At 66.6% G+C, this 54,901-nt stretch carries 65 protein-coding genes (2 of these 65 only partly in view); 58 read left to right on the forward strand and 7 right to left on the reverse strand.

Features of this window, described 5'->3' with window-relative positions; all coding sequences use genetic code 11:
- The 5 genes from QRN04_RS06505 to QRN04_RS06525 form a co-directional block, all read left to right on the forward strand.
- A protein-coding gene (locus QRN04_RS06505) for a hypothetical protein (protein WP_133830777.1) crosses the window boundary here: on the forward strand, positions 1 to 201 show its 3' portion. 39 nt of this gene lie to the left of the window's left edge; the window shows 201 of its 240 coding nt (coding positions 40–240); the start codon falls outside the window, past its left edge; the stop codon is at positions 199 to 201.
- Positions 202 to 268: 67 nt separating this feature from the next.
- On the forward strand, positions 269 to 598 hold the full coding sequence (locus QRN04_RS06510) for a hypothetical protein (RefSeq protein ID WP_284975268.1): 330 nt from the start codon (positions 269 to 271) through the stop codon (positions 596 to 598).
- 5 nt (positions 599 to 603) lie between these two features.
- Positions 604 to 984, forward strand: coding sequence for a hypothetical protein (locus tag QRN04_RS06515; protein WP_133830775.1), 381 nt, complete (start codon positions 604 to 606; stop codon positions 982 to 984).
- A 36-nt stretch (positions 985 to 1,020) separates the two neighbouring features.
- Positions 1,021 to 1,284, forward strand: a complete 264-nt coding sequence (locus tag QRN04_RS06520) for a hypothetical protein (protein ID WP_056387596.1) — start codon at positions 1,021 to 1,023, stop codon at positions 1,282 to 1,284.
- A 155-nt stretch (positions 1,285 to 1,439) separates the two neighbouring features.
- Entirely contained in the window at positions 1,440 to 2,162 is a 723-nt protein-coding gene (locus tag QRN04_RS06525; protein WP_133830774.1) for an HD domain-containing protein, read from the forward strand.
- A gap of 104 nt (positions 2,163 to 2,266) precedes the next feature.
- Here QRN04_RS06525 and QRN04_RS06530 read toward each other — a convergent pair whose 3' ends face one another.
- The 3 genes from QRN04_RS06530 to QRN04_RS06540 all read right to left on the reverse strand — a co-directional run bounded on the left by QRN04_RS06530 (position 2,267) and on the right by QRN04_RS06540 (position 4,520).
- Entirely contained in the window at positions 2,267 to 2,497 is a 231-nt protein-coding gene (locus tag QRN04_RS06530; RefSeq protein WP_133830773.1) for a hypothetical protein, read from the reverse strand.
- A 189-nt stretch (positions 2,498 to 2,686) separates the two neighbouring features.
- Positions 2,687 to 4,000 carry an acetate and sugar kinases/Hsc70/actin family protein gene (locus QRN04_RS06535; RefSeq protein WP_133830772.1) on the reverse strand — a complete coding sequence of 438 codons (1,314 nt, stop codon included), beginning with the start codon at positions 3,998 to 4,000 and terminating at the stop codon, positions 2,687 to 2,689.
- 52 nt (positions 4,001 to 4,052) lie between these two features.
- On the reverse strand, positions 4,053 to 4,520 hold the full coding sequence (locus tag QRN04_RS06540; RefSeq protein ID WP_133830771.1) for a hypothetical protein: 468 nt from the start codon (positions 4,518 to 4,520) through the stop codon (positions 4,053 to 4,055).
- A gap of 2,134 nt (positions 4,521 to 6,654) precedes the next feature.
- Here QRN04_RS06540 and QRN04_RS06545 point away from each other — a divergent pair.
- Both QRN04_RS06545 and QRN04_RS06550 read left to right on the forward strand, forming a co-directional pair.
- Positions 6,655 to 6,987 (forward strand): hypothetical protein, encoded by a 333-nt coding sequence (locus QRN04_RS06545; protein WP_133830770.1) that lies wholly within the window; start codon positions 6,655 to 6,657, stop codon positions 6,985 to 6,987.
- Positions 6,988 to 7,155: 168 nt separating this feature from the next.
- Positions 7,156 to 7,644, forward strand: coding sequence for an SLOG family protein (locus QRN04_RS06550; protein ID WP_133830769.1), 489 nt, complete (start codon positions 7,156 to 7,158; stop codon positions 7,642 to 7,644).
- A gap of 123 nt (positions 7,645 to 7,767) precedes the next feature.
- Here QRN04_RS06550 and QRN04_RS06555 read toward each other — a convergent pair whose 3' ends face one another.
- Positions 7,768 to 8,103 carry a histone-like nucleoid-structuring protein Lsr2 gene (locus QRN04_RS06555; RefSeq protein WP_056387574.1) on the reverse strand — a complete coding sequence of 112 codons (336 nt, stop codon included), beginning with the start codon at positions 8,101 to 8,103 and terminating at the stop codon, positions 7,768 to 7,770.
- A gap of 207 nt (positions 8,104 to 8,310) precedes the next feature.
- On the opposite strand from QRN04_RS06555, the gene QRN04_RS06560 reads away from it, so the two are divergent.
- The 29 genes from QRN04_RS06560 to QRN04_RS06700 all read left to right on the forward strand — a co-directional run bounded on the left by QRN04_RS06560 (position 8,311) and on the right by QRN04_RS06700 (position 32,195).
- On the forward strand, positions 8,311 to 10,236 hold the full coding sequence (locus QRN04_RS06560; protein ID WP_284975269.1) for a DHH family phosphoesterase: 1,926 nt from the start codon (positions 8,311 to 8,313) through the stop codon (positions 10,234 to 10,236).
- 19 nt (positions 10,237 to 10,255) lie between these two features.
- On the forward strand, positions 10,256 to 11,080 hold the full coding sequence (locus tag QRN04_RS06565; RefSeq protein WP_284975270.1) for a CPBP family intramembrane glutamic endopeptidase: 825 nt from the start codon (positions 10,256 to 10,258) through the stop codon (positions 11,078 to 11,080).
- A 170-nt stretch (positions 11,081 to 11,250) separates the two neighbouring features.
- Positions 11,251 to 11,661 carry a hypothetical protein gene (locus QRN04_RS06570; protein WP_133830766.1) on the forward strand — a complete coding sequence of 137 codons (411 nt, stop codon included), beginning with the start codon at positions 11,251 to 11,253 and terminating at the stop codon, positions 11,659 to 11,661.
- 1,109 nt (positions 11,662 to 12,770) lie between these two features.
- Positions 12,771 to 14,699 carry a DNA primase family protein gene (locus QRN04_RS06575; RefSeq protein WP_208294363.1) on the forward strand — a complete coding sequence of 643 codons (1,929 nt, stop codon included), beginning with the start codon at positions 12,771 to 12,773 and terminating at the stop codon, positions 14,697 to 14,699.
- 7 nt (positions 14,700 to 14,706) lie between these two features.
- Positions 14,707 to 14,943 carry a hypothetical protein gene (locus QRN04_RS06580; RefSeq protein WP_133830765.1) on the forward strand — a complete coding sequence of 79 codons (237 nt, stop codon included), beginning with the start codon at positions 14,707 to 14,709 and terminating at the stop codon, positions 14,941 to 14,943.
- A gap of 242 nt (positions 14,944 to 15,185) precedes the next feature.
- Positions 15,186 to 18,410 (forward strand): hypothetical protein, encoded by a 3,225-nt coding sequence (locus QRN04_RS06585; protein ID WP_284975271.1) that lies wholly within the window; start codon positions 15,186 to 15,188, stop codon positions 18,408 to 18,410.
- Between the two features lie 163 nt (positions 18,411 to 18,573).
- A complete protein-coding gene (locus tag QRN04_RS06590) occupies positions 18,574 to 19,023 on the forward strand; it encodes a hypothetical protein (protein WP_133830763.1) in 450 nt (149 codons plus the stop codon).
- A 6-nt stretch (positions 19,024 to 19,029) separates the two neighbouring features.
- Positions 19,030 to 19,359: a VRR-NUC domain-containing protein gene (locus QRN04_RS06595; protein WP_133830762.1), complete on the forward strand. Its 330-nt coding sequence runs from the start codon at positions 19,030 to 19,032 to the stop codon at positions 19,357 to 19,359.
- Positions 19,356 to 19,775, forward strand: a complete 420-nt coding sequence (locus tag QRN04_RS06600) for a dATP/dGTP diphosphohydrolase domain-containing protein (RefSeq protein WP_133830761.1) — start codon at positions 19,356 to 19,358, stop codon at positions 19,773 to 19,775. Before QRN04_RS06595 ends, QRN04_RS06600 begins: the two co-directional genes overlap by 4 nt.
- A complete protein-coding gene (locus QRN04_RS06605; protein ID WP_284975272.1) occupies positions 19,772 to 20,602 on the forward strand; it encodes a hypothetical protein in 831 nt (276 codons plus the stop codon). Before QRN04_RS06600 ends, QRN04_RS06605 begins: the two co-directional genes overlap by 4 nt.
- A gap of 39 nt (positions 20,603 to 20,641) precedes the next feature.
- Entirely contained in the window at positions 20,642 to 22,510 is a 1,869-nt protein-coding gene (locus QRN04_RS06610) for an SNF2-related protein (protein WP_133830759.1), read from the forward strand.
- Positions 22,511 to 22,608: 98 nt separating this feature from the next.
- Positions 22,609 to 23,685 (forward strand): HD domain-containing protein, encoded by a 1,077-nt coding sequence (locus QRN04_RS06615; RefSeq protein ID WP_284975273.1) that lies wholly within the window; start codon positions 22,609 to 22,611, stop codon positions 23,683 to 23,685.
- Positions 23,686 to 23,887: 202 nt separating this feature from the next.
- Positions 23,888 to 24,061 carry a hypothetical protein gene (locus QRN04_RS06620; RefSeq protein WP_156400143.1) on the forward strand — a complete coding sequence of 58 codons (174 nt, stop codon included), beginning with the start codon at positions 23,888 to 23,890 and terminating at the stop codon, positions 24,059 to 24,061.
- On the forward strand, positions 24,058 to 24,357 hold the full coding sequence (locus tag QRN04_RS06625) for a hypothetical protein (protein ID WP_071416427.1): 300 nt from the start codon (positions 24,058 to 24,060) through the stop codon (positions 24,355 to 24,357). Before QRN04_RS06620 ends, QRN04_RS06625 begins: the two co-directional genes overlap by 4 nt.
- Positions 24,358 to 24,446: 89 nt before the next feature.
- Positions 24,447 to 24,965, forward strand: a complete 519-nt coding sequence (locus QRN04_RS06630) for a hypothetical protein (protein ID WP_056387540.1) — start codon at positions 24,447 to 24,449, stop codon at positions 24,963 to 24,965.
- A 104-nt stretch (positions 24,966 to 25,069) separates the two neighbouring features.
- A complete protein-coding gene (locus tag QRN04_RS06635; protein WP_056387538.1) occupies positions 25,070 to 25,387 on the forward strand; it encodes a hypothetical protein in 318 nt (105 codons plus the stop codon).
- Complete coding sequence (locus tag QRN04_RS06640) at positions 25,384 to 25,584, forward strand: hypothetical protein (RefSeq protein WP_056387535.1); 201 nt, start codon at positions 25,384 to 25,386, stop codon at positions 25,582 to 25,584. The genes QRN04_RS06635 and QRN04_RS06640 overlap by 4 nt, the downstream gene beginning before the upstream one ends.
- A complete protein-coding gene (locus QRN04_RS06645; RefSeq protein WP_056387532.1) occupies positions 25,581 to 25,850 on the forward strand; it encodes a hypothetical protein in 270 nt (89 codons plus the stop codon). Before QRN04_RS06640 ends, QRN04_RS06645 begins: the two co-directional genes overlap by 4 nt.
- Positions 25,847 to 26,527, forward strand: a complete 681-nt coding sequence (locus QRN04_RS06650) for a hypothetical protein (RefSeq protein WP_284975274.1) — start codon at positions 25,847 to 25,849, stop codon at positions 26,525 to 26,527. Before QRN04_RS06645 ends, QRN04_RS06650 begins: the two co-directional genes overlap by 4 nt.
- Before the next feature lie 59 nt (positions 26,528 to 26,586).
- The gene (locus QRN04_RS06655) at positions 26,587 to 26,928 is read left to right on the forward strand and encodes a glutaredoxin family protein (RefSeq protein ID WP_056387525.1); all 342 of its coding nucleotides are present in this window, start codon (positions 26,587 to 26,589) and stop codon (positions 26,926 to 26,928) included.
- Positions 26,883 to 27,413, forward strand: coding sequence for a hypothetical protein (locus tag QRN04_RS06660; RefSeq protein ID WP_156783997.1), 531 nt, complete (start codon positions 26,883 to 26,885; stop codon positions 27,411 to 27,413). Before QRN04_RS06655 ends, QRN04_RS06660 begins: the two co-directional genes overlap by 46 nt.
- Entirely contained in the window at positions 27,410 to 27,754 is a 345-nt protein-coding gene (locus tag QRN04_RS06665) for a hypothetical protein (RefSeq protein ID WP_071416432.1), read from the forward strand. The genes QRN04_RS06660 and QRN04_RS06665 overlap by 4 nt, the downstream gene beginning before the upstream one ends.
- 202 nt (positions 27,755 to 27,956) lie before the next feature.
- A complete protein-coding gene (locus QRN04_RS18145) occupies positions 27,957 to 28,367 on the forward strand; it encodes a WhiB family transcriptional regulator (RefSeq protein WP_133830756.1) in 411 nt (136 codons plus the stop codon).
- Positions 28,368 to 28,396: 29 nt separating this feature from the next.
- Entirely contained in the window at positions 28,397 to 28,711 is a 315-nt protein-coding gene (locus QRN04_RS06675) for a hypothetical protein (RefSeq protein ID WP_133830755.1), read from the forward strand.
- Between the two features lie 29 nt (positions 28,712 to 28,740).
- Positions 28,741 to 29,193, forward strand: coding sequence for a hypothetical protein (locus QRN04_RS06680; RefSeq protein WP_133830754.1), 453 nt, complete (start codon positions 28,741 to 28,743; stop codon positions 29,191 to 29,193).
- 3 nt (positions 29,194 to 29,196) lie between these two features.
- On the forward strand, positions 29,197 to 30,498 hold the full coding sequence (locus QRN04_RS06685) for a replication-associated recombination protein A (RefSeq protein WP_133830753.1): 1,302 nt from the start codon (positions 29,197 to 29,199) through the stop codon (positions 30,496 to 30,498).
- Positions 30,499 to 30,606: 108 nt separating this feature from the next.
- The gene (locus QRN04_RS06690; protein WP_056387508.1) at positions 30,607 to 30,969 is read left to right on the forward strand and encodes a hypothetical protein; all 363 of its coding nucleotides are present in this window, start codon (positions 30,607 to 30,609) and stop codon (positions 30,967 to 30,969) included.
- Positions 30,970 to 30,997: 28 nt separating this feature from the next.
- Positions 30,998 to 31,345: a hypothetical protein gene (locus tag QRN04_RS06695; protein ID WP_133830752.1), complete on the forward strand. Its 348-nt coding sequence runs from the start codon at positions 30,998 to 31,000 to the stop codon at positions 31,343 to 31,345.
- 160 nt (positions 31,346 to 31,505) lie between these two features.
- Positions 31,506 to 32,195: a class I SAM-dependent methyltransferase gene (locus QRN04_RS06700; RefSeq protein WP_133830751.1), complete on the forward strand. Its 690-nt coding sequence runs from the start codon at positions 31,506 to 31,508 to the stop codon at positions 32,193 to 32,195.
- Here the strand turns inward: QRN04_RS06700 and QRN04_RS06705 are convergent.
- Positions 32,192 to 33,277 carry a hypothetical protein gene (locus QRN04_RS06705; RefSeq protein ID WP_071416438.1) on the reverse strand — a complete coding sequence of 362 codons (1,086 nt, stop codon included), beginning with the start codon at positions 33,275 to 33,277 and terminating at the stop codon, positions 32,192 to 32,194. The two genes, QRN04_RS06700 and QRN04_RS06705, sit on opposite strands and share 4 nt — an antisense overlap.
- Before the next feature lie 2 nt (positions 33,278 to 33,279).
- Positions 33,280 to 33,969, reverse strand: a complete 690-nt coding sequence (locus QRN04_RS06710) for an SDR family NAD(P)-dependent oxidoreductase (protein WP_284975275.1) — start codon at positions 33,967 to 33,969, stop codon at positions 33,280 to 33,282.
- A 125-nt stretch (positions 33,970 to 34,094) separates the two neighbouring features.
- Here QRN04_RS06710 and QRN04_RS06715 point away from each other — a divergent pair, with 125 nt between their 5' ends.
- From QRN04_RS06715 to QRN04_RS06745, 7 genes are all read left to right on the forward strand, one after another.
- A complete protein-coding gene (locus QRN04_RS06715; RefSeq protein ID WP_133830749.1) occupies positions 34,095 to 34,652 on the forward strand; it encodes a hypothetical protein in 558 nt (185 codons plus the stop codon).
- Positions 34,652 to 35,773, forward strand: a complete 1,122-nt coding sequence (locus tag QRN04_RS06720; RefSeq protein WP_133830748.1) for a hypothetical protein — start codon at positions 34,652 to 34,654, stop codon at positions 35,771 to 35,773. The genes QRN04_RS06715 and QRN04_RS06720 overlap by 1 nt, the downstream gene beginning before the upstream one ends.
- Complete coding sequence (locus tag QRN04_RS06725; RefSeq protein WP_284975276.1) at positions 35,770 to 36,408, forward strand: hypothetical protein; 639 nt, start codon at positions 35,770 to 35,772, stop codon at positions 36,406 to 36,408. The genes QRN04_RS06720 and QRN04_RS06725 overlap by 4 nt, the downstream gene beginning before the upstream one ends.
- Positions 36,409 to 36,548: 140 nt before the next feature.
- A complete protein-coding gene (locus QRN04_RS06730; RefSeq protein ID WP_284975277.1) occupies positions 36,549 to 36,956 on the forward strand; it encodes a hypothetical protein in 408 nt (135 codons plus the stop codon).
- A gap of 61 nt (positions 36,957 to 37,017) precedes the next feature.
- Positions 37,018 to 37,653: a hypothetical protein gene (locus QRN04_RS06735; protein ID WP_284975278.1), complete on the forward strand. Its 636-nt coding sequence runs from the start codon at positions 37,018 to 37,020 to the stop codon at positions 37,651 to 37,653.
- A gap of 216 nt (positions 37,654 to 37,869) precedes the next feature.
- On the forward strand, positions 37,870 to 38,172 hold the full coding sequence (locus QRN04_RS06740) for a hypothetical protein (protein WP_133830744.1): 303 nt from the start codon (positions 37,870 to 37,872) through the stop codon (positions 38,170 to 38,172).
- A complete protein-coding gene (locus QRN04_RS06745) occupies positions 38,165 to 38,506 on the forward strand; it encodes a hypothetical protein (RefSeq protein WP_284975279.1) in 342 nt (113 codons plus the stop codon). Before QRN04_RS06740 ends, QRN04_RS06745 begins: the two co-directional genes overlap by 8 nt.
- Before the next feature lie 70 nt (positions 38,507 to 38,576).
- Here the strand turns inward: QRN04_RS06745 and QRN04_RS06750 are convergent, their stop codons facing one another.
- Positions 38,577 to 39,134 carry a LysM peptidoglycan-binding domain-containing protein gene (locus tag QRN04_RS06750; RefSeq protein ID WP_208294361.1) on the reverse strand — a complete coding sequence of 186 codons (558 nt, stop codon included), beginning with the start codon at positions 39,132 to 39,134 and terminating at the stop codon, positions 38,577 to 38,579.
- Between the two features lie 171 nt (positions 39,135 to 39,305).
- Here QRN04_RS06750 and QRN04_RS06755 point away from each other — a divergent pair, with 171 nt between their 5' ends.
- The 15 genes from QRN04_RS06755 to QRN04_RS06825 all read left to right on the forward strand — a co-directional run.
- The gene (locus QRN04_RS06755; protein WP_284975280.1) at positions 39,306 to 40,262 is read left to right on the forward strand and encodes a hypothetical protein; all 957 of its coding nucleotides are present in this window, start codon (positions 39,306 to 39,308) and stop codon (positions 40,260 to 40,262) included.
- 137 nt (positions 40,263 to 40,399) lie between these two features.
- On the forward strand, positions 40,400 to 41,431 hold the full coding sequence (locus tag QRN04_RS06760; protein ID WP_133830741.1) for a hypothetical protein: 1,032 nt from the start codon (positions 40,400 to 40,402) through the stop codon (positions 41,429 to 41,431).
- 220 nt (positions 41,432 to 41,651) lie between these two features.
- The gene (locus QRN04_RS06765; RefSeq protein ID WP_133830740.1) at positions 41,652 to 42,896 is read left to right on the forward strand and encodes an AAA family ATPase; all 1,245 of its coding nucleotides are present in this window, start codon (positions 41,652 to 41,654) and stop codon (positions 42,894 to 42,896) included.
- A gap of 103 nt (positions 42,897 to 42,999) precedes the next feature.
- Complete coding sequence (locus QRN04_RS06770) at positions 43,000 to 44,691, forward strand: vWA domain-containing protein (RefSeq protein WP_133830739.1); 1,692 nt, start codon at positions 43,000 to 43,002, stop codon at positions 44,689 to 44,691.
- A gap of 147 nt (positions 44,692 to 44,838) precedes the next feature.
- Positions 44,839 to 46,782, forward strand: a complete 1,944-nt coding sequence (locus QRN04_RS06775; protein WP_284975281.1) for an AAA family ATPase — start codon at positions 44,839 to 44,841, stop codon at positions 46,780 to 46,782.
- Positions 46,783 to 46,889: 107 nt separating this feature from the next.
- The gene (locus tag QRN04_RS06780) at positions 46,890 to 47,099 is read left to right on the forward strand and encodes a hypothetical protein (protein WP_133830737.1); all 210 of its coding nucleotides are present in this window, start codon (positions 46,890 to 46,892) and stop codon (positions 47,097 to 47,099) included.
- 202 nt (positions 47,100 to 47,301) lie between these two features.
- Complete coding sequence (locus QRN04_RS06785; RefSeq protein ID WP_284975282.1) at positions 47,302 to 50,217, forward strand: AAA family ATPase; 2,916 nt, start codon at positions 47,302 to 47,304, stop codon at positions 50,215 to 50,217.
- A 107-nt stretch (positions 50,218 to 50,324) separates the two neighbouring features.
- Positions 50,325 to 50,945: a hypothetical protein gene (locus QRN04_RS06790; protein ID WP_284975283.1), complete on the forward strand. Its 621-nt coding sequence runs from the start codon at positions 50,325 to 50,327 to the stop codon at positions 50,943 to 50,945.
- Positions 50,946 to 51,007: 62 nt separating this feature from the next.
- Positions 51,008 to 51,949 carry a hypothetical protein gene (locus tag QRN04_RS06795; RefSeq protein WP_133830734.1) on the forward strand — a complete coding sequence of 314 codons (942 nt, stop codon included), beginning with the start codon at positions 51,008 to 51,010 and terminating at the stop codon, positions 51,947 to 51,949.
- Positions 51,950 to 51,985: 36 nt separating this feature from the next.
- The gene (locus tag QRN04_RS06800) at positions 51,986 to 52,687 is read left to right on the forward strand and encodes a hypothetical protein (protein ID WP_284975284.1); all 702 of its coding nucleotides are present in this window, start codon (positions 51,986 to 51,988) and stop codon (positions 52,685 to 52,687) included.
- Positions 52,688 to 52,689: 2 nt separating this feature from the next.
- The gene (locus QRN04_RS06805; RefSeq protein WP_133830732.1) at positions 52,690 to 53,235 is read left to right on the forward strand and encodes a hypothetical protein; all 546 of its coding nucleotides are present in this window, start codon (positions 52,690 to 52,692) and stop codon (positions 53,233 to 53,235) included.
- 28 nt (positions 53,236 to 53,263) lie between these two features.
- On the forward strand, positions 53,264 to 53,758 hold the full coding sequence (locus QRN04_RS06810) for a phosphatase domain-containing protein (RefSeq protein ID WP_133830731.1): 495 nt from the start codon (positions 53,264 to 53,266) through the stop codon (positions 53,756 to 53,758).
- A 157-nt stretch (positions 53,759 to 53,915) separates the two neighbouring features.
- Positions 53,916 to 54,287, forward strand: a complete 372-nt coding sequence (locus QRN04_RS06815; RefSeq protein WP_133830730.1) for a hypothetical protein — start codon at positions 53,916 to 53,918, stop codon at positions 54,285 to 54,287.
- Entirely contained in the window at positions 54,280 to 54,786 is a 507-nt protein-coding gene (locus QRN04_RS06820) for a hypothetical protein (RefSeq protein WP_133830729.1), read from the forward strand. The genes QRN04_RS06815 and QRN04_RS06820 overlap by 8 nt, the downstream gene beginning before the upstream one ends.
- A gap of 81 nt (positions 54,787 to 54,867) precedes the next feature.
- A protein-coding gene (locus tag QRN04_RS06825; RefSeq protein WP_133830728.1) for a hypothetical protein crosses the window boundary here: on the forward strand, positions 54,868 to 54,901 show its beginning. 281 nt of this gene lie beyond the right edge of the window; the window shows 34 of its 315 coding nt (coding positions 1–34); its start codon is at positions 54,868 to 54,870; the stop codon falls past the right edge of the window.

A 54,901-nucleotide genomic window follows, 5' to 3' on the forward strand; every position in this document is an offset into this window, starting at 1 on the left:
TTCGACTTCGGCTCTGATGTGCTGGTCGTCAGCGCGCCCGTCTACGGCGAGCAGGCCCGCCAGGCCGACCGCGAGCTGTGCCAGCGCTACGTCACCGGATGGTGCGGCACGGCATTCACGGCGGACGGCACACGGGCAGAACGCGCCGAGACTACCTTCACGGATTTCCAGGCGGCCGCCCGCCGTCTGGCAGAGGGCTGAGGAACCAGCGCAGCTGATCCAGGTCCGGCATCGAACAAACGACTTCATCAAACAGGAGGGGATCACCGTGTCCACTGCCACCACTTCCGAGCCCGACCTCGACGCTGAAGCTCAACGCGTTGCCGCCGTCCACCGGCTCGCCACGAGCAAGGCCTTCTACCCGGAGCTGCGGCGTGCCGAGGCTCAGGCCCGGGTCCCGCTCGCCGCCGCCGTCATAGCAATGGACGAGGTCGAGGACCGCATCGCCGCCGGCGAGAAGATCCACTCACTCTACGAGCAGGCTGCAATCGAACGGGCCAAAGACGCCTACGCCCAGGCGCTGGCTGATCTCGTCCGCGGCGAGTCCAGCGTTGAGGCTGACCCGTTGACTTCCCAACCCATGAACCAGGAGCACTGATCACCATGTCCTTCCTCGAGAAGATCGGATTCGTCGAGACCGCCGAGCAGGAGGCCCAGCGCCTCGCGCAGTCGCCCGAGGGCTCGGCCAACCACGAACTGTCCAAGCTGCCGGTCACCATCGAGCAGTGGCCCCAGGACCTGCTCATCGAGCTGCCCTGGCACGCCACCGAGCGGGGCTCAGGCCACCGCGTCGTCGTGGTGCCCATCGAAAACCGCGGCGAGGCCCGCACCGAGGGCGAGGAAGAACCCCGTCCTCGCAAGCGCCACGCTGGTTGGTGGAACTGCGCGGTCGTCGCCAGCGACCACCCCAGCTACCCGGTCGGCGGTTACCGGCTGAGCATCCCCGCTGCCGAGCTCGCCCGCGGCAAGCGGATCGAGCTCTGAGAGAACACATCCCACGACGAAGGAGCGTGAACCACCATGCCTGACACGATGCAGACCACCGGCCGCCGCGAGCGGATCCTCCGGAGTGTCGGCAGGGCGCTCCTCGTCACGGGGATCGTGCTGAACGTCCTCGCCCTGCTGCCCGCGATCGCAGCCAGCGCCTGGACCGGCCACTGGACGGCGAGCGTGGTGCTCGTGGTCCTGTCCGGTGCTGTCTGGGCTGCTGGACTTCCGGGCCTGAAGACCTGGGCTGCCCGGCTACGCCGTCACAACGACACCCAGCCCAGCCAGCACCAATGACCAGTCGCCCTGCCTGATCCCACCAGAGCCCCGGCTCCTGCGCTCCGGCGCGGGGCCGGGGCTCTCACTCTGTCTCTGAGGCGGGTCCACGCGCTGCGGGGCAGCGCCTGGTGTTTTGCAACAGCAAGAGAACCATCCCGAACAAAGGAAGAGCCATGACCACCCTGACCACGACGCGTATCCCGCTCAAGCAAATGGACCCTGCGATGCTCGTGTTCGAACTCGAGCGGGAGATCCAACACCTCATGCCCGGCACCACGAACACGGAGCTCGTGACCCGCGCAGCTGCGACGGCCTCGTTCCTGCACCGGAAGCAGACCCGCTTCATCAGGGGAGACATGCCTCGCGTGCCGTACATCGAGCATCCGCTGCGCGTGGCGTTGCGCCTCCTGCGCTGGGGCGTCACCGACGCTGAACTGATTGCCGCAGCACTGCTGCATGATGTCGTCGAGGACTGCAGCAAAGAGCTGCTTGCTGCTTTCGGCCAGCCGGGTGAGGATCCCCTGGGCTGCCTGGCACGGCTGTACGGCCGGCGCGCCTCGGTGCTCGTTGGTGCGGTGACCACCCCTAACGGCAGCACCTCCTATGAGGAGCACCTCACGCGGCTTGCCAACTCCGGTTCCCGGGCGCTGCTCATCAAGGCCAGCGACCTGAAGGACAACGCCGGTTCGATCCGGCACCAGCTCGGCCACGGCCAGGATTCGCGCATGTACCGCATGCTCTTCAAGTACATGCCGGCCGTCGAGATCGTCGGAGCAGGTCTGCGCCGTTCGCTCTGCTGCCCTGCGACCCAGCAGTGCACCATGGCCGCCATCGCCGCGATGGAAGATCTCAGCCACGATCTCGCAGCCCTGTCGGCCGAGCATGGCATCGATTGACCATCCTGTTGACCTGGATCACCAGCACCGCAAAGACCTCCCTGGCGCAGCATCAGCTGCCGCCGGGGAGGTCTCTTTTTCGCCCGCGCTGTGCCTGCCGGGCGCTACGGCATGTTGTCCACCGGCAGCAAAGAGATGCCGATGAGGTCCACAGCTCCGGTGAGGACTCCGCCGAGCAGGAACACCAGCCCGGAGACCACCATCACGAGCACGGCGAAGACTACAGGTCGGTCCTCGTGCAGCTGCTGGAGCCGTGCGACGATGCCCGAGGGCTTCTCATAGGTCTGACGCTGGTCCTTCTTGGGTCCGTCGTGGGTCTCGTCGTGGTCGGTCATGGTATTGATCCCTCCTGGGGTGGGCTGTGGTCTGTTGTTGGTCGATCAGTGGTCTCTTTCGGGGCTTCCTGTGGTACCGCTCAGCACTGTGAGCGGTACCACAGGAAGCAGTACGCGATCGGCAGCCTGCACGCATCATCTCGATGCCGACCGCAAGCCTCTCGGGACCGGGCCACGAATGCATGATCGTCACGCCGCGGCCTTGCTGCGCTTGCCCTCGGGCTTCTGGACCTCGACGGCCTTCGCCGCCAGGTACAGGCCCTCGCGGTTCAGGTGGCGCGAGTACGCGGCGTCGAGGTAGAGCACCGGGATGCCGCCGGCGGCCTTCTGCAGGACAGTGCGCAGGATCTCCTTGATCGGGCCCGAACCGCCGCCGTAGACGTACACCACCTCGGTGGTGCCGCCGACCTCGGCGAGGACGTCCTCGAAGCGTGCGCCGATCTCCTCGGCCAGGTACTCGGCCTCCTCGTCGACGTAGCCCTTGGCGCGGTCAAACCTGCCCTGGAGGAATACGCTGGGCTCCTGCTGCAGGAAGTCGGCCAGCGCCTTGCGGTTCTTGAACCTCAGGTCCTTGTCTCCGCTGGTGCTCATGCGGTCCAGCGCGTTCGTCAGCGCGGTGCCGTAGCCCTGGTCCAGCGTGCTGGCCGCTTCGGAGTTGAACGCGCCGTCGGTGAAGACGGGGAAGTTCACGGTGCCCTCGCCGACGTCGACGCCGACGGTGTTGCGCACACCGACCAGCAGCTCGGCGGTGACACCCTGCAGGCGCGCGGCCTCCTCGGGGTCCGAGGCCCGAAGATCGTCCAGCAGAGCCTGCGCCAGCGGCGCGCCCTTGTCGGTGATCGCGAACTGCGCGGACGCGCCCTCGGGCAGGACCTGCACATCCTCGAACTGCAGGCGCACGGTGACCGGCGTGGAGAAGTTCTTCACGGTCACCAGGTGCACCGTGGGGTCGGCCGCGCCCAGGAGTCCCGCGAACTGGGCAGCATAGGCGCTGCGGCGCTGCACGTACTCGGCAATCGGCAGAGCCAGGCCTGCGCGCACCGTGGCGCGCAGCTCGCGGTCCGGCAGCGCGCCGTGCTCGCGGACATAGTCGCGCAGGGCCTTGGCGGCGAAGACGCCCAGGACGAGCACCGAGCTCAGTTCCTGGTCGGCCTTCGAGCGGGATCCGACGACCTCGAACTGCGTGAACTTCGACCCAGGGGTGCTCAGTGCCGCGCGGCCGAAGGTGCGCAGGTCCGAGTGCCCGATCAGGGGAGTGGTGAACGAGGCGGCGACGCGGTTGTAGAAGTCGTCCTCCACCACGATCTTGAAGGCATCCGAGTCAGCCTCGGGCACCTTGGGCGTGGAGCGCGAGGTGCTCACCACGGCAGAAGGAAGGTCGATCGTGTCAAAGACCTCCTTGCCGTGGACCTCGCCGCGGATGACGCCCTTGACGTATCCGTTGCCGACGTCGATGCCGCCGGTGAGCTGGATGGTCTTCTCGGCGGTGCGGGTGTTGCTCATGGTTGTGTCCCTCTCGGTCAGGAAGTCGGTGTCTCAGGAAGTGCGGTGCGGATCAGCGGGTGAGGAAGGCGTCCAGCCCCGAAGGGACAGAAGGCTCCTCGGCGGGAACAGGGTGGGGCTCGCGGACAGGAGGCGTGGGCGGCGGCTGAACAGCCTGGGCTGCCTCGACGCGCTGCACGGGCTCTGAAGAAACAGCAACAGGCACGGCAGCCTCGTCACGGCCTTCGCGACTCTCGTGCTGGCTTTCACTCCCGTCACGGCCGTCATCGCCGCGTTCCTCTCCTTCATGGGCCTCGCTGCGCCCAGGGTCCTGCTCGCCCTGCGGCGGGCGGCCGCGCCGGGGAAGATGCTCAACGGGACGGTTGACCACGTCGATGTAGCCGTCGCGCTGGATGGACTCGCGGATCAGCAGCTGGAGCGAGCGCGAGATGTCGTACTGCTCGTCCAGCCACCGGTTCGTCGACTCGTCGGCCCGCGGGACGCTCCAGCGCAGACGGCGTGGCTCGGCCTTATCGGTCATTGCGAGCACCCCCTTGCGCCCTCGTGCTGATGGACACTGTCCTCGGTCATCGCGGCCCCCTCTCATGCGCGGTCCCCGAGGCGCTACTGCCAGTCGGGGACCTTTCGACTCATTTATCAGTCATCATTCTACTGGTCTTTCAATGGTCTCTGCAAGGACCACGCCAAGACCAGCAAAAGGCCGCCAGCAGATCAGGCCTGCATCACCGTGAGCGACCCCTGGCCGCGGCGGGACCCGTGGGAGCCGCCGGCAGGACCCGCAGAAGGCCACGGGTCTGCCGGGGAACCAGAAGACACAGGACTCATCAAGGGCTCACCCGGGACCGGCACGCGGTCCGCTGCGGACCAGCAGAAGACCTCGATCAGGCCACGGCACATTGGAGGGCGCTCGGTGGTTCCACACAAAGCACAGAAGCGCCCTCGAAGAGACCAGCAACAGTCCACCGTCGCGAGCCGGACCAGAGCAGACCTGTAAGAGACCATCATGGGACCAGCAGTACGCCCGAAGCGGCCCCAAGGAGTGCCATCCGGAACTCAATGGGGCCTGAATGGCCTTTCTGGACTCTCTCGGGTCTTTTATGGGTCTGGTCTGTGTCCCTGTCTGGCCATGCCGGTGCAATGATCTGTCCACTCCGGGACCAGAAGGGGTCCAGCGATGCGGGCCCGGACCGGTACCTGGAACACCCGCCTGCGACACCTCTAGGCAGTCCTGGAGCAAGCGGAGGAGCTATCGGAGCAGGGTGGAGCAGCTGTGGTTGCGCCTGTGGCGTCACCGACCCGCCCGGGGGCCGCAAGGAGAGCGGAGGGAAAAGGCGAACCGGGTAGTAGGGCCCCGCATGGAGCGAAAGGGCAAAAACTCCGCTTCCTTCCGTGCCTCACGGGCGGTGGGGTCCAGAAGGTGAGAACCCGCGAGGCTCTCCAGGAAGCTGCACCTGGTGGGAGACCCGGGCGGCTCCGTGACGCTGGGAAGCGGGGGCTCCCGTTGGATCTGGGAGGCTTCATGCTTCCCGGGAAAGCTCCTCTTCTGATGCGTCCACGAGGGGCAGGCCGGGCGGTGGCCGTCGAGGACTCGCTGTCGCTCATCCGGGGGTGCAGCTGCCACCAGGAGGGGCAGCCGGCCGGCCCGGAACGGACCCCGGCAAGGAAGCGGTGTGGGCCCGCCTCGGACGCGGTGCGACAGATGCTGGCGCGACCGCGAAACAGAGCCGGAGTGAGCACCCGCACACGGGTGCGACGAGCGCACCGACAGATCAGTGCAGTGCTGTGACAGCAGAGTTTTCCACAGCCTGACGCGACAGGTCGCGGGGAGTGGTGGACCGCTGCGCTCCGGGTCTGATGCGCCTGCGGCAGCAGGATGCACCAGGGGGTGCGGACCGGGCTGCGCCCGACGTCGCTGACGCTACGTGTGAGGACCCGTACGGGTACCCGCTCGTGCCTCGCGGTGGTGCGGAAGATGCATCCGTACGGCGTTGCAGCGGACGGCAAAAGGGCTGTACACCCAAAAGCCCGTAAATCCAGCGGAAACGACATGACCCGTACACCCGCTGCGCGGATGGAGAGGGGGTGTACGGGTCAAGGGTGTACGGGGCGTTTCCCCTGATATTCCAGGCTTCCGCTAACGCTCCAGCCGTGGAATGGCGAAATGGCGGCAAGAGAGGAAAAGGGCATAAGGGAACCTGGCAACAGCGGTCCTGCGGACCCTCCGCTTCGCTTCGGTCTCTCGCTGCGCTTCGAGACGCTGTTGGTCGGCATAGCCGACAGGTTCCACCGCTCGCTTCGCTCGCCGGTCCGTCAGTCGCTGCGCTCCCTCCGGCTATGCCCAGCGCTGCGCTTGAGTGGAGGACGCCCCCGCCTGCCCCGCCGCATTTATCCACAGGTGGACGACGCAGCAAAGGGTGCAGCCAGGCGGTGGATCACCTGGCGCTGCGCACCAGGTTTGTCCGAGGAGGACGGCCCGTCGGCCGGCCCGCTGCGCGGCCCAGTCGGAGCAGTTCCCGACACGGTTCACCAGAAGGCCGTCAGGCCAGCGGAGCTGGCACGGGAGCTGGACCGTACATCGAGTCTCCGCGGACCCCTGGCGGGACCTGCACTCGATGCCCGACACCTACATCCCGAGAAACAGAAGAGGCATCGTCATGACACACGCCCGGAAGGCATCCAGGTCCGCACGCCGGCCACAGCCGCAGCTCTCGCCCTACGACACCGGAGCCAGGTGCGAGGCCGGGCCGTGGATCCCCCACGGAGAGCGAGTCACTGAGGCGACTCCGGCGGAGAGCTTTGGCAAGGTCGACTTCGACGATGAAGAGAGCGGCACGGTCGGCGTCGCCTACCTCCAGCGCGACAAGGACGGTGGATACACCCTTCACGTCGCACCGCTCAGCGAGGACCGGAAGGTCCGGGTGGCAATCCATTACGAACGCGGCGCTGCCAGGGTCAACAGTGCCCAGGCGTCGGCAGCTGCCGCGTAGTGACCAGCCGACTGAGAAGAAACACCGGGAATCATTCCGGAAAACATTGCGGCGAAAGAGGACGCGAATGATGCAGCGACAGACGAGTATCACAATCCGGACTGCCACCGCGGCGGCCCCGGCGGGATCTATGCCGATGACCAAGATGACCAGCCGGGAGGCATCGCGATGACCAGTGGATTCAGCCATGCGCTGCTCGTGACCGGTTCCCGGACCTGGGACGCCGCGGAGGCCATGAAGGCGGCTTTGAACGAGGCCTGGAGAGCCTGGGGACCGTCTGCGGTCGCCCGACCCGTGCTCCTCTCAGGGCACTGTCCCAAGGGTGCTGACGCCATGGCCGAGCGGCTGTGGCGGGCTGCCGGCTTCGAAGTAATTGAGTTCCCGGGCGACTGGAGCGCTGAGCCCAAGGCGGCGGGCTTCACCCGGAACCAACGGATGGTCGATGCCCTCGTCGCCATGCGCGCCGGGGGAGCGCAGGTCCGTGTCGCCGCCTTCCTGGACCTTTGCAGCCAGTGCGACCAACGCACCGGCCAGCAGCAGCTGATGCCCGGAACGCCAGGGCACTTCTCACATGGCACCGTGCACGCCCGTTCCCGCGCCCTGGCTGCAAGCATCGAGGTCGAAGACATCATCCACCCGCGCCTGCCTCCGTTCTGACAAGTGCACACCCCGGACATGACAACAGCCCTGCAGCTGGTGCTGCAGGGCTGTTGATCCTTGATTCGAATAGGTGGCCGGAAATCTCTCCGGTATGGCCCGAAAGACTGCGGAAAGGGTGGGCTAGAGAGTCCGCTCGATGCCGTGTGCCTCATCGTGGGCCTTCATGACAGCTTTCGGAATGCGACCGAACTCGGGCACTTCATGACCGTTCTCGCGCGCCCACTTACGGATCTCCTCGCGTTCCTCGGGCGTCGTCTCGGGCACGAGTCGCTTCTTCTCGCCCTTCTTAGTGGCCTTTCGACCCTTACTGATGTATTCCTTGAGATTCTTCTCAAGCTCTTTGCGCTCTTCGTCGGTCAGGTCTATCTCGAACCAGGTGTCGCCCAGTCCGAAGGTGACTGTGGCAGCATCCGGCTTGCCACTGATGTCCGACTCCACAATATTTCGAATAGCCATGTCTTGAATGGTAGACGATCCGAACCACCTTAGAGAAGTCTTTGGGCACGCCAGAACGACAGATCTTTCGAATGCCTTCATCATAGGCCGAAAACGCTGCTATTCCAGCATAATCCACCTGACACACTGCTAAAATCACACTGCCAGCGGGTGCCTTTCCCCACCCCTGTAAACCGACCATTCGACACGATCGAGAGGCCCCCCGCCATGACCATTCTCCAGACCGTCGACGACCATCCACTGACGGACGACGGCGTCGACCTGTTCGCCCTGATGTGCCAGCGCCGCGGCTGGACCGACGAGTACCTCCGCGAGATCGAATCAGCTGAACACGACGAGCTCCTGGGCCTGGCCGAGATGGTCGAGGCCCTGGAAGACGCCCGGGCCGCCGGCCACAAGGTCACCATCGCCCCTGACTTCGACATGGACGGGATCTCCTCCGGTGTGCTCGGCTACGCCGGACTGTCAGAGCTCGGCTTCGACGTCGAGCTGCACGTGCCCGACTACCGCCGCGGCCACGACCTCACGCCCGAGGACATCGCAGAGATCGCAGCGACGTGGCCGGACACCAAGGTCCTGCTGACCTGCGACGGGGGAGTGAACTCCCACCGCGGGATCGCCGCCGCCCGGGCTCTGGGATGGAAGACCCTGGTCACCGACCACCACGAGGAGCTCGAACCCGGTTCGAGCGCCGACGTCACCGTCGACCCCTGTCGGATGGACGAGACCTACGCCAACACCGGCATCTGCGGCGCGCACGTGCTCTACCAGGTGTTGGAGGCCTATGCCCGCGTCCACCGGCCGGAGAAGCTCTGGGAGATCCGCCTGCTGCGCCTGTTCGCCGGCCTGGGCACCGTCTCCGACGTCATGCCCGTGCTGTACGAGAACCGGCAGCTGGTGCGCGACTCGCTGTCCATCGCACGGCTGCTGTACGCGCCCGCGCCGCGCACGGTCCCGACCCCCTGGGGCTTCGACCCGGACCCCGAGGCGATCGACGTCGGGCGGTCGACGCTGATGCAGCTGCTGCGCGTCGACCCGCACCACCCGGCCTTCGTCCGGGCCTTCGAGGGCTTCGCGGTCCTGCTGAAGGCCTTCGGCCAGGCAGGCAAGGTCCGCGACATCGACAGCATCGACGAGGGCTTCTACGGGTTCTACCTCGCGCCGGCGATGAACTCCCCGCGCCGCACGGGCGACCCGCTCGCACCGTGCTTCGGCGTGTTCACCGCGCCTGACCAGGACTTGATGCTCGAGGCGGCACACCAGGTCATCGCGACCAACGAGAGCCGCAAGGAGCTTGTCGAGGTCCACACCCAGGAGCTCGAGGAGGGTGATCAGCCGCTGGCCCCTTGGGTCTACTTCTCCGAGGCCTACCCGGGCATGTACGGTCTGCTCGCCAACCGGCTGATGGAGCGCCACGGCCACCCGGTCGTCGTGCTCAACCGTCCCGCCGGGCCGGATGACTACGTCGGGGGCTCCGGCCGGGCACCGTCGTGGTTCGGCATCATCGACACACTCGAGCACCAGGACGGCATGCGCGCCATCGGCCACCAGCAGGCCTGCGGCGTCAAGGTCGACCGGGCGGAACTGCTCGACGGTCTGGTCGAAGCATTGCGGGAGGCCACGCAGGTTGCCCTGCTGGCTGTCGTCCAGGATGAGCGCCGTGCCGACCTGGTCCTGGGCCCGGACCGGGACTGCGATGCTGGCCTGGACGACCTGGAGCCTCTGGTCGGCTTCGTCCGGCGTGTGGAAGCGCTGCGGCCCTTCGGCCACGGCTTCGTCGAGCCGGTGGTCGAAATCGCTGTCGAGCCACTCGGGCTGCGGGTGGACCGGATCGGTTCCGATACTGACTGCGGCCATGAGCGCACCGACGCCAACCTGATGACCAACGCCCGCGGCTACCGCGTGTGCCGCCTGTGCAAGAAGCACCTGCGGCTGGTCACCAGGTCCGGGCTGTCCTGCCTGTGGTGGAACGTCGCCGAGGAGAAGGAGCCGGAGATTTCGGCTCTGACGCGGTCGGCCAGCCGCACCGAGGTCGGAACGCTGCGTTTCATCGCGAAGCTGCAGCTGAACACCTTCCGCGGCGAGACCCGCGTCCAGGCCGTCATCGAAGAGCAGATCCCTGCGTCTGTCTGACCACGGAAAGGAGGCGGGGATGCCCGCTCCACCCATCAAGTCCCGGCTCGTCTCCATCGCGTGGTGTGTCCTCGTGCCCCTCGGCGTGCTCGCCGCCTACCTGGGACTTGGCCTTGCCGTAGTTTCCGAGGTCGGCGAGCCCGTCCTGGGTACGGCGGTGCTCGGAGGCCTGGTGGCGCTGCTCGTCAGCGCTGCCAGGCTCTTCCGGCCCCGGTGGTTCGCCAACGCGCCAACGGTCCGACCGATGTCCGGAACACCGCGCTTTACCCGAACGGTGCTTGGGTGCCTGGCTCTGGCGTTCTTCGCCGGCCAGTCCCTGGCCTTGTGGCTCTATACCCTTAGCGGCTCGGCGGGATTCGATGAATCGACCCGAGCCAAGACAGACGCCGGTCCCGTCGTGGCCCTCCTGCTCGCACTGGTGGCAGCGCCGGTGGCCGAGGAGATGCTTTTCCGCGGCCTGCTCTACCCGCTGCTGCGGCGCAGGGTCGGCATCGTCGCGGCGGTGCTCGTCACCGCCGCGGGCTTCAGCCTGCTGCACGCCAACGTCGTCCAGTTTGCTGCCACGCTGCCCCTGGCGGTGCTGCTGGCGCTGGTCTACGAACGCACCCGCGTCCTGTGGCCGTGCGTGCTGCTCCACCTGGCCTTCAACCTCGCGGCCGTCCTTGTCCCCGCCCAGCTGCTGGGCGCACTGGCGAACCCCGTCTCAGCGCTGCTGATGACCGCGGCGTTCCTCGCGTGCGCCCTGGCGGTGTACCGCATGGCGGCACCCGCGTGCGGGCCTGCACAAGACGACAGGGAGGCCGGCGGGGAAGAATGCAGGGAAAGCGAGCCACAGGCCGCATAGCGGCCGGGCTCAACGTGCAGGACTGACGCTGGTGCCCTCCGGGCGACCTTTCGGCCGTGGGCCGACGGTCGCTCCGGAGGGCCTGCTCTCGGGTGACCGGGGTGATCCGGTCACCGGGGGATTGGCTGAAGGATTTTCGTCAGCCAGACCTGAGAGGAGGTGGATCCACCATGGCCGTCGTCAACAAGTGCGCGTATGACGCGCAAGGCCGGCTCGTGCGCCCCAGCGGCAGCGAAGTGCGCCGCGCGCGGTTCGCCAGCGACTTAGACACCGGTGAGAGGCCGACCTTCGATCGAGGGTCCATGCACTTCTTCACCATGAGCACCAGCGGCGGCACGGCGGAGCAGGCGCGCGAACGCGCCCGCGAGATGCTCGCCCGCTTCTTCGAACGCGCCGAGTCCGTCGCTGGCTTCCGCAAGCTCGAGATGCGCCGGAGGCAGGGTGTGATGCCCTGCAACCGCAACGTCTCCATCACCTACGAGATCCTGTACGCCGTCGAGGACGGCCACCGGGTCCGTGCCCACATACCCGAGTCCCCCAATGCGGGATACCGGCGAGGCCGCAGCGCGGCCGCCTTCTAGGCGGCCGGCGCACCCTGGGCCTCGCACCAGCGTGAGCGCGCAGAAAGGCCGGAGAGCTCCCTTCCCACGGGGATGCTTCTCCGGCCTTTCTGTTTTCACGTTCCTGTGACAACAACGCCTGGTGACGGTTCCTGGCCCTAACACCAATGCCCACTCTATCAGTGTCGATTCATCATGTGCAATGCAGTTGGCATCCCATTCCGGCGGCCATTCGAAGGTCTGTCTCGGAATCACTCGGAATCACTCGGAAGCCCGGTCGACCAGGACGCCGGACCCATCGCGGTCGCTCCCGTCAGGGCCGTCAGGGCCTGATGCTCCGCTGCACGGGAGGACGCAGCGCCGAGGTGTACCACGTGTCGTGGTACACCTCCCGATCCCAGTGCTGGCCTGCTCAAACGGCGGGTCAGGCGACCGCGGCCGAGGGAGTCTGTACCACGTGCCCGAGCGGACGTGGTACGCCGTTTTGCCTTGGTAGATCAGCGTTTTCGGCAGGTGTACCACGAGTACCACCAGATTCCGAGCGTTTACATATGTGCGCGAAGGACGCCTCCGATCGGTCATCCAGCCAGTAAGAGCTCTTATCCCCATGCGCGTATATCTAGTCTTTATTTAGTGGTACAAGTGGTACAGGGGGTATATAAAGCCCGTCTCACCAGGGCAAACGCCTGTACCACGTGCAAATCTCCATGTGGTACACCCCGTTTGGAGAAGTCCTGAAATCCCCGACTGACCAGGGGAAACAGGTGTACCACGTCAAGTGGTACACCTTCCGATACCCATAGGGGGTATACCGGCTCGCTGCTGCAGCCGGATCCCAGCTCTGGAGGTTCCCGGCCGGCCGGTCGGAAGAACTCCCCGAACCCCGACCAGGGGGTCGGGCGGCTCACGCCGCCCGCGGGGGAGTGCTCGAGCACGAGAAGCCAGCGGCTCCGTGGGGCATACGCCCCCGGAGCCGCTGTTTCTCATTCCAGACCGCACGCTCTCGTCGTGTCGTCGTGGCCTCCGGGTCTCGCGCGCGACCCCTCCGAGCCCCACCCGGGACCTCTGCCGGACCATGAGTCGGCTATCAGTCGACTCGTTGCGAAAGACCATTCGGATGGCATAGAGTCGTGAGCACGTTCCTATTCGATTACGAGACCAATCGGCTTCCCACTCACTGCCGGCAGGTACTCGACGCGATCGAGAAAGACAGCAGCATGACGACTCCTGACGACCCAACGCCCGTCTTCGACGAGGACTTCGACACCCCCTCGACCAACCCTGTCGCCGACGCCTTCACCGAGGTCATGACGTACTTCGCCGACGGCGGCGACATCGCCCCGCAAAACGAAATAGTCACGCGCGCGACCGAGGTCTACCTCCAGCTGATCGACCCGTCGGACCCGCCGGCACCGCGCCTGCTCGAGAAGCAGCTGCTCGCGATCGTGAACGGCGTCTCCAAGGCCGAGAACAGCAAGACCAAGGTGGCTGCCGAGAAGCTGCCCCTGGCCCGGCACCTGACCTACTGGCAAGTGGCGCAAATCCTGTTGAGCCTGCACCACGTGATCCGCATCGCCCCCAGCGCCAAGGACACTGACCGCGAGTACGACCTGCTGGCGATGTACCAGGCCACCGGCCCGGGCCGCGGCACGTACACCACCAGCGAGGACGACATCCGCACCACGGCACGCCGTTACAACACGCAGCTGACACTCAAGGAGTTCGCCGAGGTCCTGGCAGTACTCCGCGAGGACAGCCCGCGCCGGCACCAGTGCAGCCACAGAGACCTCATCGCCGTGAACAACGGCGTGTTCCACTACGGCCGCGAGGCCCGGGACATCCATGAGGGCGGCAAGGCCTTCCACTTCGAACCCAAGTCGCTCGTACCCTTCGACCCGGCACTGGTGTTCCTGGCCAAGTGCCACATCGACTACGTCGAAGACCCGGACAACCCGGTGATCGTCCACCCTGTCGACGGCTCGGTCTGGGACATCGAGTCCTGGATCCACGAGCTCTCCGACGAGGAGGGTATCCCCGAGCTGCTCTGGGAGGTCATCGGCGCGATCATCCGGCCGCACGTCAGCTGGGGCAAGACTGCCTGGTTCTATTCAGAACAGGGCAACAACGGCAAGGGCACGCTGTGCTCGCTCATGCGCAACCTGTGCGGGCCACGCTCGCACACCTCGATCCCGCTGAGCGACTTCGGCAAGGACTTCGCGCTCGAGCCGCTCGTGCGCGCCAACGCGATCATCGTCGACGAGAACGACGTGGGCACCTTCATCGACAAAGCGGCCAACCTGAAGGCGATCGTCACCAACGACGTCATCCAGATCAACCGGAAGTACCGGATGCCGATCGCCTACCAGTTCTTCGGCTTCATGGTCCAGTGCCTCAACGAGTTCCCGCGCGTGAAGGACAAGTCCGAAAGCTTCTACCGCCGGCAGCTGTTCGTACCGTTCAACAAGAGCTTCACCGGCATGGAGCGCAAGTACATCAAGGACGATTACCTCCAGCGCCGCGAGGTCCTGGAGTACGCCCTCTGGTACGTGCTCAACCGCGCCGGCGCAGCCGACCCGGGCAACTACTACCAGCTCTCCGAGCCGGTGGCGACCAAGGACGTCCTGGCCGAGTACAAGGAGGCCAACGACCCCGTGCGCGCCTTCTGGGAAGAGTTCCGCGAGCGGCTGGTGTGGGACCTGGTGCCTTTCACCTTCACCTATGACCTCTACAAGGCCTGGTTCGCAGACGTCTCGCCCTCGGGGTCGCCGGTGAGCAACAAGCAGTTCATCACGGACCTGGTTGCGATCGTGCGGCCTGACCCGCTGTGGCACTGCCCGGACAAGAACAAGAAGATCCGCCCCGGCCAGATGATGGCCACCCCCGAGACGACCATCGCCGAGTACGAGCTGAAGAAGTGGATGAACCCGCACTACAGCGGCTCGGACCCGAAAAAGAAGTCGCAGCCGGTCCTTCAGGCCAACTACCGCGGCCTGCTCCGGCACACCGGTCCCGCCGCCCAGGTGGACGCCGACGACGAGGACACCACAGGAGAGGACTGATCCGACCATGCGCACAATCGCCAGGGCCATCACCGAGCTCGCCCGGGCGGTGACCGACCTCGCCAAGCAACAAGGCAGGGCGAGCACCGCGCTGGCCGATGTCGCCCGCGAACAGCGGATCACCAACCTGATCGTCCGCTCGCAGATCAGTGCCGACCCGGAGGAGAAGCGGCGGCTCGTGGCTGAGGCCTCCAGTCGGATGGACGCCCCGCGCCGCCGCTCTCCACACAACCCGATCGACTGAAGGACGGATGTGCAGGAGAGGGAGTCTCACCCGGAAAGGAATGCGCCGACTGCATCGGCCAGCGTGAGCACTTCGGCTACTCCCTGGTGGGAGGTCGATGGGTCCGCGGTGCCCGGCCGGTCCCCGCGCCCGTCACAAGGAAGAAGCGCCGCCTAAGGCCATCCGCGGCAGCAGCCGGCACCCCGACCAGATAACTGCATACCCCGGCCGTGACGGCCGGTGACGACCGAAAGGCCAGACCCATGACCACCCAGCGCACCCCCGTCACAGCTGAGACCGCGCTCTTCACGTTCTACGACATCGAATCGCTGTCGAACGTCTTCACGCTGTGCGCCTACACCCCGCGGCCGGGCCGCGCCGTCCACGACCTGGAGATCTTCTTCCTGGCCGACGACCCGGCGCTGGTCGCCTCCGTCGACCCCCAAGCCCTCTACGACACCGTGATCCGCTCCAACCCGGGGCTGCCCGCGGTCAGCGTCCAGCTTTGGAACCTCGGCGGCGAACGGGGCAGCCTCCGGCTCGCCGAACTGATGGGCCTCTCGAACGCCGACCAGGTGTGCAACCACTCCGACCCAGGCGGGTACCCCGCGGCGCTGCGTCCGGTCTGCGACACAGACCCCGAGTACGACCCGGCAGTGCATCCGTTCCTTGCTGGCTACAACTCAATGAACTATGACACGACTATGGTCGCGCTCTACCTCAACGAGGCGTTTCCGGCCCCGGGCAGCGGTCGGCCGTTTCAGCCGACCACGGCCCGTACTCTGCGCGACCACAACGACCAGCTCTTCTCGTCCCAGCACATCGAGTACATGCCTGGCTACCTCGGCTGGGACGGGGCGGCTGCGAAGATCCGCCGCGCCATGCTTCACTCGGGCCGGCACCTGGACGTGGCCCGGCTGAACGAACTGCAGTCCAAGGTCAGCCTCAAGCGCCTGCTCGGGATGCTCGGCCGCCAGATCAAGGAATCCGAGAAGCTCAGCCATGACACGAGCATCGAGGCGGTAGAGGATCTCTATGAGCTGCTGGCCTACAACGTCTCGGACTGCCTTGGTCTGGCCCAGCTGTTCCGGCACCCGGCGTACGCGAGCAACTTCGATCTCAAGGCCGCTCTGCTCGCCCAGTTCACCGAAACGGTGTTCACCAATAACGGTGCGGTGCGCAAGGACCGGCTGGCAGTCGACTCCTCATCGGCAAAGTTCGTGGGCCGCATCCTCGCACCCTACGCCTCACTGGATGACATCGAGGCGGTGTCCTTCGTATATCCGCACCCCGAGGTCGCTAAAGAACGCGGGATCGAGCCGGTCAACGTGCTCGACGAGTGTGTGCGCTTCTTCGAGGAGAACGTCGCGCCCGACCCGGCCACCCACTCCGAAGTGACTGCAGCCCAGCGCGAGGCCCACCGGCAGTTCCTGCAAGTCGTGGCGTACTACCGCTCGATCGAGGGGCAGAACTTCAACGACTCCGAGGAGTACCGCGACAAGTTCAGCCTTCCGGCCCGGTCTCTGCGCGATGTGCCCAAGACCCCGAACAACGTGCCGTATTTCCGGGCGGACGCCTCGCCGTCGTCCTGCTTCGCCACGTTCTCCACCGGCGGCATCCATGGGGCCGAAGCCGACCTGTCGGTGTTCAACGCCGAGAAGGTCGAGCACAACGATCAGACCATGATGCTCATCCGGGCAGCGCAGGCCTTCCCGGACGCAAAGGACTTCGTGGCCGAGGCCAAGCGTCAGCACGCCATGCTCCGCCTGCCCGACGGCACCTTCGTCGACAAGCGGCTGGTCCTGCTGGGTTCGGACCCGGAGAAGGTCAAGTACCGCAAGCCGAAGAAGGACGACCCTGACCAGGCCGGGCAGCTCGCCCGCGCCCAGGCCCAGGTGCCTGACCCGGCGGACCTGTTGACCACCCAGCGGCCCGAGGCGGAGGCGCTGAACGTCGTCCTGCCCGACGGCGGTGTCCTGGAAGGCAAGGTGGTACTCGCCAACAGCACGGCCACCAATGCCGCCTACCGCGATGAGCCGGCCAAGAAGAAGCCGGAGCTGTTCATCGCCAAGGAAGACGGCTCCGACAAGTTGCACCCGAAGTTCGCACGTACCTCGGCTGGCCTGGTGATCCACGAGGACTTCACCAGCTACTACCCGAACCTGCTGCGCAACATGCGGGCGTTCTGGAACCCCGAGCTGGGTGAGGACCGCTACGCGAAGATCTTCTTCGACAAAGAGCGCTACGGCAAGGAGATCAAGGGGCTGAAGAAGCAGCTGGCGCAGCTTCCGGGCGACAGCCCTGAAGCTGCGCGGATGAAGGCTCAGATCGCCGGGCTCGGCGTGCTGCGCAACGGCACGAAGCTGATCCTCAACTCGGCCTCGGGCGCAGGCGACGCAAGTCACCGGACGCCGATCCGGATGAACAACCGCATCATCTCGATGCGCATCCTTGGCCAGCTGTTCAGCTGGCGGATCGGACAGGCCCAGACGCTGGCCGGGGCGCGGATCATCTCCACCAACACCGACGGCCTCTACTCGGTCGTCGGCGGCGAGAACGGATTCGACGAAGCGACCAACAACCGGGTGCTCGCCGAGCAGCAGGAGGCCATCGGCGTCGACATCGAACCTGAGCTGATGTTCCTCATCAGCAAGGACTCGAACAACCGCCTGGAGCTGGAGGCCCCGGAACCGGGGCGGTCCGTGGCAGACAGTCCGATCATCGCCGCCGGTGGCGGCACGCTGGCCTGCCACGCGGGCCCGACTCCGACGAAGTCGCTGGCCCACCCGGCCGTGATCGACTTCGCCCTGGCCCGCTACCTGCAGACGGTGGCGAGCAGGGGGGAGTCGGCGATCGCGGAGCCCTTCGACCTGATGCTGGGCCGGAAGGTGATCGAGGAGGCGGTCCTGGAGGACGACCCGATCCGGTCGCTCCTGTTGTTCCAGAACGTCATCGCGGCCTCCCGCGGCTCGATCACCTACCCCTTCTCGGCTGCGCCCATCGACCCCGCCGTGGGTGTGAAGTTCAGCGAGCAGGGTCACGTGACCAACGTCCGCGACCCACAGGTGCTGCAGATGGTCAACCGGGTGTTCATCGTCCGCGAGGGCACCGAGAACGCCCGGAGCCTGCTCAACGCCGGTGCCTGGAAGGTCACCGCGGCCAGCCAGGCCAAGCGCCGCGAGGAGGACATCGGCCGGACCAAGCGCGACCCGGTCGCGCTGGAGGTGCTGCGCCATCACGGCTGGGCCCGCTCCCGCGCCGAGGCCAGCATGTCGGACGGGCTCGCCGTGCTCCCAGACGACCAGGACGTCGTGGTGCGGCGTATTAACGCCATCGACCCAACCTGGTCGATGGTCGTCGTCAACGACGACCTGCACCAGCTGCCGGCCGACCGGATCGAGCGGCTCATCGCCTCGCTGGACCTGGACACCTACGTCCGGATGCTCGAGGAGACGTTCACCAAGAACTGGATGAACGAGGCCGTCTGAGCCGATCCACCACAACCCGCACAAGGGGGCCGCGCACGCCGCGGCCCCCTTGTTCAACTCTGCGCACCATTGCGAATGGTTCCGCACAGATCATTCACTTCGAGTCATAATTGAGTAAGAAAGGCAATTCGGACTCGACGCGACACGACCACGAGAGGCCATCATGTCCCAGTCAACACTCCCTGTCCGCTCCACTGACCCGGAGACCTCCTACGCCGCCGCCGTGAAGGCCGCGCTCGGCGCATCCCGCGTCCGTCCCATCGTGCTCGACATCGTCCGCGAGAAGGGCCCGCTCACCCACGACGAGCTCATCGCCGCTTACCACGACCGCGTCGTCACCAGCCTCGGCGAGGTGCCGCGCTCCTCGGACTCCGGCATCCGCACCCGGCTCAAGGAGCTCGCCCACCAGGGCCTGGTGACCGTCGCCGACATCGACGGCTTCTCCAACTACGGCAATGCGGCCAAGCGCTGGGTCGTGGTCGACCCTGACGACCCGAGCTTCGTCTACGACCCGGACGCCATCGCTGCCTACATCGACGACGAGGACATCGTCGGCTTCGGGCACTTCCTTGACGGCGACGCCTCCGACGCTGCCGGGACCGACGAGGACTGAGCCCCCATGCCGAGGAAGAAGAACCAGCGGGAGAAGGCCGTCGAGCAGTACCTGCTCACGCAGTGCCGCCGGCACGGTCTGTTCTGCCTGAAGTTTGTGTCCCCGGCCCGCGGGGGCGTCCCCGACCGAATCGTCCTCACGCCCACCGGCACGGTCTTCGTCGAGGTCAAGCGACCCGGCGGAGACCTCGAGAAGCGCCAGCACGTCATGCACGCCAAGATGCGCCGTTTCGGTGCCGAGATCCACGTCGTGGATGACGAGCAGGCCGTCGACGCCTTCATCACCCACGTGCTCGGTTACCGCCGGATCGAGAGCCAGCAGAAAGCAGCATCATGACCGCAACAGCCACGGCCGCGGGCCCGGAGACAACCGCCCGCGACTACGAAACGAAAGACTCGGGATCACGCAGGGTCACCGCCTCCGGCATGCAGCGCGAGGTGAAGACAGGCCAGCCCCGCTTCGACCTGCTCGTACCCCTTCAGGTGCCCTACCAGGACCAGCTGCTCACAAGGACGGCCGCGCTCGTGGAGCGTGGAGCGCGCAAGTACGACTCGCGCGACTGGGAGCAGGCCAGCACTGCCGCAGAGATGGAGGAGTTCCGCGCCAGCGCCTTCCGCCACTTCATGCAGTGGATGTGCCGCGAAGACGATGAGGACCACGCGGCTGCCGTGGTGTTCAACCTCCTGGCCGCGGAAAGCACCCGGACGGTGATCGCCCGCGGTGACGCCGGAACCCCGGAGGCCGCCCGATGAGCGGCCGCGTCACCAAGGGCAACGGCCAGGCAACCTCGGCCTTCCGCCAGCTCACCCGGGCCGACCTGGGCACCTTCGATCGCGAGGCCACGGAGCTCGTGCTCGAAGCGATGCGGGCCGGCTGCGTTGGGCGTGTCTCGTCCCGGGGCCACGCCATTCTGCGCAACAACGCCGGCGGATCCGTCTCGGTGCCGCGCAACATGACCTCACCCAACCGCACGGCGCAGAACGCCCGTGCCGACATGAAACGGCTGCTCGGCGGGCACCGGGCCGACCATGCAGTATCCGCCGCAGACCGCAGGCCACGCGGGAAACGGCAGATGACCGTCGCGGTGGCCTTCGTTGAGCACCCAGCCGCCTTCTCCCGCTGGTTCGACGCCCAGCCCGAGGGCCTGCCTGCGGACCAGCTCATCGAGGTCTCGTTCGACGGGGCCGGGGAGCCGGCCTTCCAGGCCGTGCCCGTCGACGCGCCCGCACAGCCCGATGCACCGGAACAAGACCAGCCGGGGCCCGCGACGGCCCGGCCCACCCGCCGCCGGGGACACCTGATGATCGCGCCCGAGCCCGGGCAGGAAGCAGAGGACGACATGACCGCCGAGGCCAAGGAAGATCTGCCGCTTGCGACACGCATACCCGATTCGGCCGTCGGGGATGCCTCTGCCGAAGCGGTGCTTGAGCGCGTACGCACCGCACTGGGTGAAGACCCGCGTGTCACCGCCCTGCAGCGCAGGATCGTCGGGCTGGAGGCAGAGCTCGCCGCCCAGACACGCCGGGCCGATGACGCCGAGGTCCGCATGGGCCTTATCCGCGAGGCATTCCATGCCTGATCCCGACTACCGACAACCCACGAGAGGAGGCCGCACACCATGACCACGACCATCGCACCACCGCAGCCGTCACCCGCGCCCATCGTGCTCAAGCCCTACCAGCAGCAGATCCACGACTTCCTCGTCAGCCGCCCCTTCGCCGGAGCCTGGCTTGGTGTCGGAGCCGGGAAGACGCTTTCGACCCTCAGCGTCCTGCAGACAGTCCGGCCGATGGGCCACATCCTCGTCGTCGCACCGATCGCGATCGCACGCTCGACCTGGCTCGACGAGATCGACAAATGGGGATTCCCGATCCGAACCAAGTCGCTCATCGTCAACGAGAACGACCGGAAGCTGCCCAAGGAGAAGCGCCTGGAACGCTTTCGGGAAGTCTTCTCCGACCCGCCGACGATGTACTTCGTCAACCAGGAGTTGCTGACCCAGCCCTCCCAGGGTGCGCGTCTGCTCCAGCTGACCGGCGAGCCCACCGGCGATGCCATCGCCGCCGGGATCTCACCGGAGGCCGTGCGGCTGCGCGGGCTCATCGAGACGATCGGACCAATGGCCCAGGAGCAGCTGATCGGACACTTCCTGCAGCTGGCTGCCGGGCAGTCCGGAACCAAAGCCCCCACCAAGACCGCTGTCAAGGAGGCGATCAGCGAGCTCGTCACCCGCGGTGCGCTGGAGCGCGAGAGCCACGACTGTCGCAGCTGCGGCGGCGACGGCTGCGCGCAGTGCCGCTACGGCCTGGTCGACCAGATGCCGATCCAGTCCATCAACGGACAGGACACCCTCATCTGGCCGTTTCAGACGGTAATCATCGACGAGTCGCAGGGCTTCAAGTCCCACAGCAGCGCCCGGTTCAAGGCCTTGAAAGCGGTCCGCCCGGCCATCACGCGGCTCATCGAGCTGACCGGCACGCCGAGCCCGAACGGGCTGCACGACCTGTGGAGCCAGATCTACCTGCTCGACCAGGGCGAGGCCCTGGGCCCGACCATCACGGAGTTCCGCAACCGGTGGTTCATCCCGAAGATGGTGCCTGGCACCACCACCCCGGCGAAGTGGATCCCGACCCCGAACGCCGAGGCCGAGATCCATGAGGCCATCAGGCACCTGGTGATGAGCGCGCAGAACACCAACCTCAACCTGTCGGGCCTGACGATCCAGGACGCCAACGTCACCCTCCCGCCGGACCTCATGCAGGCCTACAAGGAGTTCAGGCGCGACCTCGTGCTCGACGTCGTGAAGACCTACCAGGACGAGGACGGCAAGCTCACCCAGAGCGTTGAGTCGATCGTCGCCGAGAACCAGGCGGTCCTCACCAGCAAACTGATGCAGTTCGCCTCGGGGACGCTCTACACGGCCGACCCGGAGGACCCGGCGACCAAGGGCCAGTACGAGGTTATCCACGACAAGAAGCTCGAAATGGCCGAGTACCTGGTGCGCAACAGCGGGGGAGACCCCGTGCTGGTCGCGTACCACTTCCGCTCTGACCTGGAGCAGCTGATGGCGCGCTTCAAGAAGGCGGGCATCGACGCGCAGGTCTTTGACGGCTCGCGGGAGATGGTCCGCCGGTGGAACGCCAAGCAGATCCAGGTGATGCTGCTGCACCCCGCGGCGGCCGGCCACGGCCTGAACCTGCAGGACGGCGGCTCGACGATGATCTGGTACACGCTGCCGTTCTCGCTCGAGCACTACCTGCAGACCAACGGCCGTCTCTACCGCACGGGGCAGACCAAGCCCGTGGTGATCCACCGGATTATCACCAAGGGCACTCAGGACGAGCGGATGCCCGGAGTCCTGGCAGAGAAGCAGCAGGTCCAGGACGACCTCATCTCGGCTGTGTCCGGCGAGGAGGCGATCCTCGTCGCCCTCGAGGAGGAGATCCAGGACGACCTCAACGACCTGTGGGTCTCCGAACGGGTCTGACCAACCCATTCCGACGCCGCGGAGCGCCAGCCACACGCCGGCGCTCCGCGGCGCACCACCCCGACCCCAGTGCCACCCGGCCCGAGGAGGACTGATCCATGAATGACCCGAAGCACCAGGCCTGGCCCGACGGAGCGCGCGTGCGCTTCACCGCCGAGGCCAGGGAAGCCATGCAGGCGCGGCCCGGAACGAAGCCGCTGCGCGCACCGGCCCTCGGGCCGAACACGGACTACACGATCGACAACACCGACGACGGCCTGCACGACGTCGTGCTGCGCGAGACCGGGGAACGCTACGGCGTGCTCTGGCTCCAGAGCGCAGAGCACGAACCCGTCGACCCCGACGTCGCGCTGCTCGAGGAGCTCTTCGACCGCGAGCTGCCGGCCAGCTTCGACCCCGCCCGGGGGACAAGGAGCGTCACTCGCCATCACGGAGCAGGGATGGCCACAGCCGGAGCCCGGCCCGCCACGACCGTAGTTCCGCGCGGCAACTGGATGCAGACCTACACGGGTCGCCGGTTCTACCCGCTGGACCCGCGGCCCGAGGACGTGGACATCGCCGACATCGCACACGCGCTGTCCATGCAGTGCCGCTACAACGGCCACGTCCGCCGGTTCATGTCCGTCGCCGAGCACTGCGTACTCCTCTCGCGACTCGTCGCCCCGGAGCATGCGCTCTGGGCGTTGCTGCACGACGCGACAGAGGCATACGTGGGCGACATGGTCCGCCCGCTGAAGCTTCACATGCCGGAGTACTGGGCCGTCGAGGACGGCGTCATGGTCGCCATCGCCCAGAAGTTCAGTATCGACCCCGCCATGCCCGCCGAGGTGAAGCACGCCGACTCGCGGATCCTGCTCGACGAGCGCGCGGCGCTGCTGGGCGAGCCGGCGGGGGACTGGGAGGTTCCAGGTCAGCCCTTCGGGATCGAGATCCAGGCCTGGAGCCCGGATGCTGCCGAGCTCGAGTACCGCCTGCGCTTCGCCGAGCTGACTGGAGACCCGGCCGGTCTGCCCGTCGGGCTGTGCGGAGACCGGGAGGACCACCTGCCCCACACCCACCGCAGCGCCTCGCTTGGCGGGCTCTGGTGCTCCGCTGACCAGGACTCCCGCCTCCCCTGGGCCGCCGAACGTCGGCAGACCCAACCCGGAAACGCAGGAGAACAGCCCCATGGCTGAGACCAGGATGACCGGGACGGAACGCATCGCAGCTGGTTCATGACCGACCGGTGACCGGCACCCTGCGGGTGCTGGTCACCGGAGGGCACAGCGTCGGGGTCGGCAGGGCCGACCCGGGTGCCGGGGCAGTGATGTCGGGGGTCGGGTCCCGGCCCGGTCCCCCCTCATTGCCACGACACCACAACGAGAAGGAGCGAGTCCCATGGCTGAGCAGCCCATCTACCGGCTCCCGCCTGCGGGCTGGTCGGACTTCGGCGCACACATAGACCAGCCGGAGGTCCGCCTCGAGTTCTCGGCCGAGACCGGCGAGGACGGGATGCCGCTCTGGGAGCGGCCCATCGACATCCGTCACGACGACCAGGAGGTCTCGCCATGAAGGCGTACAGCACGCAGACCGAACGCACCTACGATTCCTGGGAGGACCTGGTGGCCGAGGAGGCCAACGGCTACGGCGTCGTGGTGATGATGCAGGCCGAGAGCCTGAAGTCCGCCAGCCCCCAGACCTACTCGCGCCTGATTGGGCCGTTCGACGACCAGAAGAAGGCCCGGAACAAGGCCGCAGCCGTTCGCCGCGCCTGGAAACGCGCCAAGGACCGCGACCCCCGTATCCAGCTGCTGGGCGTCTCGGTCGAGCCCATCTGGCCCGACCTGCGCTTCGGCACCAGGAACTGAGACCTAATTCCACAACCAGCGCCACGGGCGCGCTGTCGGGGCCGACGCTCCGCAGACCATCAACGACACGACCGACGAGGACATCCGCCATGACCATGACGACCACCGCCCGCCCCGCACCTCCACGCCTGCAGGACCCGCTCGACGCCGTGATGCGCAGCTGCCTGCGCGATGACGCAGTCTGGGCCGAGGTCACCACCACGCCGGCCGGCCTCAACCAAACCGAGCACTGGCTGAAGACCACCGCCTCAAGCATCGACCAGCAGCTCTCATTCCGCCAGGACGACGCCGAGATCTGGCGGCTGTCCCCGCTGGATCACAGCACACAGCTGATCGAGTTCCTCGAGTGGCGCAAGGGCGCGCTCTACCTCAAGAGCCTCTGCGAGAAGCGCCTCATCGACATCAAGCGCCTGCGGACCGCCGACGAGGAGCGCGCCGAGGAGATGAAGGTCCTGCTGGTCCGCCTGGCGCAAGCCGTCGTCGCCCACGAGGGCGAGCTGATCGGAGACGAGGACCTGTACGGAGCCCTCGACCGGATCTCGCTCCCCGGCGCGGACGCGCCGACCCTGCGGGAGTACCTCCAGTTCCGCGACGGCTCGAAGGACTGACCCAGACCACACGACCGCAGCCTCGCCGCGGCCGGGTCCCTGTGGGACGGCGGCGCGACGGGGCTCCTCGATCCCGGGCCAAGCGGCCCGGCGGAAAGAACCGCATGACGCCCCAGACCACCACGACCACCGCAGAAGAGCTCGTCCCTGAGATCGAGCAGACCCTGCTCGATTCGCGGGCGGACCGTGCCCTGCACGAACGCCGTGGGGTGCACGAGCACTCCGAGCAGACGGAGCTGAGCGACCACGAGCGCACCGTGATGCTCGACGTCACCCTGGCGCTGCTCATCCGGCATCGGCTGCCCATCGACGCCGACCGCGCCGCGAAGGCGGTGGCCGCCGCGCAGACCGCCGATGCCCGCACGTGGGCGGCTGGCTGCGCCCGCCACATCGCCCGCGTGGCGGAGGAGAAGAACCCATGAGCCGAAAGCGCAGGCAGCACTACTCCACCGAGGGCTTCCGGCCGTCGGCGAATCCCGAACAGGCGCACTGGATGCGGGAACTCCGCAAGTCCAGTGCGACGCAGCGGCACACCCCCAAGCCCCGCAAGGGCACCCGCCGCGAGCGGGAGCGACAGGCGATCCGCGACCAGCAGCGACACCGAGGAGACCACCCATGACCGACAACAACCGAGGGCCCGCAACCGGAATCGCGCTCGACGCAGAGTCACTGCGCGCCGAGCTGCGGGAGGCCCCGGAGGCCCACGGCCTCGATCCGGAGCAGGCGGCGGAGATCGCAGCGCTCCCGGACGGACAGATCAACAGCTGGATACACGAGCTCGCCGCGCGCGACGACGCCTTCTGGGCGCTTTACGACGGGCTCCGCCGGCGCACCATCGCCCATCTCGCCGAGATGCACAGCACAGCCAAGGACGTGAAGCCGTGAACGCGCCCCTGCCCGACTGGTGGGTCGACGCGACGCCGGACGGCAAGTGCGCCAAGCACCCCGGCAAGCACGAGGTCTACGTCTACGGCCAGCAGCGCGCAGACGGCATGGCGTGCATCGGGTGCAGCTGGCAGCACAGCACGGTCATGTCGACACCAGCAGCCATCGCCCGGCACGACGCCGACCAACACCTCGAGCACGACCACGGGCTCTGGGTGCCCATCGATCGCGGCCCCCTCGCGGGCACCTGCCCGTGCGGGAAGCCCGGGCTGTACGCCGACTCAGTGCTGCGGACCAAGGTCCGCGCAGTCCTCCAGCAGGCGCAGCCGTGGAGCCCGACACCGGACCAGCTGGCGGACCTGCTCGTCGGCGCGCTCGTGCCCGACCACGGCATCCTCGTGGCCTTTACGGCCGAGCAGCAGACCGAGTCCGACTGGGAGCTGGGCTACAGCGCCTCGTACACCGACCTCGCTGCCCCCGAGGTGCTCGGCCACCGCCTGAGCGAGCGGGAGCTCGCCGAGCTGTACTTCCAGATCGAGGCCATGGGTGGACTCGGCGAGTCCGAGGCCTACCGCGACCTGGACAAGGCCGTCGAGCGCCTCGGCGAGGAACCCGCCCGGCAGCTGCGCGAGCGTGTGGCCCAGCCCGGGCTGTTCGACCTGGAGCCCGACGTCTGAGAGCCAGGGCCTCCACACCACAACGACCCCCAGCAGGGGAGAGAAGGAAACCAAGTCCCATGACCCCCACCACGATCGGCGACCTGCCCCGGACCGCCCACACCGCGCCGAAAATCACCATCTACGGGCCGGCGGAGTGCCCCAACTGCGACAAGGCCAAGAGCCTGTTCGATCGGCAGCAGCCCGCGATGCAGTACACCAAAATCGACATCGAGCAGGGCGATGAAAACCACCGCCACATCACCGAAGACCTCGGATATGCCCAGGCACCCGTGATCGTCGTCAAGCTGGCCTCCGGCCGCACCGTCCACTGGGGCGGGCACCGCCAGGACATGCTCACCGCCCTCGTCCGGCTGTGCACCAAGGGCATCGTCCCGGAGGACCGGAAGGCGGCGTCCTGATGGCAGCGGCGCAGCAGCGCCTCGGCCTCAGCATCACCGCCCGGCAGGCCGACATCCTGCTCGATACGCTCGTCGACAAATCCGTCGAGACGGACCACTACCTGCTGTCCTATCCCAAGGACGAACCCGACAAGACCGACACCTGCTGCGACGCGCACCTGGCCCGGTTCGAGCAGCGCGCACTCCAGCGCAAGGCGCTGCTCGAACGGAAAGCAGAGGTACAGCACCTCATCGCGCTCATCGAGGCGATCCGGCCGGCGTTCGAGGCCTCCGAGTCCTCCCCGGTAAGCACCACGGCCGTGGACCTGTCCGGCGTGACGCTCGTCTACCGGGACACGGCAGGCAAGACGCACGAGCAGCCGCTGGCCGACATCGGATCCGCCGGGACCCTCATCGACCCCGACACCGGAGACGACCTCGAGCTCATCGCCGCGCTGGTCGCAGCAGACCCCACCCGAACCAAAACCCAGGGAGCAACCCCATGAGCCTGCACATCGACAGCCTTGCCGACCTCGTCCGCGGAGCTGTGTCCGGCGGCGACACCACCCGGGAAGACTTCGAGCGTGCGCTCGACCAGGTCTTCCCCCGGGATCAGCTCGACCCGTTTGAGGGCACCGGCAGCGAGGAGTACCTCGTCGGATGGACGATCGACCAGGATGCTGCATCGCCCGCTGAGGCCGCCAGCAAGGTCTGGCGGGAGGTCTTCCAGCGCGGACCATGGCAGCCCAGTGCTGACGAGGGCTGCGTCTTCACGGTCTCTCGTGAGGGCCAGCGTGTCGAGATTGACCTCAGCGACGAACACTTCGCGCACCTTTTCAGTGACTAAAAGGAACAGCGGGAGCAGCGCGCGGCGCAGCCGCCCCGGAGTACAGGACGGAAGCCTCGCGCACAGAGCCCCGGAGGAATGGGATCCTCCGGGGCTCTGTGCCCGCACACCCCGAGAACGAAGTACCGACACACGCACGACAACTTCTAGGAGGAGCCACGGTGCTCGCACAGCAGAACACCCGCCTCCCGGCCGCACCGTCATGAGCGGTGAGGACCCCGACGAGAAGTGGCGCAGGGATGCCCTGTGCGCAGAAACAGACCCCGACGCGTTCTTCCCGGAGAAGGGCGGCAACACCACCGACGCCAAGAAGGTCTGTGCCCAGTGCGGGGTGCGCGCACAGTGCCTGGATTACGCGTTGAGCGCCGACGAGCGCTTCGGCATCTGGGGCGGACTCAGCACCGCCGAACGCGACCGCCTTATCAAGACTTCACCGGTGGCACACCGTAGCGCCGCCCAGGCGCAAAAGCAGGAACGCGACACCCTCATCGTCGCGATGGCCGGCAGAGGGATCGACCCCCGGACCATCGCCGACATGGCCGAGGTCACCGACCGCACCGTCTACCGGGTGCTCGCCCGGCACAAGGAGCGGGGGGACGCCGTCTCCGCCTGAGCGCAGCACCGTCAATTGAAAGGACCGCCATGCCACTGTTCCCGCGCCGCTTCAGGCAGCAGAACCTGCTGCCCGGGGACGCCTATCCCCCTGAACGGACTACAGGCGCGCCCATGCCGGCCAGGAAACGCGCCGCCATTGACCGCAAGCTCCGCCGGATGGTGAAACAGCATCGGCTCCCGGCCGAGCCGGGAGAGTACCTCGACGCAACGGGCGACCGCTGGACGCTCGACGCCCAAGGCGGCTGGACCGACGCCGGCGGCGTACACCGCGACGCCCGGTACGCGCCGATCATCGCCTTGTTCGTCCACAACTCCGGCCCGTTCACGCGCATCGAGAGCTGATGGCCACCCCCGCCGCAAAAGGAGCAACCATGCACCCCCGCATCGAAGACAGCCACCTCGACCCCGGACTCCTGCCGACCGTCAATCCACAGCAGCGCACCGACACCCAGCTCGTCGAGCCGGTGCTCCGGGCCATCCACGCCGCCGTCGCGGACTGCAGCGTGACCGCCGCCCAGGTCTTCGCCGGCCGGATCCACACGCGCAAGAACGAGGAGTGCACGACAGCGTTCGGCCGGCCGCCCAGCGTCGGTCACGCATCTGACGGTGACGACTTCTACTTGCAGATCGGCGTCCGGGTGCCCTCGTACGCAGCCGCACCGGTGCTCGAAGCGATCCACGCCGTCGAGGCCATGTCGGACGCGCAGGCGCTGCGCGAGGCGCGTGCCCGGCTCGCCGAGGCCAGGGCGCGCACCGCCGCGGCACAGAGCGAAGAAGCCCGGGTCGAGGCCGAGATCGCCCGCCTCGAACCAAACAAGGAGTAGACCATGAGTGCCATCCAACCCCTGGCCGCCCGCATGCGGCCCACCTCCCTCGACCAGATCGTGGGCCAGGAGCACCTGGTCTTTCCCGGCTCGCCGCTCGAGCTGCTCGCCCAGGGCGAGGGTGCGACCTCGGTCCTGCTCTGGGGTCCGCCCGGCGTCGGCAAGACCACCATCGCCTCGGTGATCGCCCGCCAGACCAGCCGCCGCTTCGTCGAGCTCTCTGCGACCAGCGCCGGCGTAGCCGATGTCCGCAAAACGCTCGCCGGAGCCCAGAAGGCCCTCGACGACGACCTCCAGACGCTCGTGTTCATTGACGAGATCCACCGCTTCTCCAAGGCGCAGCAGGACGTCCTCCTGCCCGCCGTGGAGGCCGGGGTCATCTCGCTCATCGGCGCGACCACCGAGAACCCGAGCTTCTCGGTCAACTCGGCACTGGTCTCGCGCTCAATCCTGCTGGTCCTACGCCCTGTGGAGGACGGCGAGGTCGTGAACCTGCTCTCGCGTGCCCTAGAGGAGGACCCGGTCCTCTCAGCCACCGGGATCGGGTTCGCCGACCCCGCGCTGCAGATCATTGCAGGGCTGTCCAGCGGCGACGTCCGCCAGGCGCTGAACCGGCTGGAGACCGCTGTCGCAACTGCGCAGGCCGCAGGCAAGAGCGTCGTCGACCGCGAGGTGCTGGAGCAGGTCACCGGCGCTGCGCTGCAGCGTTACGACCGCGATGGCGACCAGCACTACGACGTCGTCAGCGCATTCATCAAGAGCATGAGAGGCAGCGACCCGGATGCGGCCCTGCACTGGCTGGCCCGGATGATCGAGGCGGGGGAGGACCCGAGGTTCATCGCACGGCGCTTGGTGGTGCACGCCTCCGAGGACGTCGGCATGGCCGACCCCTCGGTGCTGGGCATCGCAGTGGCCGCCGCCCAGGCAGTCCAGCTGATCGGTATGCCCGAGGCGCGGCTCAACCTCGCTCAGGCAACGGTCGCAATCGCCACGGCCCCCAAGTCGCCGGCCGTCATCCGCGGCATCGACCAAGCGCTGGAAGACGTCCGGCGCGGCCGGACCGGGAGCGTGCCAGTGCACCTGCGCGACGCGCACTACCCGGGCGCGAAGGGCCTCGGGCACGGAGAAGGCTACTTCTACCCTCACGACTTCGAACACGGAGTTGTCTTGCAGCAATACCTACCCGATGCCGTCCGCGGCACACAGTATTACCGTCCTACCGGCAATGGCTTCGAACAAACAATCGCCAGACGGTTGGCTGCGATCGATCAGATGACCGTGGAGGACAGGAACCCCCTCGACTAGATCGCGGACCAGAGGTAGAACCGTGGCCGCATCATCCTGGATCGTCGCTGCATGGAAAATCACCAGCAAAGTCGTCGGCTTCCACAAGACCTACGAGAGGGGATGAGCATGATCAACGACAACACTGAACGCGCGAGGCAGACCCCGGAGTCCGACAAGCCCAGGACTGTGGACGACCGACTCTCAGCAGATCTTGGTATCGACGTCGCCGCCGTCGAAGCGCAGGCACGGTTGCATCTCGACCTGCTGCGCATGCAGCGCCGCGAGCCCGGCGAACTAGGCTACGTGCTCATCGACCGGGAGTTCCATCCCCGCACAGCTGTCGTCTTCGCATCTCCCACAGAAGCCCGCAGCGCGCTGGAAGGCCACCCTTTGATCGATGCCCTCTGTGAGGAGGACAGCGTCGATGCACGGGTCCCGGATCCGGCCGTTCTCTCCGACCTCGCCTCCCGCGAAGTCATTTTGCCCTGATCGCACGGAATCGCGAAGGAATGGAAACATGACCAACACCGGTATCTTCACCCAATCAGCAGCTTCAGTCCTGCAGGACGTCGAAGAGTTCTACTTCGGTGGCGCGCTTCCCTGGTACCACGGGAGCAAGCTGACAGAGGACGGCTTGCACGTGAGCATCACACTTGACGATCCAGAGTCTGATGACGAGTCCAAGACCAAGGACTACGAGCTGTCGGCCGCCCAAATCAAGGAAGCCTTTCGAAAGGCCAAGCAGAAGGGGTACCACCTCTGCTGCTCTGCCGCCATCGAGTCCGAACAGCTCGGATTCGGCTGCGTCCAAGACCTTGACATCATCCTTCAGACCGCTTGCTACGGCGAGCTGGTCTTCGGCTGACGCCGCACCGGCTCGACTTCACCAGTGGAACTACTTCCACTAGGATGCAATCTCAGAGCTACCCAGTGGACACGGACCCCAGCACAGCCGTCCTTGCTCCTTCGTGAAACCACCCTGCTGACCCTCACTTCACCGACCTCGACCGATAGGCTCCGATCACATGAACGACCAGGAAGTGCGCCGCGGCGCAGGTATCTACAGCAAGCCGGTGCTGGGCTTCTACGACCTGCTCGTCGTGAAGTTCTCCAATTCGCTGGCCTGGCGATGCCCCAGCCAGCTCATGCTAGACCAGTACAACCGTTGCATCGGCACCCGCCATCTCGATGTCGGTCCCGGCACTGGTTGGTACCTCGCCAATGCCGACCTCCCCGAATCTGCTGAGATCACACTCATGGACCTCAACGAAAACAGCGTGGAGCACGCAGCGTCCAGACTCGCCCACACCCACGTAAGCACCAGAGGTGTGACCGCGAACGTCCTCGAACCGATCCCCGAGGCTCTCGGCCAATTCGATTCCATCGCGGCGAACTACGTCTTCCACTGCGTTCCCGGCTCCTGGGCGGACAAGGGCGTAGCTTTCAAACACCTAGGGGAGCGGCTCGCTGCTGACGGTGTGCTGTTCGGCAGTACCATCCTGGGCAGTGGCGTGAGCCACAACCTCATCGGCCGCGGCTTCATGGCCCTGTACAACCGCCTGGGCATCTTTCACAACCGCGAAGACGACGCCGCAGGACTTGAGGCTGTACTGCGGCGAAGCTTCGACCAAGTGAAGGTCGACGTCATCGGTACCGTGGCGGTGTTCAGTGCACGAAACCCGTTGCGAAACGGCGGGGCAGGTGGACTCGACTAAAAGTCGAGCCTGATGACTGCATCCCGCCCTTCAGCCCCAGACCTGACTCCGGTGGCGGTGATGCGCACATTCTGCACGGAACCGTCGACCCGGCGAAGCGCCAGACCCATCGATTGAGAACGAGCGGTATCCCTCGCCGCAGCCGCGATGAACCTGTGCAACTCACCTGAAGCGTCAATGGCAAATTCACCAAGGCCGCCGACATACCCGAAGTCTTCCCGACGCCACGATGGCGACGTCATAAGAACATCCAGCGTTGCAGAGTCGACGACGGCCATCGGTTCCTTGGCCAGGGCCATGACTCCGCGAAGCACGTCGTCCACGCGCCCCGCATTGGCGTCTTGCTCGAAGGCCATATCGTGAAAAGTCTCCGGGGCCTCGTAACTGAAGCCCTGCAGATAGATCTTGTCGTGATCGGGCTCGATCGGCGGAATCACGCCGACCAGGCGCATGTGCCGACGGTCCTGTGAAGCCGTGCCGTAACCTGTGACGATGTTGTAGGTCAGGCACCGGACCTTGCCCGTTACGCCCATCAGCCCGTCCTGGATGCCGTCGCGGATGAGGCTGTTCACGCGCATCCGGTCGGACTGGTCGATGAGCTCGCTCGCCCATTCCCCGGCTTCCCAATAGCCACTGCGCTGCTGGGCGACGCTTGTGTCGACGTCATAGATACGAAACAGGTTCCGGTCCCAGTACGTGCGCCGGCGCAGTGTTGGTTGACCGTCGGCGTCACGCTCGATCTCCCATTCCCAGCCACCGACCAGCGGTGGTTCCGGAAGCGGATCAGCCGCTTTGGCCACGCCGGCGAGGACACCGATCACCGTGGAGGTACGTGGAGAGAAGACGGGCCGTACCTCAACTGCCCACTGCTCGTCCGCATGGGGGACTGTCTCGGAAATTACATTGCCACTGCGCATCACCTGGGCGATGCGGTTCTCATCAAGTAGAAGACGCCTGGGAATTGCACGCGTGGGCTTCCGAGCGGAGACCGGACCACAGGGCTTATCGTCCACCAGAACCAGCTGCTTGCCGTCGCTTCCGCAGAAAAGGCCCCAGGAACCTACATCCAGCTGGACCTGCATGATCAAATACCGCCTGAGACCTGCACAGTGGCCCCCGACATGTAGGTATTCTCCGCGGTGTGAATGATCGCCGAAGCGACTTCATCTGCCGTCCCGAACCGACCCAGCGGGATTCCTTCCAGCATTGCCATCCGTGCCTCCTCAGCAACATCAGCCATCATGTCCGTATCAGTTGCGCCGGGAGCAACAACGTTCACCCGGATGTTCCGGGCTGCGTACTCCCTGGCCATCGATCGTGCAAACGCTTCCAATGCCCCCTTGGATGCAGTGTAATTGCACTGGCCGACAACGCCGTACTTCACGGACATGGATGAAACCAGCACGATCGATCCGCCGCGCTGCCGCAGCATCGGCCCCAGGGCCGCCTTGCAGGCCAGCATCGGCCCGATCGCATTGACCTGCATGACCTCGATCAGGTCCTCCTCGCTCATCCGCATGAGCAGCTTGTCGCGGGTGATCCCTGCTGCGACGACGAGCACATCCAGACCACCCAGGTCGGCGGCAGCCGCCTTGACGCCAGCTGCGATCGAATTACTGTCACGCACATCCATCTCGAGGGGGAGCACCCCCTCGGGCACGGTCCCCCCGGTACGATGCGTACCCGCCGTCCGGTAGCCGGCGGAGAGCAGGGCTCGAGCCGTGGCCGCCCCGATCCCACGGGTTGCACCGATCACCAGGGCAGTTCTCCCCATGTCGCTCATTTTTTTCTTACCCTCCCAGGTTGTAAAGTTGTGACACGGAACTTTACTGGACTTGTACCCCTTCGTTGACAAACGACAGGCGGTGTCCGCTCTTCTCGCTATTTAGAGGAACGCTGATGCCTGCCTTTATTCCATCCGCTGCGACCGCCGATACGCCTCGGAACGGCCAGCCCCGTCACCCCCTGTTCGCCCGACTGATGCGCAAAGGCGCTGCCAAGGTCGGTGCCACCAGCTGCACCCCGAAGCCCGCTCAGCTCGACCTCTTCGACTGGCCGAACGAGTTGAGCCTCGAAGCACTCGGGAAAGCCATCGCCTCAGCTTGCGGCCTCGAGATCGTGATACGGCCCATCCCGGATGAGATGCGCCATTATGAGGTCAGCGGCCTCACCACTGTGATCGGACGAGTGGCCCACGTCTTCTACGACCCTGAGCTCCCGCCCCTCAACATTGAGCAGACAATCCTCCACGAGTTCGCCCATATCCTGCACGGCGACGTCCGGGCCGACACCGACTGCACCCATCTGCGCAGCATGTTCGACGATCCGGTGGAGAAGCGCGCCGAGACCACCGGCATGCGGCTGATGGATGCTCTGCACCGGAAGCGGCGGGCATCGGAAGAACGCAGCGAGGTCCTCGCCTTCCTGTCCGGATCAAACGAGGACGGTGAGATCTGATGACTGAGATCATCATTGTCGGTATCACCATGGGCCTGATCATCATCGTCTCTGCCCTGTATCAAGGACGCCGACGCCGGGTTAACCTTCTCAGGGTCACCTGTGCCGCCCTCTTCGTGGCCACGGTCTGCCGTGGCGTGGAGCCGCCCTTAGACGGACCTGCCGTCGACCTCCTCAAGCGCCTTGCCATCCTGACCGCCCAGGTATCCGTGGCGCTGCTCATCCTCACGTTCCGCGCGACTCCGCTTTCACGACGTGCAACCCGGTTCATCTACCTCTTCGCCGGGATCATCGCCCTGGGCGAGGCCGTGCTGGTGTGGTTCATCCCCGTCCATGCCGACGGCACCATCTACGACCGGGTCGACATCGACGCCGCCCTTGCCCGCGGCCAGGCTTGGGCACTGATCTCCTACAACTTCCTGTACCTCTCTGCATTCGCCGCGGCAACTGCCGTAGTTGCCGTCGGCTGTTGGCGGACCATGACGCAGAAGAACCAACCCTTCTCCGCCCGCCTTCCGGTTGCATTCGTCTTTACGGGGGCCATCGGATCTGCCCTGTTCATCGGCTCATCACTCCTGGACCTCTTTGGCAGTCCGGTCGTCGGCGGAACTGAACTGAGGACACAACTCCTCGTCACCGTTGTCAGCTTCTTCTTCCTGGGACTCGCAACAGGGGTCATCCGCCGCATCAGCATAGAAACGCAGGTGAGGCTCGCGCTCCGCCTCGCGCACGAGGTCGTCGTACCTTTGTGGCGAACGACCACCACTCTTCACCCCGACGTAAAGCTTCCGCCCGAAGACAGGCAGGGGTTCGATCAGCTGATGACGCTCTCAAGGCTCACCATCGAAACCCACGACGCGCTCAGACTCATCCGCGAGGACCACGACCCCGCACTGGAACCCCTGCACAGGCAGCACCCCGAGGATCCGCACCTGTCGGCGGGGCTGGTGCGCCATCTCAGCGGCGAGAACGCCGTTCCCAGCCTCGGGTGGTTCACACTCGCCCTGAGCCGGCTCCGCACGCTCAAGCTGAAAGACGACGAAACCTTGGCCGCCTCTGTGCAGAGCCTCTACGAGATCCGAGTAGCGATGAGTGCCATGAATGGGACGGACGGGCGATGACCGGGAACGGAACGAAAATACGCATCCCCGAGACCGGCGATCCTGCGGCCCGGGCCGCCCGGATCCTCAGTGACGTGTTCGCGCCCGCTGTGTCCGTGTTCCTCATCTGCGTCCTCTGCGGCGTCACAGGCCACCCGCATACATGGGTTGGTCTCGGATGGGGCATCCTGATCGGCTCTTTCTGCGCAGTGATCCCGACAGCAACCATCCATGTCGCCGTGCGGCGCGAGCAGCTCACCGATCGACACGTCACCCGGCGCGATCAGCGCTGGCGGGTCTTCCTGGTCTGCGTGGCGTCTGTGCTTGGAGGCATGGCAACGGCGGTGCTGCTGGACGCACCGCGCCCGCTGCTGTGGATCCTGCCGACGATGGTTGCCGGGCTCGTCCTTGCCGGGGGAGTGACCCTCCTGGGACCGAAAGTCTCCATGCACGCGTTCTGCTTCACCTCCCTCGTCGTCCTCGCGGCGATGCTGCTCTCGCCCTGGTGGCTGCTCGCCCTCCCAACCCTGCTGCCCGTGGTCGCCTTCGCCCGGCTGAAGCTAAAGCACCACACACGCCTCGAGCTCACACTCGGATCCGGCCTGGCGGCCGCCGTGATGCTCGGAGCCAGTGCGTACATGCCCACGGCCGGCTAGGACTGCCCGCTGCTCCGGCGCAACCGGAAATGTGCCGATGCCACCGCATTGGAAGATCTTCCACTAGTATGAAGGTGTCGTCGCGTGCACCGTTCGCCTCGATGACTTCATGTCTGAAATCACGAGGAGGATCCAGCTCCGTGACCATCGCCCAGCGACTAGAACGCTTGTTCGCGGAGACGGCAGGACCACACGGTCGCCCCGTCACCCTGCAGGAAATCGTCCAGAGAATGGAGCAGCGCGGCATCTCCTCGATGTCGCTCAGCTACCTGCAGCAACTGCGCAAGGGGGAGGCCCACAATCCCCGCCTGCAGCACCTCCGAGCCCTGGCCGACGCCTTCGACGTCCCCCTGTCCTACTTCCTGGAGGAGAACGAGCCAGATAGCGCCACCGAGCAGGAGCTGACCCCGCAGGAGCGAACCATCGCCCTGCGTGTGCACGGGCTCAGCGACGGCGCACTGGCCAGCATCCGGGCCATTGTGGAGCTGGCGCGCAAGAGCGAGCAGCTCGACGACCCGCCCAAGAGCCCTGACTCCACTCGAGACTGATCCCGCCGCGGGGTCCCACCACCCTGGGGACGTCTTCCTCGTGCCGGCGTTTGGTATTTGAGTGGAATCTTTTCCACTCCTGTGGCAGGATGGGAACCACAGCCCGGCGATTCCGTACATCGTGATGTCCCGCCGGACTGAGGTGATCACGCCCGTGAAGGAGCATCAGATGGTCGATATGCAGCCCCCCTCCGACGAGTTCCGCGGATTCGACGAGGCCCGGTCGATCATGTGGTGCTACGAGGCCCGCTCACGCACCTATGCCCGTCTGAGCCAGACGGACTTTCTCGCCAACGACGCCGTGGCCGCCGTGCATGTCGAGAACACCTCCCGCGCCGACCGCGCCTTTCTCACCGCCTTCGACCGCTCCGGCGGGCTGCTGTTCGGCGACACGCTTTACATCGACGACCCGACACAGCGGCTCGACGTCACACCCGAGTTCGACCACGACTTCACCGGTATGGCCGTCGCCGCCGGCTCCGAACTTGAGGAAGCAGTCGAACGCGAGAACGGCTGGGTGGTCAACCTGGATGCCCTGCGCGACTACGACCCGCTGGAGGACCGCCGGACCACGCAGCGCGCGGTGCTCCTGGCGCACCTCGGAGACATGATGGCCAGCGGCCAGGCCCGGGGTTTCCTGTTTGACAAGCACGACGCTGCCGAGGATCCCGGTGAGGCCGACACCGACGCCGCCTGAGCGCGGCGCAGCACTTCTTCCGGCGCTCGGTCGACCCCGCCCGGCTTCGGCCGAGGCGGGGTCTTTTGCGTCCCTGGGGAACCGGTGGAAAGACCGTGGACCGGCTCACGCCGGTCCCGGGGGTCGTTCCGTGGTGGTCGCAGCCGCGCGGTGCGCGGCGCGGCCACCGTTACCGAATCGTCTGTTCTTGAGAGCCACGACCCACAGGAGTAGCCCATGACCGTCCCTCTCCGCGCAGCCCAGCTGCCCGTCAAGTACGAACGGGCCGAAGGCTCCGCCCGGCACGGCCGGACCATCTACGAAGTCGCCGGCTCCGGGCTCTACCAGGTGACTGCGGCCAGGGAAGAGTTCGCCGTCTCGACGCTCACGCAGTCGGGGTGGACGGAGCTGATCACGCTAGACGAAGGCGACGGGGTCTCGAACGCACTGGATGCCATGCAGATCTGGCTGGACATCCAGACCCCGACGCCCCCGGCCGGCGACAGCGCCGCAGGGCAAGGCGGCGATGCCGATGCCTGACCCGACCGGGACGATGGCGAACCTCACCGAGAAGGCCGCAGCCGCTGTCGTCACCTCCCGCGGTCTCACCCATGAGAACGGAGAATCCGCCCTCGCAGCCCTCGGCTGGGCCCAGGGCGCGGCGATCACCCACGAGGACGCTTTCCGGGCCTTCGCCCGGGCCCTGATCGACGAACTGGGCGTGCTGGATCTCCTCGCCGCCAAGATCGAGCTGCTCGCCGAGTACAAGCTCGACTACCCCCAGGACTACGCGCCGGACGACGTCGCCCCCATGCAGGCCGAGCTGGCGCGGCTGCGATCGCTGCAGCAGATGCTTGCAGGACCCGCCGACTGACCGTTTCCGGACACAGCAAGAGGCCCGGACTGCGCTGAAGGTCGGCGCAGTCCGGGCCCCAGGCCTGCTCTCACGCCGTGGGCGGGATGAGCAGCGAGGCCCCGGCGTAGATGAGATTCGGATCCTGGATCCGGTTCTTCTCGACCAGGGCCCCGATCGGCACTCCGGTCTCCGCCGAGATCTCCGTGAGGGTGTCACCCCACTGGATCACGTACACCCGCGGCTGTGGCTTCGGCTCGGGGACCTGCGCCGGCTTGTCCTCGTCGCCCTTGCCCGACGCCGAGGTGCCCGAACCCTGGCCGTCCGCAGAGCTGCCGTTACCGGCCTTGGCCTCGAAGGCGTCCGGGACCCCGTTGCGGTCCCGGTCCGGCAAGGTCACCGTCACGGTGCCCTCCTCGTGCTGGGAAGCTGCCGCCGCATCGCTCGCCGGGCTCCGGTCAGCAGTGAGGAGCTGCGTCGCGCCCCAGCCGGCGAACAGCAGCGCGCCACCGGCCATGATCCCGGCCGCCAGCACCGGTCCACCGCCATAGCCCAGGGGCCCAAGCCGGTCCCGCCGCTGCGCCGTCACCCGGGCCCAGGGAGCCGCATCAGCGGCCTTCTCCTCGGGCCTGTGCATCGTATCCGTCATCCCTGTCCCTCTCTATCCAGCTCACCATTTGCGACCATTCGAGTCCTTATGCACATTCTACTCGTAGTCCAGTGCATCTTGATAGAATAGGAGAAGGGATAGACGAGTCATAGACCAGTCCGACGGGCCGCCAAGAACCACCGAATCACTCAACAGAAGGAACCCACCACCATGGCCAACTACTCCATCTCCGCCAACCAGCTCACCGAGGGCACCAGCGTCTTCATCCGCGGCAAGCTCGCCTTCGCCCGGCTGACCAGCCTCATCGAGGGTGCCGCCCTCGCCGCCAGCGACCAGCGCAAGGTCCAGAACGGCATGAGCCCCGTGGGCAAGCCGCACACCACGGCGACGATCACCGAGGCCGAGGTGCAGTTCGCCGACCCGGCGAACCCCACGGTCGAGGAGCAGTTCGTCTCCGAGCGCCGCTACACCTCGAAGAAGAACCCAGCCTCGGGCGCGAACTACTCGATCGACTCCAAGGGCACGAACCTGCCGATCATCGCGATCCCGTCCGAGAAGGGTGATGGCACCTATGACCAGGACACCTCCGGCCAGGAGCTGGCACAGGGACTGGACGTGACGCTCGTGCTCCGCGTCTACAAGCCGAAGAACTTCGCCAACCGCGGCCTGTCGCTCGACCAGGTGATTGTGCACGAGACCCCGCGCTACTACAACGCCGGCGGCGTCGCCAGCGGGGAGCTCGCGGCCCGCGGCATCGTCTTCAACGCCCCGCCCCGCGCGGTCCAGGCCCAGCCGGGCTCGGGCTCCGCCGTCGGCAACGGCGAGGAGCCGGTCGCCACCGAGGTCGAGGACGGCTTGTCCTTCCCGGCCCCGCAGCCCGCCGTCGCGGCTTCAGTCGCGGGTCCGGTCCCCGCCCAGGCCCACGCGCAGGTCCTGACCGAACCGGTCGCGGTGACTCCGCAGGCGGCCCCTGCCGTGGCTCCGGTTGCCGCCCCGGTCCCCGCGGTGCAGCCGCAGCAGGAGACGCCCGAGCAGAAGCTCGCCCGCCTCGAGCGTGAGAACGCCGAGTTGAAGAACGCGGGTTCGGCCGTGGGTGCTCCCGCCGGCCAGGGCCCGTGGGGCGGCTCCGGCGATGCCCAGCAGGCCGGAATCACCTACCAGGGCTGATCCAAGGCCGATCCGACCGACCGAACCCCCAGACGAGACCCCCGTGCAGGCATCCATGCCGTACGGGGGTCTCGTCTTTCAGGGCCAGAGTGCAACCCGGCCCTGTTTTCATCCGCTCCCGACAAGAAGGCATTGATGTGACCGCCGTCGATCCCCGCGCGATCTTCCCCAGCTTCTATGACAACCCCGCGATTCGCGCCCTGGCGACCGCCTGCCGCTGGACCATCTCCGGCCGGCTCGGCGAGCTCGACGACGAGGACTCCGGCCGCAAGGCACCGATCGATGTGCGGCACCTGCTCGACGGCTGCAATCCGGGCTGCCGCCACGCAGGCCCCCTGCGCGGAGCTTTCGCCCTGGACGCGACCTGCCTGCTCACCCTCGACCAGCTGGCCGACACACTGCCGAACGCGGCGAACGCTGCCTTCTACCTGCAGGCCCCCTCCGACGGTCTGATCGTGATCGACGTCGAGCCCGGTTGCCCGCCGGACGTGGCCGCAGACATCCTGCGCCTGCCCGGAATCCTGTACTCGGAGCTGTCGATGTCGGGCCGGGGCTTCCACCTGGTCGCCCCGCTGCCTGCCAACCTCCACGACTTCCCGATCGCCGCTGACAAGCGCGTCCTGCGCGAGGAGCACGGCTGGTACGAGATCCTCCTGGACCATTGGTGCACGTTCACCCGCAACCCGGTGCCGCAGCGGATCGTCGAACACGTTGCGGCGCGACCAGCCTCCGACCGGTTCTCTTCGGTGGCGGACCTGTATGCAGACCTCGCCGCCAAGGCCAAGCCAAGCATCAGCATCCCCTCGACCGCCGTCGGCACCGACGGCGAAATGCCCGACATCCCGTACGCCGAGGCCATCGTCGAGCAGACACTCGCCGGCTCCCGCGACCGGCTGAAGACGCCCGAGGACTTCGACAACGACCGCTCCCGCTGGGAGTTCTCCGTCCTGGGTGTCCTCTACACCGGCATGCAGCTGCCGTTGCGCACCTACCGGTCCTTCGGCGCGCAGTTCTCCTCCGGTGACGAGGCCTGGCTGCTGTACAAGACCTCGCTGGCGGTGATCGAGCCTCGGCCCAAGCACGCCCAGATGCGCAACGGCAGGCCGTTCCTGCTGGACCGTGCCGCTGCCTTGGTGGCGGCACGGGAAGCCTCCGCCGAGGCGGGGTGAACCTTCGGGGGTTGCCCATCGGTTTGGCGGTGGAACAAGGACTGGATCGGGCGGAGCCCGATCGGGGATGGGGAGGCGGTGGGCTTCTGAGCCCGACCGCCCCCGTCACCGGGCCTTGTGGCCCTGCTTCCGACATGTCCCGTACGGCGCTCAGCCCTGCCGTGGGTCCGTCTCCCGTCTCACCTGCTCACAGCTCACCCACGACCAGAAAGACATTCCCATGAAGTTCAACGACACCCTGACGACTCTGATCCAGCAGTCCCTCGAGGTCGGGGCCACGCCCGCGCTCATGGGCGAGCCCGGCATCGGCAAGTCCTCCTTCGTCGAGGCCCTCGCCTACTCGATGGGCACCAAAGCCTTCGTCCTGCCCTGCAACCAGCTCGCCGACAAGGCCGACCTCACCGGCGCGCGCCTGGTGCCCTACGAGAAGACCGACGGGACACAGTCCTACAAGCAGGTCTTTTACCCGCACCAGGTCATTCAGGAGTGCATCGACTACGCGCTGGAGAACCCGCGCGAGTGGCCGATCCTCTTCCTCGACGAGATCAACCGCACGACCTCCGACGTGACCTCCGGCGCGCTCACCCTGGTGACCCTGCGGCGCATGGGCCACATCGAACTGCCGGAGAACGTGCGCCTCATCGTGGCGGGCAACGACAAGGGCAACGTCACGACTCTCGACGAGGCCTCGCTGTCGCGCTTCGCGATCTTCCACGTCGAGCCCGATGCGACAACCCTCATGTCCGTCCTCGGAGACGCGCTCAACCCCTGGGTGAAGAAAGTCCTCACCCAGCACCCCGGACTCATCTTCCAGAAGTCGACGCCGAACTCCATCGTGGCCGACGGCCGCGATGACGACGATGACGACGGCAACGTCACCATGGCCGAGCTGTTCGACGGCGGCGAGGAGATGAACCAGCTCACCACGCCGCGCACCATCGACCACCTCTCCCGGTGGCTGAACCGCGTCGACCGCCAGGAGCTGGCAAGCCACCTGGCGACCCCGGTCCAGATCGGCGGCCGCGACACCTCGCTGCTCAACGAGGCGATCGAGGCCTTCACCGGCGACACCATGTTCACCACCCAGCTCGTGGCGGTTATCGCCGAAGACCTCGCATCGAACTCGGGCGGCCCCGCACACAACCGCGTCAATGTGCCCAAGCCGAACTGCTACACGACCCTCAAGTCCGCGGGCACGGTCACCGACCTTGCCGCGCAGATCTCGGGCCTGACCCAGAACGAGGTCTCCGGCTCGCTGCTCTACGCGATGAAGGAGAAGGAGGACAACTCGCGCCTCATCGAGCAGCTGGCGCAGGCCGCCATCCAGATTGAGCCGGAGCACACGCGCACCCTGTTCGAGCTGGTGACGACCGGGCAGTTCGACCGGCAGAACCTGGAGGCCTTCCTCGAGGTCGACTCGCCGATCGTGGCCGCGGTCAAGCCGTCCCTGTCGGCCTTCCTCTGAGCCGACCCGGCACCGGGCGGCGGGGGACGCCACCGGCTCCGTTCCGGAGCGTCCCCCGCCATCCCACGACACCAGTCACCTCAGACCGCATTAGGAGACCACGATGACGATCACCGTCACGAACCAGAAGCCGGCGGTGCTCGACGCCCTGCACACGATCTCGTGCACGGGCGACTACGACCCCATACCGGCCATCCAGAAGGTCCTGGTCGACCCGCTGCTGGAGCCGCTGAACCCCAGCGCTCCGGCGAGCATCGTCGACGGCTCGGGCCACGGCATCACCGGCGACGTCCTGGACATCGTCATGCGCTGCCTCGGCGAGACGATGGACCCGGCCGCCGAGAAGAACGCCAAGGCGCTGCTCGGGCAGACCATGGTCAGCTATGACCAGGGCACGCCCCTGCCGGTGGGCGAACTGTTCGCTGTCCAGGCCGGGCAGCAGAACAAGTGGCCCGCGCCGTCAGCCCGGGTCCTGTACTCAGCCCAGAACGATGTCATCCCCGCGGCCAAGGGCCTGCTCGCAGGCTCCGCCGACGAGAGCGCCTTCTTCGCCTCCGTCGCCTACACCTACCACCCGAATACCCTCGGGTACTGGTTCCAGTCCTCTGCCGCGTTCGACGGCTTCAAGATCTGGCTGAACCAGCAGGTGCAGACGATGGCCGGCGCGAACGCGATGCCGGCGGACACCCTCCGGCTGCTGAACGACTTTGCGAACCTCTCGCTCAAGGGGCTGACCGAATCGCTGCTGCTGCGCAAGGACGACTCCGACGGCAACGACGAGTTCTCTTTCGCCCGGCTGGTCATCCGCATGCTGATGACTTACGTCGACCAGCAGCGCAAGGCCGCCTCAACAGGCGCGGCCGCCCTCGACACCGGCATCATGCCGTTTACCGTCGGGGAGCTGTTCTGCCCGCGGTCGCTGGTCCTGGTCAATGTCGAGGCCCACGCCCGCGCCACCGCCGCGAAGGTAACGGGGGAGTGGAACCTCATCAACCAGTCCCTCGCCTCACCCGTGAAAGTCGTCTCCAACGCCGCGCTGTCCAAGCTGACCTCGCTCCCGCGAGCAGCTGCCAGGGCCGCTGCCATGGGCGCACGGCAGCAGCCGGGACAGCCGGGCTCGCGCTCGGCCCAGGTGAAGTTCCGCAAGGCCCCGCCCACGAAGCTGGACCTGTTCAAGGACATCACCCGGGTGCTCAAGCGCATGGGCAAGGTCAACAAGTCCCAGAACGTCTACCGGACGACGAAGACGACCTTCCTCAAGGCCAACCGCCGCAACCCGGACGACTTCAACAAGCCGGGCCGGATCACCTCGGTGCAGTACATGCCCGACCTGCACGTCTTCATCGACACCTCCGGGTCGATCTCCGAGGAGAACTACCAGGAGGCGGTGCTGATGCTCATCCGGATCGCCAAGAAGCTCAACGTCAACCTGTACTTCAACTCCTTCAGCCACATGCTCTCCCAGGAGACGCTGCTGAAGGTCGAGAACAAGTCGACGCGGCAGATCTGGCAGGAGTTCCGGAAGGTGCCCAAGGTCACCGGCGGCACCGAGTTCAAGCAGGTGTGGGACTACATCAACGCCTCCCCGGTGCGCAAGCGCCGGCTGTCGCTGATGATCACCGACTTCGAGTGGTCTCCGCCCTCGAGACGCGAGGAGCACCCGCCGAACCTCTACTACGCCCCGTGCTCGGCCATGGACTGGAAGTACATGGTCCGTTCCGCCGAGGCGTACGCGAACGGCATGCAGCACATCGACCCGAGCATCCGGCAGAAGCTGCTGGGCATGGTCCTCTGATCCTGCTCCCGGCCACAGGGGAGACGCCGACCGGCCGAACCGGCCGGCGTCTCCTCCTCCCTCAGACCTACCCGTAACCCTGCCGGGCATCCCGGCGCGCCCACCCAGCGCGCCGCCCGGCGAACCCCACCGAAGGAGGGACCCGCGATGGGCCTCAACAACTTCACGTCGGGCTCCGACGACGACACGAACAGCGGCGGCACGCCTCCGAGCTTCCCGCGCATGGGCGGCATCCCCAGCCAGAGCGGCCAGTCCGACGACGCCGTCAAGGAGCTCCTCGTCGACTACAACGAGAAGTTCAAGAACGCCGACCCGACGATGTTCCGCGACGCGCTCATCGAGCAGGTCCTCTCCGTCCTGATCAGCCGGAACAAGCCGAACGTGCTCCTGAAGGGCTCCGCCGGCGTTGGTAAGACCCGGATCGTCGAGGACATCGCCCGCCGGATCGCCCTGGGCGACACCCTCATCCCGGACCAGCTCAAGGGCTTCACCGTCTACGAGCTGCCCATCACCAACCTCGTCGCCGGCTCCGGCATCGTCGGGCAGCTGGAGGAGAAGGTCCAGACCGTCATCGACTTCGCCTCAGACCCCAAGAACAAGGTCATCCTGTTCATGGACGAGATCCACCAGATCACCGGTGGATCCACCTCCCACACCGACTCAGTGCTGCGAAAGGTCTCGCAGGTGCTCAAGCCTGCCCTGGCCCGCGGCGACATGCGCGTCATCGGTGCCACCACCTCCACCGAGTCCCGGGCCTTCGACGACGACCCTGCCTTCGCGCGGCGCTTCACCCCGCTCATCGTCGACGAACTGACCGTCGAGCAAACCCTCACGGTGCTCGGCAGCGTCCGGCCGGGCCTGGTGGCGCACTACCGCCACCAGATCGCGGTCTCCGACGATGTCCTGGCGGAGACGGTCCGGATCGCGGAGGAGAATTCCCGTGCCGGGCAGCACCGCCCCGACAGCGCCATCACGCTGCTGGACCGGGCGATGGCCGACCGTGTGCTGGAGCAGAAGAAGCTCATCGTCCAGGCCGAGGCAGCCGGAGACACGGCACTCGTGAACACCTTGCGGTCGATCCCGCAGGTGCCGCTGACTACCAAGCGCGTCCTGGACGTGGCCAAGCGTCTGATGACCGGAAACGCCCAGCGCCCGGAGTTCGACGTCGCAACCCTCCGGGCGACCCTGCTGGGCCGCCTGCGCGGACAGGACGACGTGCTCGAGAAGCTCGTGGACCGCCTGGCCCGCGAGGAGCTGGACCTGTTCCCGACGTCGACCCCGACAACCTGGATGCTCGCCGGAGCCTCGGGCGTGGGCAAGACCGAGACCGCGAAGATCATTGCGGAGCAGATGACCGGCACCGAGCCGATCATCCTGAACATGACGGAGTTCCACACTCCCTCGGACACCGCGAAGATCGTCGGGGCACCTCCCGGCTACGTGGGCTCGGACTCCAACCGCGAGCTGCCATTCGACACGCTCGAGTCCAACCCCCACCGGGTGATCCTGCTCGACGAGTTCGAGAAGGCGGACAAAGCCGTGCAGCGGCTGTTCCTCTCGGCCTTCGACGAGGGCTACATCCGCAACGCCCACGGCAAGGTGCTGGACTTCTCCAAGGCGCTGGTGATCTGCACGACCAACGCCGCGCGGGAAGCCCTGAACCGCAAGCCGGTCGGCTTCGGCTCGGCCCCGCCGGCGGTCTCCCACCGGTCCCTGACCAAGGAGCTGGCTCAGTTCTTCGACGCAGAGCTGCTCGGGCGGTTCTCACTCGTCGTGGGTTTCAACCCGGTCGACGAGCAGGCCTACCGGGAGATCCTCGCGGCGGAGTACAGCCGCCAGCGCGAACGGATCCTGGACGCCAGGCCCCGCCTGGGCCAGACACTGCCCGCGTCGATCCCCGACGACGAGCTGCGTGCCGTCGCCGAGGAAACCTACGTCGACTCCCAGGGTGCGCGTCCGGCCGGCAAGGCCGTGCGCGTGTGGATCGAGGACCGGCTGCTCGCTGCCCAGGCTGCGTCGGCTGCGTCGACTGCGTTCATCCCACCCGCTGCCGCCGTCTCCGACGAGCCGGAGGCGCTGGCCGTCGATTGATCCCGGCACCACACTGCGTTCGAGCGCCCCTGTCCCGGATACCCGGGGTGGGGGCGCTCGTGCGTGCGCGTACCGCGTTCGAACACAGGAAGAAGGACGTCACTGCCATGACCACCACGACCACCACCGCCGTCGGCACAGTCCGTGCGGCACAGCCCGAAGACAGGAGCGAGCAGATCTGCGACGACGCACTGCTGCTGGTCTCCGCCCACTCGGCGGACGCGGCCGACTGCCGTGATCTCGCACTCATGCTCGGCCTTGTCGAGGTGGACCCCTCCGGGTCCGTCACCAAGGCCAATCCCTGGAACGCCGACTGAAGGTGCTTCCCGCCGGGCCTACCCAAGAGGTGAGCCTGCGATTGACCGCCGCGCGCATGGGTAGCGCGCGGTGTCCGGGTCCGCGGGGCTGACGCCGCCGCGCCCGGATTCAGGGGCCTCACGGCCCCTGACGGGTGGGTTGAGAGGAGCGCGGGAGGGCTCGTCGCCAGAGGCGAGCCCTCCCGCTCTCATGCCCGCGCCCGTGACCCAAGCGCTCGTCTACGAGCATTCGACTGACCATTCGTCTCCTGTGAGAATGGTCTATGCGGCTTCCATTCGACAAACCCTCTCGACCCGCCTACTGATTCGTTCGAAGAAAGACGACACCATGCCTATTCTGCTTGACGACATCGACCTTTCCGCAGCCGCCGTCGCTGCCCAGAAGACCGTCGACCCGAAGTTCTTCTCCTCGCGCCTGACCGGGTCCGGCAAGAAGACCGGCCTGCTCAATGAGAGCCTGCGGCCGATCAACACCGCGACCAACACCGCCTACGCGGTTGACCGCGACATCGAGGTCAAGCAGAGCTCGACCCACCACGACATCACCACCGCGCTGGTGCCGCTGGCCCCGATCACGCGCCGCTCCCTGCTCTCGGGCGGGTCGTTCACGCTGCCGGTACCGCATGTCGATGACCGCTTCGAGCTCGACATCGCCACGCCGACCAACTCCTGGGACGTGCACTTCGACATGACCCCCCAGGCCCTGACCGTGTACGAGGATAAGTCCGGCGACAAGATCCGCCGTGACCTGGTGATCCAGTACCGCCTGGAGCTCTACTTCCTCAAGCAGGGCTTGGCCGAGCCCGAGCGCGCCGTATCGGTGTCCCGCTCCATCGGCTACGGCAACCACGACGCGGCGGTGTTCCTGCAGTGGGACACCAGCCCCGCAGAGAATGCCCGCGACGTCATCGAGGATGTGCTCTCGGCCGCAGGGTTGAGTGCCACCAACCTCGACAAGCTCGCCGACTGGATGGACGAGTACCCGATCTACGAGCGCATCACGCGCCTGGCCCAGATCTGGGACTCCGAGGCCATCTCGGACACCGTCTGCCAGTACGTGCAGGACATGCCGGCCAGCCCCACCGAGGAGCAGCTGAACATGCTCGCGGTGCAGCTGCGCTACCTGGAGAACTACAACGTCCCGCTGGAGGCCTACCGCCGGATCCACCAGCAGCTGGACACCACGTTCTCCGCGCCGATCGCGGCGAAGCTGTCCAAGCAGAACCTCAGCCTGCTGATGAACCACACCCTCGACCACCTGGAGCGCATGAAGGGCCAGCTCCTCACGCCGCCCCAGCCGGCCACGGCCCCGGTCTTCCCGCCGCACCTGTCCAAGCAGCAGCTCGACGCGCTCAGCACGCACGAGCCGCTCGTGATGACGCAGGCCGGCGCGGGCACAGGCAAGTCGACCGTGATCCTTGAGCGCATCAAGTACCTCGAGACCTGCGGGGTGCCCGCCAGCGACATCACCGTCCTGTCGTTCACCAACGCCGCCGCCGACAACATCACGGAGAAGAACCCGAACGTCGGCTCGATGACGATCGCCAAGATGATCATCGACATCTATTCGATGAACCACCCGACCCACAAGGTCTCGGCCATCGACACGATCATCAACTCGATCGACATCTTCTACCCGAACAGCCAGTTCGCGGCGACGTTCCGACACCGCCTGCTGGAGGTCGACCAGAACAAGACCGGCGCGTTCACGGCCCTGAACACCTTCGTCGAGAACCACTTCGACGAGGTGATCGCGCTGCTCGACCGCATCGAGCAAACCTCGCTGGAGCTGCAGATCATCATCTGCTACCAGAAGATCGATGACATGTCCGAGCCTGCCCACGTGCAGAGCAAGTACCTGATCATCGACGAGGTCCAGGACAACTCGGTCTTCGAGTTCATCTACGTGCTGAAGTACATCACCAAGCACGCCCAGTCGCTGTTCATCGTCGGGGACGCCAGCCAGACGCTGTACGAGTTCCGATCGGCCAACCCGAGGGCGCTCAACACGCTGGAGGGCTCGGGGGTCTTCGCAACCTTCCGGCTCACGACGAATTACCGGAGCAACCAGGAGATTCTCGACTTCGCGAACGTCGTGCTTGGCGGTCTGGAGACCAACCAGTTCGCCAACATCCAGCTGCAGGCCAACTCGCTGGCGGTGCCCACGGCCGACTCCTTCCAGGAGAAGGTCACCCTCAACTACCACGAGGTGGCCCGCCTGACCGGCTTCATCGCCAACGACCTGCAGCCGCTCGTGCGCAACACGGTGATCCCGGAGTACGTTCAGGCCTGCCTGGACCGCGGCGAGCAGGTGGCCTTCCTGGCCTACGCCCGCCGTGAGGTGGCGCTGATCCAGGAAGTGCTCGAGAAGGCCTACCCGAACAAGCACGTGGCCTCGCTCGTCAGCGACCGCGTCTACGCCACGGACATCTTCTCGAAGTACATCAAGTTCTTCTGGAACGACGTCCTGCAGGTGCAGCCGGCCAACGCCTCGTTCGTGGTCTCGCAGGGGATCAAGGACAACATGGGCAAGCTGACGAAGAATGCCGGAAACGTCAACGTCGAGAAGGCAATCCTGCGCACCATCTCCGAGTGGTGGGTCGAGAACAGCGCCGCGATCAACGGCTGGGTGGCCCTGTGCAACCAGGGCAGCCTGCCTGCGAACGTGTTCTTCGACCGGCTCCGCGACAACCTCCTGTCCTTCGAGATCACGCGCAACCAGCAGAAGCTGAACGTGAACAAGCAGAAGAACCAGGAGCGCAAGCGGAAGAACCTCGAGTCCAAGGCCGATCTCGTCGTCTCGACGATCCACGGTGCCAAGGGCCTCGAGTTCGACAACGTCGTCGTCCTCTACAAGGAGGACGCGAAGATGACCCAGGACACCAAGCGGATGTTCTACGTCGCGTTCACGCGCGCCATGAAGAGCCAGTACGTGCTCTCCTACGGCACGGCGAAGAACCCGCCGATCCAGAGCAGCTACGAACAGATCGTCAACGCCCTCACCGAGCGTGACGAGAAGAACGCGCAGCGCGCTGCGGGCATCGACCCGACCCTTCTGGTCGACGACGAGGACGCCGGTACCGCCGGCGACCAGCAGCAGATCGCAGAAGCCGTCTGACCGACGGCACCGGCGCGGGCGCTCCACCTCCACGAGAGGTCGGAGCGCCCGCGCCTCCTGCTTCCCATCCCATAAACACAGCCAATGCAGCTTCGAAGGAGCACGCCATGACCGCCACTGGAATCCAGACCGGCTCAGAGGAGCTCGTGCCGGGCCCCGACAGTGCCTACGACCTGGTCATCTGCCACGACGACCGGATCGTCTTCCACGACCACTACCCCTCGCCAGCATTCCGGCTGCGCATGTGCGCGCAGCTGCTGACCGCCTCGGACGTCGTCCTGGGCGCAATCGACGCCTCCGCCGCGAACGAAGTGCACGAGCTGTACCAGTCCAGCTCCGGGCAGTGGGAGAGCGCCCCGGACAGCGTGGTCAACGCCATCGCCAAGCTCTGCCGCCGATGGGGCGTCCAGGTCTACGTGAGCACAACCCGCAAGAAGACCGAGGTTCCCGCCGCGCTCTATTCGGTGATCACCGAGTACGGCCCCGGACAGACTATCGCCGAGCACTTCACCTCCAGAGAGGCCCGCCGGGCCAGCCTCATCGAGCGTGCCGACATGTTCTTCAGCTCCCGCGGCAGCATCCCCGAGCGGGTGCTGGCCGACGAGCAGCGCCTCGCCGCGCTCGTGGGTGCGTTCCTCATGCCCGCCACCGTGCTCCTCACCGAGGCCGTGCTCGACGAGGCCGACGGCCACTACAAGCCCTCCGGCCGGCCACTGCCGATCCTCTGAGCACCGCCCGAGCGGACGGCCCCGACCACAACCCTGACCAGCAGACCCGGAAGGGACCCGCCATGTCCGCACCTGACACCGTCAAGCCCGAGAACCCGTACGCCCGTACGTACGCCGACTTTCTCGCCCAGACCCGGGAGCACGTCCTCGTCGTTCTGCACGACGAGGATCTCTACCGCCACTTCAGGATCCAGGCCCCAGGGACCCGCATGTGGTCCTGGGACGTCACCACCTGGCCCGGCCACCTGGCCACCAGCGGCGACATCGCCGACGGCTACATGTTCACCCGAGAACCCGACATGATCGGTTTCTTCGCGTCGGCCGGCAAGAGCGAGGGCTACTACTCCGACGGTGCGCCAAGCATCGACTTCCGCTACTGGGCCGAGAAGCTCTGCGGCGGCCGCTCCCGCGAAGTAAAGCAGTACGACTCGGATCTCTTCATCCAGCTGGTGCGGGAGCACCTCGAAGAAAGCGAGGGACTCGGCACCGAGGCCCAGGAGGTCCACCATCAGCAGTTGGCGCTGCTGGCGCGCCTGCACGAACTGCGCGGCCTTGACGGGGACGCACAGTTGGCGCTCTTCGAGGCCCACTGGAACGCCCAGGAGCACCTCGCGGCCACCGGCACCGTGCTGAACCACGAGCGCCGGAACGCGGCCGCTGCCGCGCGCGCTGCCCTCTGGAGCACCGACGGCATCCCCGACGAGAAGTTCGACCGGCTCACAGAGGAACACAACTGGATGGAGCTCGCCGACATCGAGGTCCCACGACATTCCCCTGCCGAGCGGCGCATGGAAATCATCGAAGACGCCCGCTGGCACGCCGACAGCGAGTCGGAGGCCCACAAATGGCTGGCTGAGCACGAGGACACCGTCGGCTCCGACACCTGGGAGTGGGACCTGCGCGACTGGGACATCCACTTCCTGTTCACCTGCTACTGCGTCGACCTGGCTGTGCGCCTCTACCGCGAGCACGCCGCCGCGAAGACACAGCAATCCGCCGCCTGAGCCGACCCCACCCACATCCCGACCCAAGGAGAACCCATGAGCGCCGATATGCTCACCGCGGCCATCGCCGTCCCGGCCGACCGCACCAAGCCGATCGACTTCGAACGCGGCCGCCTGATGGTCGAGGAGACCGCGGACCCTGAATCGTTCCGGTTCGACGACCCCGAGTCCCAGCTCGAGGAGCTGGTCGAGGACTTCGACCCCGACATGCACCTGGACGCCGAGGGCGAGCCGAGCCCGGAGGTCATCAAACGCGTCGGCCGCAGGGTCATCGACGAGCTCGAAGAGGCGCTGAACTCCAGCGAGACGGACACCATCGAGGTCGCCGGCTACCGGCTGCACCTCTCCGGCGGACTCTCCTCGGGCGATTCCCCCACTGACGCCGCCGACGCGATCTGGCACGCCCACCACCTGCCGGTGACCGTCCTGCTTGCCATGGGATTCATCCCCGACTGCCGCAGGCCGCTGTCCCGGACCAACGGCAACCCCGGACCTGTGACCGACACCGACATCGTCGACGCCATTGCCCTCGGCCTCGGCACCAAGCCGGAGTGGTCCGGTGCCGACGAACTGGAGTGGATCGCCAACGCGATCGGCTCCGTCCGGCCGCACCCGGGAGACCGGGACCCTGCCGAGTACCACACGGAGTTCACGGAGCGGCACGGCTTCGATCCGGTCGACGACAACTTTCTCATCGGCTATGTCAGCCAGTACGACAACCAGGAAGGCGGGGACTGACCTTGGCCAGCGGTGTTTTCATCCTCTGCGCGTGCTGCGCCCTCAAGCTCGTGAACGACGACGAGTCGGCTTGCCGCGACTACCACGGCCACGACCACGCTCCGCTGCAGGTGCCGGCTGGCACCGCGATCACCCAGGGTCCCCACGAATGGGCGGGCTCTCTCGAACTGACCTGCCATGGCCATGAGAACGGGACCATCCAGCCCCTCGGGGAGTACTGGGTGGCCCCAGCCCGGTCCCGCACCGGCCGAAGAAGGAGTGCGATGAGCAGCCGGACACCAGTGCCCGATGCGCTCTTCGACGCCGATCTCTGTCAGCCTCTCGGCCGCGAGGACTGGGTTGACCGCTTCGACTGGGTGATCATCGACAGGCGCGTTGTGCACGCGCCCGTCACCTGGACATGGACGTGTCCCACATGCGGAGAGTCCGGCGTCATGCCCGATGGTCCCGACCTGCTGGCAGTCCCGCACGGGTCACAGCATGCTGCAGGACTTTTCGGGACGATCGTCCCGCTCGACGTCGAGGCCGAGCGTCCGTTTACTGAATAGCCTCACCGCCCGGAAGGAGGGACCCACCATGACAGAAATCAGCACTGCCACGGCCGCGGTCATCTCGCCGGCCGTGATCGTCGACATCGACGGGACGGTCGCAACGCACACCCTTCCCGACGGACGCTTCATCAGGGGACACCACGAGTACCGGCTCGTCCCCTGGGACCTGCCCAACCCGCCAGTGATCGAAACCGTGCGCGCCCTGCACGCTGCCGGACTTGAGATCGTGTTCTGCTCCGGCAGGCCGGTCATGGACGACAACGGCTGGGACGTCGGCCGCGCGACCTACGCCTGGCTCATCGAACATGTGGGGGAGTGGACTGCCAGCTGCCCTCTGTTCATGCGCGGACAGGGCGACCGCCGGCCGGACGACATCGTCAAGCCCGAGATCTACGAGGCCTTCATCCGCGGGCGGTGGGACGTCCGGCTCGCGCTGGATGACCGGCCCAGGGTGATCCGCGCCTGGCAGGCCCTCGGCGTGCCGGTGTTCGACGTCCAGCCCGGCTCGGGCGAGTTCTGACGCATGGCCCGCGCCCTCGACCCGCAGTGGGCCGCAGGGCGCGGGCCTGCTTCTCTTCAACTGCCCCGCTACGCCATTCCCCAGCGACTCAGTGTCCATCAGGAATGGTGGGATATGAGGCACTGGCATCCCATTCGACCACGAATAGACTGGAACCATGACTGACGACAAGACCCCCCAGGCCCCGCGCGAGGGCTCCCTGCCGAAGTTCTCCGTGAACGTCGCCCCGACCCAGAAGATTACCGCCGCCGACCTGGGCACCCTGCTCGAGCGCTTCCGCGCCGGGGATGCCGAACCCCTGATCTTCGGTGACGGGAACGTCCCCGAGGCCGCCGTAATCCCGTTCGCCGACTTCGTCGACCTGCTCCGGCGGGTCCACGCCGACGAGGCTGCGTTCCAGGCCGAGCTCTCCCGCCGCATCCGTGCCTCCGACGCCTCCGAGGAGCCCGGCCTGACCCTCGATGAGCTCGGCGATGAGCTGGGCGAGCCGGCCCGGTCAATGATCCGCAAGGTGCTCGACGATGACTGAGGGGCTGCGGATCAAGGTCCATCTCAGCCCCGGGGCCCGCCAGGACATCGAACGGTTCAACCAGCGCGCCCTGAAGAATCCGCACAGCCGGGATGAGGCGCTCCTTGAGGCCACCATCGTCATGCTCCACCGGCTCAACGGCCGCCGCCACCCGACTAAGCCGCTGGACTACGACTCCCGCTTTGCCGACCTCTCCGACTGCGACACAACCTACGTCGGTGCGGATCCCCATGAGAAGCCGCCGCTGCGCATCGTCTCACGCGACATCAGGCCCGAGCCGCCCGGCGGCATCACCCGGCGCGAGATCGTCGCCATCGGCGCACGCCGCGACAGTGAGGTCTACCGGACAGCCGGCCAGCGCCTCGGGCGGCCCGTCGGGGTCACCCTCGACCAGCTCGCCGCCCAGCGCCGCGCATCCGCGGCGAAGAACCCTGCCCCGCAGGCGGGCAGGGGGCTCGACATACCCGCACCCGTCGGTGCAGACCTCGAGTTCGACTGACCATTGCGCCTCGTTTCTGTTCGTCATTCAGCCTTTCTCATAGAATGGGCATGAATGATGATTCGATGGAAACGGGATTAAGTGATGCACGACTGCGACACGGACCACCAGGCCT

This window comes from Arthrobacter sp. efr-133-TYG-104 (assembly GCF_030208915.1).
Lineage (GTDB): Bacteria > Actinomycetota > Actinomycetes > Actinomycetales > Micrococcaceae > Arthrobacter.

Coding starts and splice junctions, on each gene's coding strand:
- QRN04_RS06515 (WP_133830775.1), top strand. CDS start 604: ATGTCCTTCCTCGAGAAGATCGGATTCGTCGAGACCGCCGAGCAGGAG.
- QRN04_RS06520 (WP_056387596.1), top strand. CDS start 1,021: ATGCCTGACACGATGCAGACCACCGGCCGCCGCGAGCGGATCCTCCGG.
- QRN04_RS06525 (WP_133830774.1), top strand. CDS start 1,440: ATGACCACCCTGACCACGACGCGTATCCCGCTCAAGCAAATGGACCCT.
- QRN04_RS06530 (WP_133830773.1), bottom strand. CDS start 2,497: ATGACCGACCACGACGAGACCCACGACGGACCCAAGAAGGACCAGCGT.
- QRN04_RS06535 (WP_133830772.1), bottom strand. CDS start 4,000: ATGAGCAACACCCGCACCGCCGAGAAGACCATCCAGCTCACCGGCGGC.
- QRN04_RS06540 (WP_133830771.1), bottom strand. CDS start 4,520: ATGACCGATAAGGCCGAGCCACGCCGTCTGCGCTGGAGCGTCCCGCGG.
- QRN04_RS06545 (WP_133830770.1), top strand. CDS start 6,655: ATGACACACGCCCGGAAGGCATCCAGGTCCGCACGCCGGCCACAGCCG.
- QRN04_RS06550 (WP_133830769.1), top strand. CDS start 7,156: ATGACCAGTGGATTCAGCCATGCGCTGCTCGTGACCGGTTCCCGGACC.
- QRN04_RS06555 (WP_056387574.1), bottom strand. CDS start 8,103: ATGGCTATTCGAAATATTGTGGAGTCGGACATCAGTGGCAAGCCGGAT.
- QRN04_RS06560 (WP_284975269.1), top strand. CDS start 8,311: ATGACCATTCTCCAGACCGTCGACGACCATCCACTGACGGACGACGGC.
- QRN04_RS06565 (WP_284975270.1), top strand. CDS start 10,256: ATGCCCGCTCCACCCATCAAGTCCCGGCTCGTCTCCATCGCGTGGTGT.
- QRN04_RS06570 (WP_133830766.1), top strand. CDS start 11,251: ATGGCCGTCGTCAACAAGTGCGCGTATGACGCGCAAGGCCGGCTCGTG.
- QRN04_RS06580 (WP_133830765.1), top strand. CDS start 14,707: ATGCGCACAATCGCCAGGGCCATCACCGAGCTCGCCCGGGCGGTGACC.
- QRN04_RS06585 (WP_284975271.1), top strand. CDS start 15,186: ATGACCACCCAGCGCACCCCCGTCACAGCTGAGACCGCGCTCTTCACG.
- QRN04_RS06590 (WP_133830763.1), top strand. CDS start 18,574: ATGTCCCAGTCAACACTCCCTGTCCGCTCCACTGACCCGGAGACCTCC.
- QRN04_RS06595 (WP_133830762.1), top strand. CDS start 19,030: ATGCCGAGGAAGAAGAACCAGCGGGAGAAGGCCGTCGAGCAGTACCTG.
- QRN04_RS06600 (WP_133830761.1), top strand. CDS start 19,356: ATGACCGCAACAGCCACGGCCGCGGGCCCGGAGACAACCGCCCGCGAC.
- QRN04_RS06605 (WP_284975272.1), top strand. CDS start 19,772: ATGAGCGGCCGCGTCACCAAGGGCAACGGCCAGGCAACCTCGGCCTTC.
- QRN04_RS06610 (WP_133830759.1), top strand. CDS start 20,642: ATGACCACGACCATCGCACCACCGCAGCCGTCACCCGCGCCCATCGTG.
- QRN04_RS06615 (WP_284975273.1), top strand. CDS start 22,609: ATGAATGACCCGAAGCACCAGGCCTGGCCCGACGGAGCGCGCGTGCGC.
- QRN04_RS06620 (WP_156400143.1), top strand. CDS start 23,888: ATGGCTGAGCAGCCCATCTACCGGCTCCCGCCTGCGGGCTGGTCGGAC.
- QRN04_RS06625 (WP_071416427.1), top strand. CDS start 24,058: ATGAAGGCGTACAGCACGCAGACCGAACGCACCTACGATTCCTGGGAG.
- QRN04_RS06630 (WP_056387540.1), top strand. CDS start 24,447: ATGACCATGACGACCACCGCCCGCCCCGCACCTCCACGCCTGCAGGAC.
- QRN04_RS06635 (WP_056387538.1), top strand. CDS start 25,070: ATGACGCCCCAGACCACCACGACCACCGCAGAAGAGCTCGTCCCTGAG.
- QRN04_RS06640 (WP_056387535.1), top strand. CDS start 25,384: ATGAGCCGAAAGCGCAGGCAGCACTACTCCACCGAGGGCTTCCGGCCG.
- QRN04_RS06645 (WP_056387532.1), top strand. CDS start 25,581: ATGACCGACAACAACCGAGGGCCCGCAACCGGAATCGCGCTCGACGCA.
- QRN04_RS06655 (WP_056387525.1), top strand. CDS start 26,587: ATGACCCCCACCACGATCGGCGACCTGCCCCGGACCGCCCACACCGCG.
- QRN04_RS06665 (WP_071416432.1), top strand. CDS start 27,410: ATGAGCCTGCACATCGACAGCCTTGCCGACCTCGTCCGCGGAGCTGTG.
- QRN04_RS18145 (WP_133830756.1), top strand. CDS start 27,957: ATGAGCGGTGAGGACCCCGACGAGAAGTGGCGCAGGGATGCCCTGTGC.
- QRN04_RS06675 (WP_133830755.1), top strand. CDS start 28,397: ATGCCACTGTTCCCGCGCCGCTTCAGGCAGCAGAACCTGCTGCCCGGG.
- QRN04_RS06680 (WP_133830754.1), top strand. CDS start 28,741: ATGCACCCCCGCATCGAAGACAGCCACCTCGACCCCGGACTCCTGCCG.
- QRN04_RS06685 (WP_133830753.1), top strand. CDS start 29,197: ATGAGTGCCATCCAACCCCTGGCCGCCCGCATGCGGCCCACCTCCCTC.
- QRN04_RS06690 (WP_056387508.1), top strand. CDS start 30,607: ATGATCAACGACAACACTGAACGCGCGAGGCAGACCCCGGAGTCCGAC.
- QRN04_RS06695 (WP_133830752.1), top strand. CDS start 30,998: ATGACCAACACCGGTATCTTCACCCAATCAGCAGCTTCAGTCCTGCAG.
- QRN04_RS06700 (WP_133830751.1), top strand. CDS start 31,506: ATGAACGACCAGGAAGTGCGCCGCGGCGCAGGTATCTACAGCAAGCCG.
- QRN04_RS06705 (WP_071416438.1), bottom strand. CDS start 33,277: ATGCAGGTCCAGCTGGATGTAGGTTCCTGGGGCCTTTTCTGCGGAAGC.
- QRN04_RS06710 (WP_284975275.1), bottom strand. CDS start 33,969: ATGGGGAGAACTGCCCTGGTGATCGGTGCAACCCGTGGGATCGGGGCG.
- QRN04_RS06715 (WP_133830749.1), top strand. CDS start 34,095: ATGCCTGCCTTTATTCCATCCGCTGCGACCGCCGATACGCCTCGGAAC.
- QRN04_RS06720 (WP_133830748.1), top strand. CDS start 34,652: ATGACTGAGATCATCATTGTCGGTATCACCATGGGCCTGATCATCATC.
- QRN04_RS06725 (WP_284975276.1), top strand. CDS start 35,770: ATGACCGGGAACGGAACGAAAATACGCATCCCCGAGACCGGCGATCCT.
- QRN04_RS06740 (WP_133830744.1), top strand. CDS start 37,870: ATGACCGTCCCTCTCCGCGCAGCCCAGCTGCCCGTCAAGTACGAACGG.
- QRN04_RS06745 (WP_284975279.1), top strand. CDS start 38,165: ATGCCTGACCCGACCGGGACGATGGCGAACCTCACCGAGAAGGCCGCA.
- QRN04_RS06750 (WP_208294361.1), bottom strand. CDS start 39,134: ATGACGGATACGATGCACAGGCCCGAGGAGAAGGCCGCTGATGCGGCT.
- QRN04_RS06755 (WP_284975280.1), top strand. CDS start 39,306: ATGGCCAACTACTCCATCTCCGCCAACCAGCTCACCGAGGGCACCAGC.
- QRN04_RS06765 (WP_133830740.1), top strand. CDS start 41,652: ATGAAGTTCAACGACACCCTGACGACTCTGATCCAGCAGTCCCTCGAG.
- QRN04_RS06770 (WP_133830739.1), top strand. CDS start 43,000: ATGACGATCACCGTCACGAACCAGAAGCCGGCGGTGCTCGACGCCCTG.
- QRN04_RS06775 (WP_284975281.1), top strand. CDS start 44,839: ATGGGCCTCAACAACTTCACGTCGGGCTCCGACGACGACACGAACAGC.
- QRN04_RS06780 (WP_133830737.1), top strand. CDS start 46,890: ATGACCACCACGACCACCACCGCCGTCGGCACAGTCCGTGCGGCACAG.
- QRN04_RS06790 (WP_284975283.1), top strand. CDS start 50,325: ATGACCGCCACTGGAATCCAGACCGGCTCAGAGGAGCTCGTGCCGGGC.
- QRN04_RS06795 (WP_133830734.1), top strand. CDS start 51,008: ATGTCCGCACCTGACACCGTCAAGCCCGAGAACCCGTACGCCCGTACG.
- QRN04_RS06800 (WP_284975284.1), top strand. CDS start 51,986: ATGAGCGCCGATATGCTCACCGCGGCCATCGCCGTCCCGGCCGACCGC.
- QRN04_RS06810 (WP_133830731.1), top strand. CDS start 53,264: ATGACAGAAATCAGCACTGCCACGGCCGCGGTCATCTCGCCGGCCGTG.
- QRN04_RS06815 (WP_133830730.1), top strand. CDS start 53,916: ATGACTGACGACAAGACCCCCCAGGCCCCGCGCGAGGGCTCCCTGCCG.
- QRN04_RS06820 (WP_133830729.1), top strand. CDS start 54,280: ATGACTGAGGGGCTGCGGATCAAGGTCCATCTCAGCCCCGGGGCCCGC.